Source organism: Clostridium sp. NSJ-145, assembly GCF_021044725.1.
Taxonomy (GTDB): Bacteria; Bacillota; Clostridia; order Clostridiales; family Clostridiaceae; genus Clostridium; species Clostridium disporicum_B.
Genome location: NZ_JAJNOS010000009.1, coordinates 1 through 57671, shown reverse-complemented (window position 1 = coordinate 57671; position 57671 = coordinate 1). Strand labels below are relative to the sequence as shown.

General features: G+C 28.2%; 61 protein-coding genes and 1 riboswitch (1 of these 62 running past the window's edge). Of the genes, 15 read left to right on the top strand and 46 right to left on the bottom strand.

The genetic code is table 11. The annotated features are described in order from the left end of the window. From LQE93_RS09415 to LQE93_RS09405, 3 genes are all read right to left on the bottom strand, one after another. Positions 1-77, bottom strand: the 5' portion of a protein-coding gene (locus LQE93_RS09415; RefSeq protein WP_231073220.1) for an FAD-dependent oxidoreductase. Its footprint begins 2602 nt before the window's first position; only the first 77 of its 2679 coding nucleotides appear in the window; the start codon lies at positions 75-77; its stop codon lies beyond the left edge, outside the window. A 28-nt stretch (positions 78-105) separates the two neighbouring features. Then, positions 106-777 carry a hydrogenase nickel incorporation protein HypB gene (gene hypB / locus LQE93_RS09410; protein ID WP_231073218.1) on the bottom strand — a complete coding sequence of 224 codons (672 nt, stop codon included), beginning with the start codon at positions 775-777 and terminating at the stop codon, positions 106-108. 61 nt (positions 778-838) lie between these two features. Then, positions 839-1777 (bottom strand): DUF5692 family protein, encoded by a 939-nt coding sequence (locus LQE93_RS09405; protein ID WP_231073216.1) that lies wholly within the window; start codon positions 1775-1777, stop codon positions 839-841. A 141-nt stretch (positions 1778-1918) separates the two neighbouring features. Between LQE93_RS09405 and LQE93_RS09400 the strand changes: the two genes are divergently transcribed. Continuing rightward, positions 1919-2527, top strand: a complete 609-nt coding sequence (locus LQE93_RS09400) for a TetR/AcrR family transcriptional regulator (protein WP_055267145.1) — start codon at positions 1919-1921, stop codon at positions 2525-2527. Positions 2528-2780: 253 nt separating this feature from the next. Here the strand turns inward: LQE93_RS09400 and LQE93_RS09395 are convergent, their stop codons facing one another. The 5 genes from LQE93_RS09395 to LQE93_RS09375 form a co-directional block, all read right to left on the bottom strand. Beyond that, entirely contained in the window at positions 2781-3086 is a 306-nt protein-coding gene (locus LQE93_RS09395; protein WP_055267147.1) for a hypothetical protein, read from the bottom strand. A 189-nt stretch (positions 3087-3275) separates the two neighbouring features. Further along, positions 3276-4214: a siderophore ABC transporter substrate-binding protein gene (locus LQE93_RS09390; protein ID WP_231073215.1), complete on the bottom strand. Its 939-nt coding sequence runs from the start codon at positions 4212-4214 to the stop codon at positions 3276-3278. 24 nt (positions 4215-4238) lie between these two features. Beyond that, entirely contained in the window at positions 4239-4994 is a 756-nt protein-coding gene (locus LQE93_RS09385) for an iron ABC transporter ATP-binding protein (protein ID WP_231073213.1), read from the bottom strand. Next, positions 4991-5941: an iron chelate uptake ABC transporter family permease subunit gene (locus LQE93_RS09380; RefSeq protein WP_055267153.1), complete on the bottom strand. Its 951-nt coding sequence runs from the start codon at positions 5939-5941 to the stop codon at positions 4991-4993. The genes LQE93_RS09385 and LQE93_RS09380 overlap by 4 nt, the downstream gene beginning before the upstream one ends. Then, positions 5931-6884 (bottom strand): ABC transporter permease, encoded by a 954-nt coding sequence (locus LQE93_RS09375; protein WP_231073211.1) that lies wholly within the window; start codon positions 6882-6884, stop codon positions 5931-5933. Before LQE93_RS09375 ends, LQE93_RS09380 begins: the two co-directional genes overlap by 11 nt. Before the next feature lie 230 nt (positions 6885-7114). Between LQE93_RS09375 and LQE93_RS09370 the strand changes: the two genes are divergently transcribed. Further along, complete coding sequence (locus LQE93_RS09370) at positions 7115-7852, top strand: helix-turn-helix transcriptional regulator (RefSeq protein ID WP_231073209.1); 738 nt, start codon at positions 7115-7117, stop codon at positions 7850-7852. A gap of 89 nt (positions 7853-7941) precedes the next feature. On the opposite strand, the gene LQE93_RS09365 is transcribed toward LQE93_RS09370, so the two are convergent. The 3 genes from LQE93_RS09365 to chbG form a co-directional block, all read right to left on the bottom strand. Continuing rightward, the gene (locus tag LQE93_RS09365) at positions 7942-8307 is read right to left on the bottom strand and encodes a transporter (RefSeq protein ID WP_231073207.1); all 366 of its coding nucleotides are present in this window, start codon (positions 8305-8307) and stop codon (positions 7942-7944) included. A gap of 376 nt (positions 8308-8683) precedes the next feature. Further along, entirely contained in the window at positions 8684-9028 is a 345-nt protein-coding gene (locus LQE93_RS09360; protein ID WP_055267160.1) for a hypothetical protein, read from the bottom strand. 107 nt (positions 9029-9135) lie between these two features. Continuing rightward, positions 9136-9873, bottom strand: a complete 738-nt coding sequence (chbG, locus tag LQE93_RS09355) for a chitin disaccharide deacetylase (protein ID WP_055267162.1) — start codon at positions 9871-9873, stop codon at positions 9136-9138. A 403-nt stretch (positions 9874-10276) separates the two neighbouring features. Here chbG and LQE93_RS09350 point away from each other — a divergent pair, with 403 nt between their 5' ends. Together LQE93_RS09350 and LQE93_RS09345 are read left to right on the top strand one after the other, a co-directional pair. Beyond that, positions 10277-11089 (top strand): helix-turn-helix domain-containing protein, encoded by an 813-nt coding sequence (locus LQE93_RS09350; RefSeq protein ID WP_186838043.1) that lies wholly within the window; start codon positions 10277-10279, stop codon positions 11087-11089. 236 nt (positions 11090-11325) lie between these two features. Then, a complete protein-coding gene (locus LQE93_RS09345) occupies positions 11326-13251 on the top strand; it encodes an FAD-dependent oxidoreductase (RefSeq protein ID WP_231073205.1) in 1926 nt (641 codons plus the stop codon). A gap of 146 nt (positions 13252-13397) precedes the next feature. On the opposite strand, the gene LQE93_RS09340 is transcribed toward LQE93_RS09345, so the two are convergent. From LQE93_RS09340 to LQE93_RS09330, 3 genes are all read right to left on the bottom strand, one after another. Next, a complete protein-coding gene (locus tag LQE93_RS09340) occupies positions 13398-14729 on the bottom strand; it encodes an FAD-dependent oxidoreductase (RefSeq protein WP_055267166.1) in 1332 nt (443 codons plus the stop codon). Between the two features lie 226 nt (positions 14730-14955). Continuing rightward, a complete protein-coding gene (locus LQE93_RS09335) occupies positions 14956-15924 on the bottom strand; it encodes a P1 family peptidase (protein WP_231073204.1) in 969 nt (322 codons plus the stop codon). A gap of 167 nt (positions 15925-16091) precedes the next feature. After that, positions 16092-16931: a Cof-type HAD-IIB family hydrolase gene (locus LQE93_RS09330; RefSeq protein WP_231073197.1), complete on the bottom strand. Its 840-nt coding sequence runs from the start codon at positions 16929-16931 to the stop codon at positions 16092-16094. Positions 16932-17201: 270 nt separating this feature from the next. On the opposite strand from LQE93_RS09330, the gene LQE93_RS09325 reads away from it, so the two are divergent. After that, positions 17202-18044, top strand: a complete 843-nt coding sequence (locus tag LQE93_RS09325; protein ID WP_231073195.1) for a YdcF family protein — start codon at positions 17202-17204, stop codon at positions 18042-18044. Positions 18045-18078: 34 nt separating this feature from the next. Here the strand turns inward: LQE93_RS09325 and LQE93_RS09320 are convergent, their stop codons facing one another. Beyond that, a complete protein-coding gene (locus tag LQE93_RS09320; RefSeq protein ID WP_055267172.1) occupies positions 18079-18570 on the bottom strand; it encodes a hypothetical protein in 492 nt (163 codons plus the stop codon). 274 nt (positions 18571-18844) lie between these two features. On the opposite strand from LQE93_RS09320, the gene LQE93_RS09315 reads away from it, so the two are divergent. Next, entirely contained in the window at positions 18845-19996 is a 1152-nt protein-coding gene (locus tag LQE93_RS09315) for a VanZ family protein (protein ID WP_231073193.1), read from the top strand. A gap of 168 nt (positions 19997-20164) precedes the next feature. Here the strand turns inward: LQE93_RS09315 and LQE93_RS09310 are convergent, their stop codons facing one another. The 15 genes from LQE93_RS09310 to LQE93_RS09240 all read right to left on the bottom strand — a co-directional run bounded on the left by LQE93_RS09310 (position 20165) and on the right by LQE93_RS09240 (position 34406). Next, positions 20165-20926: an ABC transporter permease gene (locus tag LQE93_RS09310; RefSeq protein WP_231073191.1), complete on the bottom strand. Its 762-nt coding sequence runs from the start codon at positions 20924-20926 to the stop codon at positions 20165-20167. Beyond that, positions 20916-21653, bottom strand: a complete 738-nt coding sequence (locus LQE93_RS09305; protein WP_231073189.1) for an ABC transporter ATP-binding protein — start codon at positions 21651-21653, stop codon at positions 20916-20918. The genes LQE93_RS09310 and LQE93_RS09305 overlap by 11 nt, the downstream gene beginning before the upstream one ends. A 1-nt stretch (position 21654) precedes the next feature. Next, complete coding sequence (locus tag LQE93_RS09300; protein ID WP_341380554.1) at positions 21655-22095, bottom strand: helix-turn-helix transcriptional regulator; 441 nt, start codon at positions 22093-22095, stop codon at positions 21655-21657. A 128-nt stretch (positions 22096-22223) separates the two neighbouring features. Then, entirely contained in the window at positions 22224-23300 is a 1077-nt protein-coding gene (locus LQE93_RS09295; RefSeq protein WP_231073182.1) for a serine hydrolase, read from the bottom strand. A 125-nt stretch (positions 23301-23425) separates the two neighbouring features. Continuing rightward, entirely contained in the window at positions 23426-24190 is a 765-nt protein-coding gene (locus LQE93_RS09290) for a DUF2087 domain-containing protein (RefSeq protein ID WP_231073180.1), read from the bottom strand. Positions 24191-24353: 163 nt separating this feature from the next. Then, positions 24354-24998: a TVP38/TMEM64 family protein gene (locus tag LQE93_RS09285; protein WP_231073178.1), complete on the bottom strand. Its 645-nt coding sequence runs from the start codon at positions 24996-24998 to the stop codon at positions 24354-24356. 87 nt (positions 24999-25085) lie between these two features. Then, on the bottom strand, positions 25086-26369 hold the full coding sequence (locus LQE93_RS09280; protein ID WP_231073173.1) for a sensor histidine kinase: 1284 nt from the start codon (positions 26367-26369) through the stop codon (positions 25086-25088). Beyond that, on the bottom strand, positions 26366-27049 hold the full coding sequence (locus LQE93_RS09275; RefSeq protein ID WP_231073171.1) for a response regulator transcription factor: 684 nt from the start codon (positions 27047-27049) through the stop codon (positions 26366-26368). The genes LQE93_RS09280 and LQE93_RS09275 overlap by 4 nt, the downstream gene beginning before the upstream one ends. Positions 27050-27069: 20 nt before the next feature. Further along, a complete protein-coding gene (locus LQE93_RS09270) occupies positions 27070-27624 on the bottom strand; it encodes a class I SAM-dependent methyltransferase (protein WP_231073162.1) in 555 nt (184 codons plus the stop codon). A 105-nt stretch (positions 27625-27729) separates the two neighbouring features. Further along, complete coding sequence (locus LQE93_RS09265) at positions 27730-27918, bottom strand: hypothetical protein (protein WP_055267188.1); 189 nt, start codon at positions 27916-27918, stop codon at positions 27730-27732. A 61-nt stretch (positions 27919-27979) separates the two neighbouring features. Then, positions 27980-29209, bottom strand: a complete 1230-nt coding sequence (locus LQE93_RS09260) for a cation:proton antiporter domain-containing protein (protein ID WP_231073160.1) — start codon at positions 29207-29209, stop codon at positions 27980-27982. 96 nt (positions 29210-29305) lie between these two features. Continuing rightward, a riboswitch (Fluoride riboswitch) is annotated at positions 29306-29364 on the bottom strand. Positions 29365-29460: 96 nt separating this feature from the next. Next, entirely contained in the window at positions 29461-29925 is a 465-nt protein-coding gene (locus tag LQE93_RS09255) for a dUTP diphosphatase (protein ID WP_055267192.1), read from the bottom strand. Positions 29926-30122: 197 nt separating this feature from the next. Further along, entirely contained in the window at positions 30123-30680 is a 558-nt protein-coding gene (locus LQE93_RS09250) for a SpaA isopeptide-forming pilin-related protein (protein ID WP_186838035.1), read from the bottom strand. A 66-nt stretch (positions 30681-30746) separates the two neighbouring features. Beyond that, positions 30747-32966 (bottom strand): sensor domain-containing protein, encoded by a 2220-nt coding sequence (locus LQE93_RS09245; protein WP_231073159.1) that lies wholly within the window; start codon positions 32964-32966, stop codon positions 30747-30749. Between the two features lie 156 nt (positions 32967-33122). Next, positions 33123-34406 carry a uracil-xanthine permease family protein gene (locus LQE93_RS09240; RefSeq protein WP_231073157.1) on the bottom strand — a complete coding sequence of 428 codons (1284 nt, stop codon included), beginning with the start codon at positions 34404-34406 and terminating at the stop codon, positions 33123-33125. Positions 34407-34711: 305 nt separating this feature from the next. On the opposite strand from LQE93_RS09240, the gene LQE93_RS09235 reads away from it, so the two are divergent. After that, positions 34712-35431 (top strand): polysaccharide deacetylase family protein, encoded by a 720-nt coding sequence (locus LQE93_RS09235; protein WP_231073155.1) that lies wholly within the window; start codon positions 34712-34714, stop codon positions 35429-35431. Positions 35432-35677: 246 nt separating this feature from the next. Here LQE93_RS09235 and LQE93_RS09230 read toward each other — a convergent pair whose 3' ends face one another. The 4 genes from LQE93_RS09230 to LQE93_RS09215 form a co-directional block, all read right to left on the bottom strand. After that, positions 35678-37042: an MATE family efflux transporter gene (locus tag LQE93_RS09230; protein WP_231073149.1), complete on the bottom strand. Its 1365-nt coding sequence runs from the start codon at positions 37040-37042 to the stop codon at positions 35678-35680. A 319-nt stretch (positions 37043-37361) separates the two neighbouring features. Beyond that, positions 37362-37550, bottom strand: coding sequence for a DUF4250 domain-containing protein (locus tag LQE93_RS09225; RefSeq protein ID WP_231073147.1), 189 nt, complete (start codon positions 37548-37550; stop codon positions 37362-37364). A gap of 13 nt (positions 37551-37563) precedes the next feature. Then, positions 37564-38136, bottom strand: a complete 573-nt coding sequence (locus LQE93_RS09220) for a metallophosphoesterase family protein (protein WP_186838033.1) — start codon at positions 38134-38136, stop codon at positions 37564-37566. A 310-nt stretch (positions 38137-38446) separates the two neighbouring features. Beyond that, positions 38447-39742, bottom strand: coding sequence for an NCS2 family permease (locus LQE93_RS09215; protein ID WP_231073145.1), 1296 nt, complete (start codon positions 39740-39742; stop codon positions 38447-38449). 205 nt (positions 39743-39947) lie between these two features. Here LQE93_RS09215 and LQE93_RS09210 point away from each other — a divergent pair, with 205 nt between their 5' ends. The 4 genes from LQE93_RS09210 to LQE93_RS09195 all read left to right on the top strand — a co-directional run bounded on the left by LQE93_RS09210 (position 39948) and on the right by LQE93_RS09195 (position 43071). Continuing rightward, a complete protein-coding gene (locus tag LQE93_RS09210) occupies positions 39948-40922 on the top strand; it encodes a metal ABC transporter substrate-binding protein (protein WP_186838032.1) in 975 nt (324 codons plus the stop codon). Next, the gene (locus LQE93_RS09205) at positions 40922-41713 is read left to right on the top strand and encodes a metal ABC transporter ATP-binding protein (RefSeq protein ID WP_231073143.1); all 792 of its coding nucleotides are present in this window, start codon (positions 40922-40924) and stop codon (positions 41711-41713) included. The genes LQE93_RS09210 and LQE93_RS09205 overlap by 1 nt, the downstream gene beginning before the upstream one ends. After that, positions 41713-42555, top strand: a complete 843-nt coding sequence (locus LQE93_RS09200) for a metal ABC transporter permease (protein ID WP_055267213.1) — start codon at positions 41713-41715, stop codon at positions 42553-42555. The genes LQE93_RS09205 and LQE93_RS09200 overlap by 1 nt, the downstream gene beginning before the upstream one ends. A 75-nt stretch (positions 42556-42630) precedes the next feature. Continuing rightward, entirely contained in the window at positions 42631-43071 is a 441-nt protein-coding gene (locus tag LQE93_RS09195) for a Fur family transcriptional regulator (protein ID WP_055267215.1), read from the top strand. A 119-nt stretch (positions 43072-43190) separates the two neighbouring features. Here LQE93_RS09195 and LQE93_RS09190 read toward each other — a convergent pair whose 3' ends face one another. Next, on the bottom strand, positions 43191-44006 hold the full coding sequence (locus LQE93_RS09190; protein ID WP_231073141.1) for a DUF4037 domain-containing protein: 816 nt from the start codon (positions 44004-44006) through the stop codon (positions 43191-43193). Positions 44007-44073: 67 nt separating this feature from the next. Further along, positions 44074-46050 (bottom strand): type I pullulanase, encoded by a 1977-nt coding sequence (gene pulA, locus LQE93_RS09185; RefSeq protein ID WP_442870538.1) that lies wholly within the window; start codon positions 46048-46050, stop codon positions 44074-44076. A 284-nt stretch (positions 46051-46334) separates the two neighbouring features. Between pulA and LQE93_RS09180 the strand changes: the two genes are divergently transcribed. Further along, positions 46335-46997 carry a hypothetical protein gene (locus LQE93_RS09180; RefSeq protein ID WP_055267219.1) on the top strand — a complete coding sequence of 221 codons (663 nt, stop codon included), beginning with the start codon at positions 46335-46337 and terminating at the stop codon, positions 46995-46997. 214 nt (positions 46998-47211) lie between these two features. Beyond that, positions 47212-47655 (top strand): hypothetical protein, encoded by a 444-nt coding sequence (locus LQE93_RS09175; RefSeq protein ID WP_055267221.1) that lies wholly within the window; start codon positions 47212-47214, stop codon positions 47653-47655. Between the two features lie 127 nt (positions 47656-47782). Here LQE93_RS09175 and LQE93_RS09170 read toward each other — a convergent pair whose 3' ends face one another. From LQE93_RS09170 to LQE93_RS09160, 3 genes are all read right to left on the bottom strand, one after another. Further along, on the bottom strand, positions 47783-47929 hold the full coding sequence (locus LQE93_RS09170) for a hypothetical protein (RefSeq protein ID WP_231073138.1): 147 nt from the start codon (positions 47927-47929) through the stop codon (positions 47783-47785). Between the two features lie 169 nt (positions 47930-48098). After that, positions 48099-50117, bottom strand: a complete 2019-nt coding sequence (locus LQE93_RS09165; protein ID WP_231073136.1) for an amylo-alpha-1,6-glucosidase — start codon at positions 50115-50117, stop codon at positions 48099-48101. Positions 50118-50369: 252 nt separating this feature from the next. Further along, positions 50370-51893, bottom strand: a complete 1524-nt coding sequence (locus LQE93_RS09160; RefSeq protein WP_055267225.1) for an FAD-dependent oxidoreductase — start codon at positions 51891-51893, stop codon at positions 50370-50372. 109 nt (positions 51894-52002) lie between these two features. On the opposite strand from LQE93_RS09160, the gene LQE93_RS09155 reads away from it, so the two are divergent. Together LQE93_RS09155 and LQE93_RS09150 are read left to right on the top strand one after the other, a co-directional pair. Beyond that, the gene (locus tag LQE93_RS09155; protein ID WP_231073134.1) at positions 52003-52956 is read left to right on the top strand and encodes a tocopherol cyclase family protein; all 954 of its coding nucleotides are present in this window, start codon (positions 52003-52005) and stop codon (positions 52954-52956) included. 47 nt (positions 52957-53003) lie between these two features. Beyond that, entirely contained in the window at positions 53004-53774 is a 771-nt protein-coding gene (locus tag LQE93_RS09150) for a histidinol phosphate phosphatase (protein ID WP_231073132.1), read from the top strand. Positions 53775-54162: 388 nt separating this feature from the next. On the opposite strand, the gene LQE93_RS09145 is transcribed toward LQE93_RS09150, so the two are convergent. The 7 genes from LQE93_RS09145 to LQE93_RS09115 all read right to left on the bottom strand — a co-directional run bounded on the left by LQE93_RS09145 (position 54163) and on the right by LQE93_RS09115 (position 57270). Further along, positions 54163-54810, bottom strand: a complete 648-nt coding sequence (locus LQE93_RS09145; RefSeq protein WP_186838022.1) for a Type 1 glutamine amidotransferase-like domain-containing protein — start codon at positions 54808-54810, stop codon at positions 54163-54165. Between the two features lie 42 nt (positions 54811-54852). After that, positions 54853-55461, bottom strand: coding sequence for a GNAT family N-acetyltransferase (locus tag LQE93_RS09140; protein ID WP_231073130.1), 609 nt, complete (start codon positions 55459-55461; stop codon positions 54853-54855). After that, positions 55445-55663: a hypothetical protein gene (locus tag LQE93_RS09135; protein WP_231073118.1), complete on the bottom strand. Its 219-nt coding sequence runs from the start codon at positions 55661-55663 to the stop codon at positions 55445-55447. The genes LQE93_RS09140 and LQE93_RS09135 overlap by 17 nt, the downstream gene beginning before the upstream one ends. Positions 55664-55668: 5 nt before the next feature. Beyond that, positions 55669-55863: a hypothetical protein gene (locus tag LQE93_RS09130; protein ID WP_186838020.1), complete on the bottom strand. Its 195-nt coding sequence runs from the start codon at positions 55861-55863 to the stop codon at positions 55669-55671. 107 nt (positions 55864-55970) lie between these two features. Then, a complete protein-coding gene (locus LQE93_RS09125) occupies positions 55971-56492 on the bottom strand; it encodes a GNAT family N-acetyltransferase (protein ID WP_231073116.1) in 522 nt (173 codons plus the stop codon). A gap of 45 nt (positions 56493-56537) precedes the next feature. After that, positions 56538-56942 (bottom strand): GNAT family N-acetyltransferase, encoded by a 405-nt coding sequence (locus LQE93_RS09120; protein WP_186838018.1) that lies wholly within the window; start codon positions 56940-56942, stop codon positions 56538-56540. Positions 56943-57117: 175 nt separating this feature from the next. Beyond that, positions 57118-57270, bottom strand: coding sequence for a zinc-ribbon domain-containing protein (locus LQE93_RS09115; protein ID WP_055267239.1), 153 nt, complete (start codon positions 57268-57270; stop codon positions 57118-57120). Positions 57271-57671 lie beyond the last annotated feature (401 nt).

Genomic DNA, 57671 nt, shown 5'->3' with positions numbered 1-57671 from the left:
TTAATTCCTGATTTTGACCCCATTTTTTTCCTACTTACCTTATTTGCAAATTCTAATACCTTTACTTTAACACTCATAGTATTATCCTCCCACCTTTATTCTTCTTTAATCTTCATTCCAGGACCTAACTTCTGTTCTTATCCATTCTGCCCATTCATTTATTCCTACACCAGTCTTTGCAGAAATAGGAATAATTTTCGTATTAGGATTTAATTTTGTAATATATTCTTTTACTAAATCTAAATTAAAATCAAAATAATCAATTGCATCTATCTTATTTATTAATACAACATCTACTATTGAAAACATTAAAGGATATTTTAAAGGTTTGTCATGTCCTTCTGGTACGCTTAAAATCATTGCATTTTTTGAAGAGCCAGTATCAAACTCTGCTGGACATACTAAATTACCTACATTCTCTAAAATAGCAAAATCTATATCTTTAGTTTTTAACGCCTCTAATCCTTGTTTTGTCATATCTGCATCAAGATGACACATTCCACCTGTGTGTAACTGAATTACTTTAGCACCTGTTTTAGATATTGTATTAGCATCTACATCTGAATCAATATCGGCCTCCATAACACCTATTTTCATTTCATCTTTTAAAGTTTCTATTGTTCTTAAAAGAGTAGTTGTTTTCCCTGACCCTGGAGATGACATTAAATTTAATAAGAATGTCTTTTCATTTTTTAACTTTTCTCTAAGTAAATCTGCTTGCTTATCATTGTCATCAAAAATACTTTCCTTGACTTCAATAACCTTGTACTTCTCCATAATATTCTCTCCTTTTATCAACATAATTTGTTAGTTTTTTAACATTATTGTTCAAAAAATTTTACTTTACACAAACTTTAGTATTTTCTTCTTTAATCTTTTTGTAAGTTTCTAATTCACAATATAACTCGTCTTTTAATGGATTTTTATGTTTTTTAATAATTGTTCTAATTTGATATATAGCTACAGCTAAATTGGCTAATAATGATATTATACTGATTGTGTAGTAAGCAGTTGGATTATGTGATGATTGTATAGCATGTTGTCCCGTTGATAATATATTGGGGAATGTCATTACTATCATCATCCAAAATGCTAATGTTTGTGCTCTATGTTGTAACCACGCACCTTTTTTTATTGTAAATGCTGGAATAGTTGCAGCTAATAATAAACCTAATCCAGAATATAACGCTCTGTCAGTAACACAATTGTATACATATGCAAAATTCCAAATATCATAAGCTATAATCCAAAACCAACACATATCAGGCCATATCATATCTTTTTGTTTATTTTTACTGATTATAATACCGAACCAGCCACAAATAGTAAGCATATTTAATATTCCAGCTGCTGCATTTAAATAATTCCAATTTCCGCCTAAATAAGTCATTCCATCTATTACACCACTTAAGTTAACGATTTCAATTTCTCTAATAACGGCCTCTAAAATATTAATAGCAAGTATTCCTGGTACTAATAAATAAAACCATTTTTTAGCTTGTACTTTTTTAAAATATCTTAGTGTCATAAATATAATGCAACCTGCTAAAGCTGAATAAGTTTTTACCCATTGAAACCAATTTGCTGTTTGCACTCCTGTCCCTGGACCCGATGTTCGTGGCCATACAAAAATAGTTAGTATTATCGGTACTATTACAAATGATATAGTTCCAGTAATCTTGCTATACCTTCCAAATTCATTTAAGAGCATAAGTCCTACAACTACAGCAATAAAAATAAGCCAAGTAGATAAAGAAATATTTTGAAAGAAAAACATTGTTATTACCCCCACTTTAAATTTTTTTAATTTTCTGAAAACATAACAGCTGTTATTTCAATTATACTTTGTTAAAGCTTAATCAACAAGAACAATTTAACAATTTTATAAGTTTATGGTATAATTCTTTTGAGATTGGATATGGAAAATTTAAAAAGTAAAGCTATTATAAAAAAAGAAAAAATCATAGATGCTGCAGTAAAAGTATTTTTACAAAAAGGTTTTGAGAAAGCCACTGTTAGAGAAATTGCAAGAGAAGCTGGAATTACTACAGGAGCAATTTATCATCATTATAGAAATAAAGATGAATTAATTCACGATGCTGTCACAAAGCATATTCACTTTATTGACAGCCTAAATGCCTATAAAGGAAATTCTCTAAAACCTTCTTCTGAAATTATTGATGAAATAAAAGTAGCAGCTTCAAAAAGACTTAGCAATCTTACGGCTCAACGTCTTCATATATTGCTTACAGCAAATGTTTTACTTGATGAGAATACATTATTAGATGAATATAAAGAAACCTACGAATCAATAATATCGAAAACTTCTGATATGTTTGTATATACCTACGGAATTGAAAATGAGAAATACAAAAAAATAGTTGCTTCTATTTTAGTAGCTGCCTTAGATGGATTTGCAATACAAGCTTCTTTAGGAATTCTTGATACTAATGATAAAGAATATATTAATACTATTACAGATTTTTTTGCTAAACTCGGAGAGCATCTAATTATTAGTCATAAGTAAATTGTTCGCGAAGCTCACAGGTGAAAGGTCGACTTCGTCAAAGTGAAAATGCTACTAGCGTAGCGGGGAAAAGTTAACTACGTTAAGGGGAAAATGATACTATAAGTATCAGAGAAAAGCATTTTATCTCATTAGAGATCTTTTCCCTATTGCCATAGGCAATATTTTCTCCTCAGCTTCAGCTGACTTTTCCCCTTTGACGAAGTCAAACTTTTCACCAAAGTACTTCGCACTTTATTTCAAGTATTCATTATTAACCATTTATAGATTCAATTAAGTTTATAAAATCTCCTTCATTCATCTTACTTAAATATATATCAATTAACGTTTTTGTAGGCATATCTTTATATCCTTTTTTCCCATTTACAAATATATTTTCAACTTTTTCTTTAAACCCGTCTATATCTTCTTTTAACTCTTTAATAAACTCATTAATTTCATGTTCAACTAACTCAGCCATTATCTTTTCTCTTAAATCATAGTTAAAACCTTCTGCAAAAGCTTTCTCTTCATCAGTTAATCCAGTAGTGTCATTATTTAATATTTTAAATATATCCATTCCTTTTATATACTCCTCTATATGTTAATATTTATTATTATACCTCTCTAAATTAAAATATGTAAAATATAAAAAGTAGGCAGTCAACTAAAACTACCTACTTTTTATATAGAGTATATTATTTTTGTTTTGAAAAATTTGTACTTAGGTATGTTAAATTTTAAAAGAGATTTTACTTCTTATTAATCACTACTTTATAGCAGCGTCAACTTCCTCTACCATTTTTAAAGTTGAAGTGAATCCACCTACTGATGTATACCAGATTGTTGGATCTAAGTATACAATGTTATCATTCTTATAAGCATCTGTTCTTGCAACTAATTCATTATCAAATAATTCCTTAGCTGAAGTATTTCCACCTGTAACTGCAGCTCTGTCTACAACAAATAAGTATTGAGGATTCTTTTCTGCTACGTATTCAAATGTAGCTTTTTGTCCATGAGTCCCTGCATCAATTGTTGTATCTACTGGAGTTACACCAAACTCTTTATGGATTATACCAAATCTTGATTCTTGTCCATATACGCTGAATGCACCATCATTAGCTAAAGTTATTAATCCGTTTATGTTCTTTTCTGTAACTTTTGCATTTAATTCGGCTATAGCTTTTTCAATTTCTTCTACTTTAGAAGAAACTTCTTTTTCTTTTCCGAAGATTTGACCTAAGATATCCATGTTGTTTTTGAATGATCCTAAGTAATCTGCATTATCAATTCCTAAATGTATTGTTGGAGCTATTTTGTTTAACTCTTCATAATAATCAGCTTGTCTACCTGAAATTATGATTAAATCTGGAGTTAATGCAAATATTGCTTCCATATCTGGTTCTTTTAAAGTACCAATGCTTGAATATTCTTCACCAGCATATTTAGTTAAGTAATCAGGAAGTCCACTTTGAACTACACCTGTAACATTTACTCCTAAGCTATCTAATGCATCTAATATACCGTAGTCAAATACTACTACCTTTTGTGGATTTGTTGTTACTGGTGTTTCACCTAATTCATGTGTTATTGTAATAGTTTCGCTTACAGGTTCAGAGTTACCTCCTACAAACTTAGGTATAGTGATACCTGCTGCAATTAATAATACTAAAATTATCCCGATAATCATTGATTTGTTTTTCATTTTTTGTTCCCCCTTATTTTTTATTTAAAAATACACACATATATTTCTGTTATTTATATTTTCTATATGGAAATCAATCTCATATATTTTTTCTAATTCTTCTTTTTGGATTGTATCTGTAGCGGGTCCATTCTTAACTAGCTGACCATTCTTTAAAGCTACTATATTATCTGAGTAGCATGATGCAAAGTTAATATCATGGATAACTATTACTACAGTTTTTCCAAGTTCATCCGTTAGAGTTCTAAGTATCTTCATTATCTCTACAGAATGCTTCATATCTAAGTTGTTAAGTGGTTCATCTAAGAATATATAGTCGCTATTTTGAGCAATAACCATAGCTATATAAGCTCTTTGTCTTTGTCCTCCACTTAATTCATCTAAATATTTATCTTGAATATCTTCAAGCTGCATATATCTTAAAGCTTGGTCAACATTTTCTATATCTTCCTTCTTTAAGTTACCTCCACAGTGTGGAAATCTACCGAACTCTACAAGTTCTCTAATAGTTAATCTTATGTTTATATTATTTGTCTGTCTTAAGATAGACACTTTTTTAGCTAATTCCTTGTTGTCCCATTCTAAAACATCCTTACCATCTATAAGAACTTCTCCGCTATATCTTTTGATAAGCCTGCTTATTATTGATAATAATGTACTCTTCCCTGCTCCATTAGGACCTATAAAAGATGTAATCTTACCTTCTTCTATTTTAAGAGAGACATTATCAACTACTTTTTTATTACCATAAGCTTTGGTTATATTCTTAACTTCTATCATCTATTTCTCTCCTTCATAACTAAGTAAATAAAGTATATTCCTCCAATAAAGTTTATAATTACACTTACTGAAGTTCCAAAATCCAATAATTGTTCTACTATAAGTTGTCCACCTACCAAAGCTATAACACTTATAATTATCGTTGCTAATCCAAGCACTTCATGCTTATAGGTATTTATCATCTGTCTTGCTATGTTTACTACTAAAAGTCCTAAGAATGTTATAGGTCCAACTAAAGCCGTTGATACTGATGTAAGTATTACCACTATAACAAGTATCTTCTTAGACATCTTATCGTAATCAACACCTAAGCTTATAGCCTCATCTCTTCCAAGAGACATTACGTCTAACACCTTGACGATATCATAACAGTAAGCAATTGAAAGAATAATCACTATACTTGCAAGAAGCATTATATCTGTATTTACATTATTAAAGCTCGCCATCATCTTATCTTGAACTGTTAAAAACTCTGTTGGATCGATAAGAACCTGCATAAAGTTTGTTAAGCTTTCAAAAAGCGTTCCGCAGATAACTCCTATTAAAAGTATTGTAAATATATTTTTTGTTCCTTTTCTAAATACAAACTTATAAAGTACTGCTGAAAAAGCTATCATAACTACTATTGTAATAATGAAGTTTATATTTCCATTAGTTATAAGCACTGATGATGATCCAAGTAAAAATACTACTGTAGTTTGAAGCAGTACATATAATGAATCTAATCCTAGAATACTAGGTGTTAATATCCTGTTATTAGTAACTGTCTGGAATATTAATGATGAAAATCCTATTGCAGCTCCAGTTAAAACCATTGCTATTACCTTAGGTATTCTTCTATACATCGCATATTGATAGTTTGCACTATTTACACCTATCGTTAAAAACAATCCTATAAGTGCTACAGCTACTATCGATAATATTATTAATTTTTTATTATTCTTCATCTTTAGTCCCCCTTATAATCATATAAAGGAATATTGCACTACCAATTACTCCAACCATCATCCCTATTGATATTTCAAATGGGAAAATTATTATTCTTCCTAAAATATCACAGATTAATAAAAATACTGGTCCAAGTAATGCTGTGTGATATAAAGTCTTCTTTAAGTTATCTCCACTATAAAGACTTACTATATTAGGTATTATTAACCCTAGAAACGGAATGTTTCCTACTGTTATAATTGTAACTGCTGATATTAAAGCAACTATTACAAGCCCTACATTAACTACAAAGTTATAATTAAGTCCAAGGTTTATTGAGAACTCTTCTCCCATCCCAACAATTGTAAACTTATTTGCATAAAGAAATGCTAATATTACCATTGGAATACTTAAATAAAGCAGCTCGTATCCACCTTTCATAATTAATGACATGTCACCTTCCATCCAAGAGGTTACATTTTGTACTAAGTCGTACTTTAGAGATATAAATGTGGTAATTGAACCAACTACCTTACCAAGCATCATCCCAACTAGTGGTACAAATATTATATTTTTAAGCTTAATAGCTTTTATCATCTTCATAAATATCATCGTTCCGACTACTGCAAATATAAATGCTGTAATCATCTTCTGCATAGTAGTTGCTGATGTTAGCACCACCATTGAAAATAAAATTCCAAGCTTTGCAAAATCTACTGTTGCTGCCGTTGTTGGCGATACAAACTTATTTTTACTAATCTGCTGCATTATAAGACCACTTATACTAAGTCCTACCCCTGCAACTATTATTGCAATAAGTCTTGGTAGTCTACTTATAAAAATAACTTCTAATTTATCTATATTTAATTCAAATATATCTTTTATACTTATGTTGCTTACACCTATAAATATAGATGCTATCGATAATACAATAAGTATTAAGAACAAATATCTCTTCTTCATGTATTTCCCCCACTTATCAGATGTAGACTTTTTAAATGTCAATATGTTATAATAAAATTCACTCAATCTTCATTGAGAATACATTTTAAATTCATCTACTATATATTATAACAACTTTATTGATAATAATTATCAATTTCATATTTGTATGTTATCATCTATTTCCAAATATGTCTTACACAATATTTGTTTTTATTAAAATATATTTAGGTTATTTTACGAGGTACAAAATGAATGCATTAACACTTAAATTTAATATGGAATCATTCTATTTCTCTACTCATTTACCCATTAAAGCCTTCTCAACTGAAGGACAAGAGTACCACTCTGTGGGCTATGATAAAACATCAGACTTATCTCTAAAGGAACTAGATTTTAATGATTTGATTTCAAAAATATATTCAGATAAAAAAATAAACTCCCCTATAGATATTTCACCTATAGAGGATGTTAATTTTACTGTATGTCCTATTGTTTCTAAAAATTATGAACATGGATTTTATTTAATTGGTCCATATACAACTAATGATGCTTCTTCTAAAGCTATATTTAAGCCTAAACATTGTATAATCTATCTATTAAATATTCTATACATCAAATTAGAAAATATAGATGATAATACTTCTAGTAAGACAAGCTATAATTTCAATGTTAATAAAGCTATAAAATATATTGAAGAAAATTATAAAAAACCAATTACTCTTGATGAAGTCTGCTCTAATATAAATATTAATAAAAGCTATTTCTGTACTATATTTAAAGAGCATACTGGCAAGACCTTCTCACATTACTTAAGTCACTATAGAGTTGACAAATCTAAGGAACTCCTTAAAGATACAGATTTATCAATTACAGAAGTTGCTTTAACAGTAGGTTATAACTCTGTAAATTACTTTAATAATAATTTTAAAAGACTTAATAATATTACTCCCGTTCAATATAGAAATGAGATAAATAATTTAAAATAACTTTATTTAATTAAAAGAAACTGCTACAAAGCAGTTTCTTTTAATTAACCATTATTAATTTGTAATTTTTCATTAAACATAATATATTTTTAGTGAAATAAATATTTCCTAGTTGCGAACAATATAACAATTGATAATATTCCTATCAAATTTTCAAAATTAGACATATGCCCAACAATCAATCCTCTTGCAAGTGCAAAAAGCAATACTTCTACTACTGTTTCTGGTGTATGCTTACATAACATTTTTATAAACTCTATCCCTATAACAAAATTAAAAGCTATATCTAAATAACTGCTAAATGCTTCTAATTTATCACTTTCTGTAAAGATAGATATCAAATCACCAGCTAAATAAATAACTGCTATACTAATAAAAATAGCTAAAAGAATTCCTATTATTATTTCTAAAAAATCTACTACCACAAGTACTTTTTCATTTAAAAACTTCTTCATTTGAATCCCTCTTTTTACAAAATAGTAATTTGACCTCTTTTTATAATTTACCCTAAATATCTATAAATATTTATCAACTATGAACTCCAAAGCATCTTCTTTTTTGCTTTTTAGCCGTTTTATATAATTCGAATTATTTACACCCATAAACTTAATCTCCTAAACTTAATGTCTTGTAAAAGCCTTACATACTATATAACGAAAATAAATATAATTATTCTCAACCCAATATAATTAATTTAAAATTATAAATCACCTTGCTTTGAACTATATCAAAAAAACTTAAATAAGAATACATATGATAGTAAAATTATCACAGGTATTCTTACTTAAGTTTATTTATCATTTTTCTCTCTAAATAAATCCTCCCTTTTCTTTATGAAGCTTTAGATATTTTTCTAATATTATTAGTATCTAATGTTTCAACAAAATCTATTTTATATTTTCCTCTGGAATCCTTATTAAATTTAGCAATTCCAGTTAACTTATCATTCCTAAAAAAAACTACTTTATCAGTATCGTAATTAAATTCATCAATTATATTTATCTCTTCTGATTTATCTATATAATCTTTATGTAGATAGCTTATGCTCCTCTTTATTCCATCCTCGTTGTTTCCATTAATACTCCTTTGAACAAAATAACAATTTAAATAAAAACTACAAATAATAAGTATTATACCAATAAGCCCCACTGCTAAAACCACCTTTTTCTTTTTCAAAACTAAAGACCTCCTACAATATTTGCTACAAGTTAAACAATGTTAATTGACTTACACTTGTATTTTATTATAGAAGGTCACAAAATATTATTATTTACTTTATATATCTACTTATTAAAATATGAATAATTTACCAATTCAAATCCATTATCATCTAAGAATTTTTTAACTTTTTCAGAAGTTAAAACCTTGTGCTCCTTAGCTCTTTGAACATTGTATGAGCTTGATCCTAAAAGAAATGCATCAACGAAAGCTGGATGACACATTAAATCTACAACTTCACTTCCTCTTAAGTCCTCTAAATGCTCTTCAAAGTACTCTTCTTTAGCATTATCCATATAAAAAGTTCCTAAGCATTGAGCATAGTCTATTCCTTCAATAGGCATCATATCTACTGATTTTCTAATAGGTAGCTTGTACTCATTTGCAAGTCTTTCTATTACAGGTCTTAAAAATTCTCTTCCATGTACATGGTGATGTGAATCTAAGTGAGTAATTTCAACTCTTTCACGTACTCTTTCAATTTGAGCCTTAAACTCTCTATATACTTCTTCTAAATCTATATTTTTTATTACTTCTTCACTTGGTTTTCTAATGAAATCTCCATTTTGATCAACTATAGTTTTATGATCTTTTAAAAGTGGTTTATAACAAGTTAATGTCATATGAACACCACATTTTAAAGTAGGATTTTCTTTTATTAATTCCATTCCATGTTCAAAACCTGGCATATTAGCCATAACTGTACATGATGTTACTATTCCATTTTTATGAGCTGATATTATTCCGTGATTTACGCCTTCTGAATATCCAAAATCATCAGCGTTTACTATAATTTTTGCCATTTTTATTTCCCCCTCACGCTTTCCTATGTAAACATTTTCTCGAATGGTAAAAAAATATACTTTTTTATATTAGTAATTATATATTTTCTAAAATATTTTCTCAATAAATATCAATATATTTTCAAAATTTGAAAATTACTAGTTTTACTTTTTATTTATATTTATTGAAATTACACCCCAATTTAAATTTTATTGCAAAACATCCTAAAATCTATTTAATTATACTATTCCCTATCTTATTATGATAAAAGTAAATTTTCATTAGTCTAATTTACTATAATTATATAAATTCTCAATATTTACAAACTTTAAAAGTCTGAATTTTAACATTGTTTTAACTTACTATTTAGTATATTATGTTTACATAACTTTTTAGATAATAGTTACTAGGAGGTAGTCAAAAATGGCAAAATACAAAATTGGGCAGCTTTCTAAAACAATGGGCGTTTCTACTCATTCAATAAAACATTATGAAAAATTTAGACTAGTTCATCCTCATAAAGATGATACTACAAACTATAGATATTATGACCTATCTCAATATGCAAGAATTATAGAGTGTAGAAAATTTAGAAATATCGGTGTACCTATTAAAGATATTTCACTTCTTTTGAATGACTCGAATAATAATGAATTCAATGAAATATTAGAAGATCATATTTCTGACTTAGATTCTCAAATTAAAACTCTCTTACATCAAAAAAAGCTTGCTGAGACTTTATATAATAAAAGTAAATACTGTGATAAATACCTTAATGAATGGTTTATTGATATTATGCCTTCCATATACTTTTTAAAGCAAAGCAACAATACAGATATAATAGAAGATAATCATTCTTTTATTGATGATATAAATCTCATAGATTATGTACCTATAGTTGAATCTATTCTATGTATAAATAAAGATAGCTTTATAAATAACAATATAACTTATTCTTGGGGGCTTGGTTTTACAGAAGAAAATTCTTATTTAATAAACAGTACTATAACTAAAAATAACAAGTTTACTAGAATTGAAAGTAGAAAATGTTTTATAACTTATATAAAAATTCAACTTCCATACATAGCAAATGGCTCACTCATAAATACTATAAAAAATATTTTAATCAAATTTCCTATTAAAATTTCCTCTGATATTCTTGCTTTTTCAATAAAAAAGAGTAATGATAATGGAGTTGTATATGAATATCTTAAAATATGTATACCTATAAACTAGTTATTCTGCTGTATTTAACAAGTTTAGCTAAAACTTAAGTACTATATTCAAGTTTTAATAAAATAATATAAATTTCTCTCGTTTATACTCTATATCTTCAAAAATATAGAGTATTTTTATATCTTTTTTTATAAAAACTAATCAAATCTATTTTTTATTCTATATTGACTTCAGTACTACACTCATATTTAAAATGTGCTTGTTAATTATCAAACAGCAAATGAGGGGGAAAACACATGAAAAGATCTTTAATTAAAAGACTTTCTGCAGTTGTTGCACTTACTTTAAGTCTTTCTTTAGTAAGTTGTACAACTAACAATAATGCTAATAACGATAAAAATTTATCTTTTACAGCTGGAACTTACACAGCAACAGGAAAAGGTAATAATGGCGACATTAAAATTGAAGTTACTGTAAGCGATTCAAAAATCGAAGATATAAAAGTAACAGAATCTTCAGAAACTCCAGGACTAGGAGATGTTGCTTTAGACTCTATGATTGAAAGTATTCTTTCTACTCAAAGCATAGGTGTTGACACAGTAACTGGAGCAACTAACAGTTCTAACGGTTTATTAGAAGCTTTAGAAGCTTGTTTAACTGAAGCTGGTGGAGATTTAGATTCTTTAAAAGTATCAGTTGAAAAGAACGGTGAAGATGAAGTTATGGAAACTGAAGTTGTAGTTATCGGTGGGGGTGCTTCTGGTACTGCTGCTGCTCTACAAGCTACTGATGATGGTGGTAAAGTTATATTAGTTGAAATGACAGCTTCTCCAGCAGGTCAAGGAACTATGGCTGGTGGAATGTTTGCTACTTCTTCAACTGAGCAAAAAGAAAAAGGTGAATTAGTAGATAATAAATGGGTTTATGATCAATTTATAAATACTAGTAACTACACTGCTAACGGTGGATTACTTACAAAAATAATTCAAAATTCTGGTGATACAGTAGATTGGCTAGAAGAAAATGGTTGTGACCTTGTTTTAGCTCACCCTGCTACAGGAGGATACTATGAACATAGATCAACTCACCAAGCTGATACTTTACATGGTTATGCTGAAGGTGGAACAGTTGCATTAACTAAGCTTCACAAATCAATTGAAGAAAAAGGTGGTACAGTATTATACTCTACTAAAGCAACTGAACTTATAATTGAAGACGGTGTTGTTAAGGGTATCATCGCAGAAAAAGCTGATGGTGGTAAATTAACTATAAATGCTCAATCTGTAATATTAGCTACTGGTGGATTTGGTGGTAACGAAGAAAAAGTTGCTGAAACTTTCGGTGAAGGTTTTGGTGTTTCAAGAGTTGCAACTAACATCGGTACTGGTATAGAATTAGCTAAATCAGCTGGTGCAGCTGCAAGCTATGAAGATGCAATCACAATGCACTATGGAGTTTCTAGAGGTGGTACAAAGTGGAATACAACTTTAAATGCTGCACTTCTTAACCCATACCTACATGTTGATGTAGACGGAAATAGATTTATGAACGAAGAATCTTTCATATTTGAACCAATCAAATCTTCTAACGTAATTAAATCTCTTCCTCAAAGAACTGCTTACGAAATATTTGATAGCACTATGATTGAAACAGTTAAAGAAAAAGGATTTGCTGGAATCACTGATGTATTCAGTGGTGAATTAGCTACTGACCCAACAGTATTTATAGAAGTTGGACATCCTGTTAATACAGCTGAAAGATATGAAGCTAGTATAACTCCTGAAGATTTAACTGAAGAAATTGAAGCATTAGTTGCTGAAGGAAAAATCATAAAGGCTGAGAGTCCAGAAGAATTAGCTGAAAAGTTAGGAATGTCTAACTTAGTAGATACAATAAACAGATATAACGAATTATGTGCTGCTGGTGAAGATACAGACCACTTCAAATCAGCTAAGTACTTAGATAACTTAGAAGGAACTCTATATGCAGTAAAAATAACTCCATCTGTATTCTTAGGAACTCTTGGTGGAATAGATATAAATGCTGACTGTGAAGTTTTAGATGCTAACGGTAAAGCTATATCTGGTCTTTATGCTGCTGGTTCAGAAACTAACGGTGCATATGGTAATTCTTACGTATACTTCGAAGGTGGTACTTTAGGTTACGCTTATGGTACTGGTAGAATAGCTGGTTCTTCAGCAGTTAAAAATTTAAGCAAATAATAATAAATAGCCCCTAAAAAATTTTAATATCTTTAACATATTAAAATAATTAAATATAAAAAATGGATATCACCAAAAGGTGGTATCCATTTTTACTTAGTTCATATTTATCAGTTAAAATTTATCTGGAATTGTTCCTTACCAAATTATAGTGCTTTTAATGCTACTGAGTTTAGTAAGCTCCATGGCTTGTTGAAGTGTGGTTGGAAGAAGAAATCTGTCATAGCTAATTCTTCAATAGTCATATTATTTTGAATAACTACTGATAAAGTATTCATAAATTGAGTTAAGTCAATCTTAGATGCTATTTGTCCTCCTAATACTCTTCTTGTATCTTTATCATAAACAAGCTTAATTAAAGCTTTTTCGTAAGTTGGCATAAATTCTGGTCTGTAGTTATCTTCTAAGATTACTGATGCTACATTATAGTTTGTAGTAGCCTTAGCAACACCTTCAGTTAATCCTGTTGATGATATGCATTGATCGTAAATCTTAATTCCTGATGTTCCTTGAGTTCCCATGTACTTAAGAGTTGGTTCATTAATATTTCTAGCAACTAAAGTACCCATTCTTACTGCATTTGTAGCTAGTGGTATGTATCTTGTATCATTAGCTGGGTTGTATTTAACTACACAGCAATCTCCTGCTGCAAATACATCTTCTCTGCTTGTTCTCATGTATTCATCAATGATTATAGCTCCATTTGGTAGAGTTTCTAATTTACCTTGAACTAATTTAGTGTTTGGTGCAAATCCGATACAAAGAACTACTAAATCTCCTTCATAGCTTCCTTTTTCAGTAACAACTCTTGTTACTTTACCATTTTCACCTTCAAACTTTTGAACCTTTTGTCCTAAAGCGAAGTTTACACCTTTAGCTTTAAATTCTGCTTCTGCTAAGTCAGTAAATTCTTTATCTAAATACTTAGGCATTATTCTATCTTCAGCATCTATTAAAGTTACATTTTTACCTTTCATTTCAAAAGCTTCAACTAATTCAACACCAATGTATCCAGCTCCGATTATAACAACATTTTTAGCATCTTCAGCCTTTTCAATTATTGTTAAAGCATGGTCATGGTTTTTACATAAAAGGATATTTTCTAAGTCTCCACCTTCAAATCTTGGAACTATTGGCCATGATCCTAAAGTAAGAACTAATTTATCATAATTATCTTCAAATTCTTCATTTGTAACTAGATTTTTAACTTTTACCTTTTTATTATCAAAATCTATATCTAACACTTCATGTTTCATGTTAGTAATTACACCTTGTTTAGCTAAATTTTCTGGAGAATTATAGAAAAGATCCTTAGTTTCTTTAATTACTCCTCCAACATTTAATGCTATTCCACAAGATAAAAATGATATATTATCATTTTTTTCATATATTGTAATTTCACTTTCTGGGTGAAGTGCTTTTAAATTAACTACTGCTGCTGTTCCAGCATGTGTACATCCAACAACTACTATTTTCATTTCATTTCCTCCTGGATATTGTTTATTTTTTAATTAACATTACTTATTAATAATTATTATTTATAAGTAAATAATACTCCTATTTCTTATAGAAGTAAATACTTTTTTTATTAAATTCATTCTGTATATTATTCCCTTAATTTATTTTTTATAATAAAAAAATCAGCCTAAGCTGATTTTCTTTCTTTTTAATTAATATGCTTCATAACATACGGCCCTTTGCAATTTACTTATTAAGCTCTTTATAACTTACAAATCCATATTCTGAATTAGCAGACTTAATAGCTCTCATTATAGCTTCTTCCATTACTTTAGTAGCTAAAAGACCTGCTACGTTAACATCACATTTAACCTTTCCTGTAGCCATAGTAAATATAGTATCTCCATCAAACATAGTATGTGCTGGTCTCATAGTTCTACCATAAGCATTATGTGTCATTGATGCAACTTTATTAGCTTCTGCCTTTGTTAAGTCTGCATTAGTTACAACAACTCCTATAGTAGTGTTTCCATTAAATGCATCCTTTTTAACATCATACATTTCAATCATCATCTTTTCAGTATTAGCAAAAGTCTTCATATCTTCATTTAAAGCTCCTGCTATTATTTCTCCATTTTCATAATTAATTACATCACCTAAACAATTAACAGAAACTACTGCTCCAATTTTTAAATCGCCGACTTGAACTGCATACATTCCAAGTCCGCCTTTCATAGCAAATTGTGGCCCTTTAAACTTCCCTACTACAGCTCCTGTTCCTGCCCCTATATTACCATTAACATTTTCATTGTATTTTTCTGAATCTATGCAAGCTTTTAATCCCATCTCTTTATTAGGTCTACATTTCATATCTCCACATATAAGATCAAATATTACTGCCTGACATACTATAGGTACCTTTGTAATACTAACATCATGACCTACATTTCTATCCTCAAGATACTCCATAACACCAGCCGCTGCATCTAATCCAAAGGCACTTCCTCCTGATAAAACTACAGCGTGAGCCTTTTGAACCATTTGGACTGGATCTAGAAGATCAGTTTCTCTAGTTCCTGGTGCTCCACCTCTTACATCTACCCCTGCTGAAGCTCCCTCTTCACATATTAATACCGTACATCCAGTTGCTCCTATCCTATCTTCTGCATGCCCAATTCTAATTCCATCAATATCTGCAATATTTATTTCCTTCATAATACTTTACACCTCATCTCAAAATAACATATATACATATTTTAAATTATGGAAATATTATCTTCAACTTATTTGCCTATTTTCATATATAAAAAGCCCTGTTTACATTTCAATTAATATAAAGTAATTACTTTATATTAATATCCTTGCCAAACAGAGCAAAATCATTATATTAATCTATATTTTTTAAAGCTATTATATATTCCATCTTCATCATGAGTTCCCGTTATATCACAAGCTATTTCCTTTAAGGCTTCATTAGCATTCCCCATTGCTATTCCATAATTAACATACTGTAGCATTTCCATATCATTAATTCCATCACCATATGCAAAAGTAGTCTCCCTGGCTAAACCTAAATGTTCTATTAAATACTCAATAGCCAATGCTTTATGCACACCAGGCACAGATAACTCTCCACTATTTTCTCCAAACATTGGAACAGTACAATGTATAACATTAAACTTGTCCTTAAATTCATCTCTAATTGTTTCTATAGAAGTTTCAGAATCTAAAAACGATATCTTATTTATATCATCTCTAATTAAATCTTCTCCTTCAATTAAAGCTTCTATAAACTGTCCTATCCCTTTTTCTAACTCTTTATATAGTTTACTATCTTTGTCTACTCCTTCAAAGACTAATTTATTTAAAGTCTTTTTACAATTCTTACTTGCAAATAAACCTCCATTTGACTCTAAATAGAAATCTATATTATTTTTATCAAAATAATTTACCAAATGTTCAACATCTTCTCTATTTACCTTTTTATGAAGAATAATTTCATTATTTACTTCAATATACCCACCTGCAGCACCTATAACTCCATCAAAACCTATTTCCATAATTTCATCATATATCTCTGCTTTAGAACGACCTGTACATAAAAACACATAATGTCCATTATTTCTAGCTTGTCTCACTGCATCTTTTGCAGATTCAGGTACCACTCCATTATCATTAACCAATGTTCCATCTACATCTAAAAAAATTACTTTTTTACTCATATAAATATCCTCTTTGTCTTATTATTATGTCTATATTATTACATTAGATATATAGTTATAGTTTTCAAATTATGAAAATATTCTCTCTCTAACTTTATAAAAACCATAAGATAAACATCATTATAATATGAACTACAATATTATAATTCCTCTTTAATCATTTAATTAAATTCACTTATACTTAACAGCATTTATTACGCTCCTATTATTACCATTTTTTATGTTATAATAGTTATATAAATTTTCATTATTCAGTTATAGGAGAAAGCTATGAATATTAATTTTAGATATAGTAAAGATAATCATATTAGTAATATCCACTGTTCAAAGATAAATACTTCTGAGTCATTTAATCTCAGTAGTTATATAAATTCTCTAGGTGAATTTTTAGCAACTAGAGATATAGATAATTTATCAGTAGAATCTTTATATAATAAATATAGTATATTAAATGTAGATATTTTAGTATTACTCGGCAATGCTATTCCCTACACTATTGGCGTTGCTTATGAAGCCTACAAGAAGGGACTCTGCAATAAAATTTTAGTTTCTGGTGGCATTGGTCATTCTACCCACTTCTTAAGAAGTGCTATTCAAACTAATTTCAAATTTAATGACGTTAAAATCGATAATAATTCCGAAGCTGATATTTTCAAAGATATTTTAGTTAACTATTATAATGTTCCTGAAAAAGATATAATAGTAGAAAGTCAATCTACCAACTGTGGTGATAATGCTTTAAAATCTGTTCAATTGCTTGATAAGTTAAAAATAAGCTATAATTCTATATTGCTAATTCAAGATCCAACTATGCAACTTAGAAGCTATGCATCTTTTGCAAAATACTTAGAAGACAAAGATGTTAAAATTATCAATTATGCTCCATTTATTCCTACTCTAGATAATAATATGCTATTCATTAATAAAGACATAGATGGTATTTGGGATATTGATAGGTATTTAAATCTTATAGTAGGCGAAATACCTAGATTAAAAGATAACGAAAAAGGATACGGTCCTAATGGTAAAAACTTCATAGTTCATGTTGATATTCCAGACTATATAACTGATAATTATAATAAAATTACGTCTTTTATTGATAATTCAAGATAAAAGGAGTTGCTAAAAAAAGCAACTCCTTTATATATTACATTAATACCGATGATATTAAATTCCATACTACTGCAATAAAAGCTACTAACCCTGCTACCTTTAATAAATCTACAGCTTCAATCTTAACTATTTGAAGTACTGAATCCTTGCTTTGTAATATCCTACTCTTCCTTCCAACTCTTTTAGCCTTAATCTCAAAGCTTAAAAAACCATACATTCTAACTATTAAAGCTATAGCTATTATAATAGTTCCCCAAATATGACAATTCTCTTCATCAGCAAAATTACCACCAAATAAATATAAAATTACACCTAATGCTATTACTAAAACTGCTTGTATATTAGCTATAAGTCCACTATTTATAAATCTCCATGTAACAAATCTTTTCATAAGTGTTTTTTTCTTTTCTTCTTTTAGTTCTTTTTCATAGCAGTTATAATGGTAAGGTTTACCATTCAAAATAACTAAATCCTCTTTCTCCTCAATAACTTCTAAACATTTTTCACAATATACTTGTCGGTTCATTCTAAAACCTCCATAATAATTTTTTCCCACCCACTAATATATTATGCTGTATTTTCTTTAAATCTACATAGTCAAAACGGCTTAACAATGCTATTTTTAACAGTTTTTCACTTTAAATTACAAACCTCTTTAAAAATTACATCTAACCAATCTTCTAAGTATAAATATTTTAATAAGTTGGATTGAAATTTAGTAAATTTTTTATTTTATTTACTTTTAAGTTATAATATTATCGTACTTGTCAATAATTCCAAATAGAACACGGAGGTATTTTATGATTGTCATAAGTTATATTTATTTTTTAATTTTAGCTTTAATAATTTGGATTATATATAGAGTTATTGTTTGTAAGAAATCATTTAAAGTTAATATATTTAGAGAAGTATTTATTAATCTTTTCTTTATTTATTTCCTTATTGTAATTTATCTTACATTCTTTAAATATGGTATGCTTCACCTTGATTTACGTATGAGAAGTTATGCTAACTTAATCCCACTAGTTGAGACTATTAAGATGTTTAAAGATAATTTCATGGGGCTTGGTAATTCACTTTATAATGTTTTAGGTAATGTATTACTTTTTGTTCCTTTAGGCTTCGGAATCCCTTTATTCTTTAAAAATCATAATAAATTAAGAAAAGTAGCTTTTTATGGTTTTGTAGCATCATTTTCAATTGAATTACTTCAATATTTAACTTGTACTAATTTCACTGATATAGATGATATAATTTTTAATACCTTAGGAGCTATAATTGGATTTGTTATTTTTAATATCTTTATATTAATTATTGAAAGAACTAAACTTATCAACTTAGTAGAAAAATTACAGGTTAATTACAAAGGTAGTTTAATAACCCTTAGTTCAAAATTCTTATTATCTATAACTATAACTACAATTGCTGTTTTCTTTGGAATACTTTATAGCTTTACTGTTTCTGGTAATCAATCTGATGAAGATATTGCAGAAGCTGTATTTACGTATAGTACTGGAAATGAATACGTAGAATCTGCTCAATTCTTTAATCATAAATTATTCTTACAAGATAATGCTGATTATTTTGAACTTAAAATAGCTGATGAAGTTTTACAAAATCGCTATGTACAAGGTTTTTCTACTCAAGTTCAATGGGATGGTAATGACTATGGATATTCAATTGCCATTATAAATGATGATAGTAAAATCGGTGTAATTGTATTTGGTAAAAATAACGATGCTAAAACTATTACTATAAACTTTGCTGGTGATGTATATTCTCAATTTATCTTTGAAGATGAATACTTTATAACAACATTTCCAATACTAAAGGAACTACCTGAAAATACAACAATATATGATATTTACTCTACAGGTGAATCTAATGATTTAAAAGTATATTTTAATGAAAGTGACGGCACTACCTGTAGACACATGAAATATCTCAAATAATTTTTGTAAAAATAATAAGGCAATATATATACTATTACTTTATCTCTTATAAATTACTAGTATATCTCTTTTTATAGATTTCTTTATAATTACTTTAAAATTTCTCATAAAAACAAGCAATCTTTTTAGAGGATTGCTTGTTTTATATAATATCTACTTAAAATAATCTCAATTTATATCATTTTTCATATTCGCCTTAAATACAAATACTGAAATTATATATATAACTACAGCATATATAGTAACTACTATTAGTGGTATTATAATCTTATCAAACTCTCCTACAATTGCCATTCTAGCAGCTTCTACTCCATGATAAAAAGGTAAAATATTGCATATAGTTTTCATTCCTGAATTTAAACTTTCTATATCCATCCATATACCACCTAATATAGATGAAATAGTTATTATAATAGATGTTAAAGGTGGTGCTGATTTCTCCCCAAATAATGTTCCAAATAACATTCCAAATCCAATAAATAAAATCACTGATGGTATTAATGTTATAATAGATACTACTACATTTAAAATATTAAAAGTATATCCAGAAAAAACACCTATAATTGCAGCTACTAAAAACGTAATAACACTTTGAGCTAATGCAATAATAAAGAACGGCATCATATATCCACCAATAAAATCTCTTGATTTCATTGGAGATGCATACAGTCTAATTAAAAATGCACTTGCTCTATCCTTTGATACCTGTAAACATGTAAATAGCATAATAAATGTTAATCCAAATACAGCTATTCCTGGTGCTAAATACTCTATATTAAAAATCTTCATATTAGCTTCTTTAGGAATACTATTATTTACAAAAGTCATTATAATAAGCATAATTATTGGAAACCCTAAACAAAATATATAACTTAGAGGATCTCTTAATACCTCTTTAATATTCCTCTTTGCAAAAGTCTTACTTCTCATATTTCATTTCTCCTTCTGCTATCTTCACAAAAGCCTCTTCAAGACTAGTAGTATTAGTTAACTCTTTTAGTTCTACAGCTGTTCCTAAAGCTTTAATTTCTCCTTTTACCATAATAGCAATTCTATCTGATAAAGCTTCAGCTTCCTCTAAATAATGAGTAGTTAAGATAATTGTGGTTTTACCTTTTAGATTATTTATAATTCCCCATAATTCTCTTCTAGCTAATACATCAAGCCCAAGAGTAGGTTCGTCCAAAAATAATATTTTAGGTTCACTTATTAATGCCATAGCTATACTTAATCGCCTTTGCCATCCACCGGATAATGTTTTTGCTTTTTGATTCTCAATTTCTTCTAATGAAAATTTATTTATAATCTCCGTTGTCCGTTCTTTAAAGTTATCTTTTTTAAAACCATATATTTCAGCCATAAACTCTAAATTTTCTTTTACTGTAAGATTAGGTGCTATAGATGTTTCTTGTGGTGAAACACCTATTATTTCTTTTATTTTATCTAAATCTTCTAAAATACTTTTATTAAAAATTAAAGCATCTCCACTTGTTGGTTTCGAAAGTCCTGAAAGCATTTTTATAGTAGTAGTTTTACCTGCCCCGTTAACTCCAAGAAGCGCAAAAAGTTCTCCTTCTTCAATATTTAAATTTATTGAGTTAACAACAATCTTATTTTTAAATTTCTTCTGTAAATTTTTAATTTCAATTGCCTTCATTTTAATCCTCCTCAATAACTTGTGAACTAATCATTTGATTAAAAAACTCCTCCACATCTTCACATCTTTTAATTCCTATACCAAAATCAATATCTCCTAGTATTAAAAGTCTATCACCAGCTTTAATATTAAATACTTCTCTTGCTTTTTTAGGAATTATTATTTGTCCTCTTTCTCCAACCTTTACTACTCCGAACATGAACTTTCCTTTTGGAGTAACTAACTTACTTTCCTTATTTATAATTGTAGCAACTAAGTCATCTAAAGTTACATCATATAATTTTGCTAGTTCCATACATTTATTTATATCAGGAATACTTTCTCCATTCTCCCACTTTGCGACAGATTGTCTAGATACCCCTAGTTTTTCTGCTATATCCTCTTGTGTATATTTATTATAAATTCTTAACTTTCTCAAATTTTCATTAATCATACTTTTCATACCTCCTACTACTATTCTATTACTATTTTACCCACCTCTGAACCAACTATAATTAACATTTGATGTTAAACTTAGTTGCGTATTTAATAATAAAAAAAACAAAGCAGTCATTTCTAACTGCTTTGTTTTTAATATTCCATCATTATATGAGTAGCTGTAGTTTCTATTGACTTCTGATTATCTATATTATATAAATACATCGCTTTTGAAATATCAGCAATTTTATCTGGTCCATCATATACATTATCAGTCATCATAATTATTATATAGGGCTCGTCTGTAAATACTATTCCAATATCGTGTGTATAACCTTCATTACTTCCTATTTTATGAGCTACAATATCTTGAGGTAAATATTTATCTAATCTATCGTGAAAATCTGTATTTTTAAGATAATCTATTAAAGTAGCATAATTAGAGTTATTTCTATTTTCGTATATATATCTTAATATCTCTAACTCAACCCTTGCAGAAGTTATATTGTCATAATCTCCATAATTAATACCCAAAAGTTCAAAAAGCCTCCACTTAAAATTTGACCATCCTCCAATATAGCTATATATCATAGTAGCTGCTATATTATCTGAATATTTGATTGAGTACTCAATTAAAGTTCTTAATGGTAATGCTCCAAAACTTAAATCATATTGTAAAATCCCAGTTCCACCTTGATATTGCCATGGACTATAATAAACTAAATCATCTAATGTTATTTCTCCATTATCAACCATATTATACGCTACAAGACTTAATCCTAACTTATAAAGACTTGCAGCGTCCATATATAAATCTTCATTAAAAGATAATGTTTCTTCATTTACTAAATTATAATATATAAAGCTTGTACGACATTTATCATCACCTAAATAATTATCTATTCTCTCTATTATATCTATATCTTTATTAAAAAGAGGATTACTTAAATCTCCTTCTATATCTATCTCTTCATTTTCTTTTCCTATTACTTTTTCTGGTTCTTCTTCCTCAATAATCTCTTCTTCATTAAGCCCCTCATCGGTATTTTCTATATCACTATCAATATTTTCTGTGTCCAATGACATATGCTCTTCATTTTCATCTAATGTATACGCATATACATCTTTAATCTCTATATCAGAACTTGTCCTAATTCTATTATTTATTGCTGCACTCCCTAAAATAATAAATATACATAAAATCATAAAATTTCTAACAACATTTTTCAATTACTACACATCCTTAAGATATTTTAACTATGACAATAATTTCTATTAGTATTCTATGATATAGTTCGTTATTTATTATGAATTTATTATGAAAATAATATAGAAAATGCAGCTCAAAAGTATAGCTATTCTTTTATCCAATATTCACTACAATCATTAGATCTATCTAAAAATCCATATTCAATTAATGCTCTTCTTAATGTTACATAATCATCAAATATTCTCTGTAATATTCGATTTATTTCTTTCTCTGAATACTTTTTCCCACACTTAAAGTTCTTACATATTTCTTCTAGAATAATAACTTTTTTCTTTTCTCTGGCTGGATAACTTTTAAGTCTCTTATTTTCATCCATATAATTTTCTATGACTTTAACTTTTTCTTCATCGGTTATATTAAATCTATCATCTAAGGTAGTTGCAGTTTTGTGAGGATCACATATCACCGTATTTTCTAAAATATTAATATTTCTACTAGTATTATTCTCCAATAAATCCATCATAGCTAAAAATACCTTAGCTTGCTTTTCTTTTTCTCTTAACTTATAACGATGATTTCTTATAGTTGAATTAGCAACTTTTAACCTCTGTGCTATTTCCTTATCAGATAAACCCATAGCCATTAACTCTAAAACATTCTTTTGAACTTCTGATATTCCAGTAAATGTAGGATTCATATTTAATAAATAATTAAGCATTGAGTTATGCTTTTCTTCCATATGAATTTCAGCAGTTTTTCTTGCATCGTAAAACTTACCATCAATTTCATAAATCCTACCAATAGTAAATACTTCTCCACATACTAGGCATTTAATACTTCCTGCCTCTTCAATATACCCATTTTTTATTTCATCAATTGATGAGTTCCAAAAACTTTGACTTATCTCCATTTCACCATACCTCTTTTCCTATCTTTTCCTGTAATACAATTATATGAAACATTATTATATTTTGTCTATATATAAATAAACATTTTTATAATTAGTTTTTTATATTTGTATAAATAAAAAAGATAGCTTCAAATTCAAGCTATCTCTTTAGATTATAAAACTTTTAGTTTTGATGAATATTTAACTTTAATTTATTCCACTTTTTTATAGTTATTATTGAAGTTACAATTAATGTTATAATTATAAATACCGTATTATATATTGAATTACTAAAACTATCTCCTAAAAAACTATAAAGCGAAACCGCTGGAATGTTTGCTATTATAAAAGTAATAATAAATCTCCTATATCCTAACCCTAAATATGAAGATAAATAACAAATAACATCCGTAGGTGCTACTGGACATAAAACTCCTATAGCTAAAATTTTATGATTTTCTTCTTCTACAAGTTTATATATGTCTTTATATTTTTTCTTAATTTTATTTTTTATTCCTTCAAACAAATCCATTTTTCCTAATATAAATACTAATGTATCACTTAAAACTAATCCTAATAATGATAATATCAATGCTTCAATTGGTGAAAATATAAGTCCACCTAGCAACATAAGGCTAACCCCTGGAATAAATGCTATTAATCTTATAATCCATATTCCTAAAAAAACTAAATATGCAATATTGCTTCCTTTTATAATCATCTTTAAATTTTCTATACTTAAATCTATAGGATTAAACAAACAAAATGTTATACTTACTAAAATAATCATAGATAATATAATAACGTTGTATACCTTTCTCTTTTTCATGTACTTCCTCCTAAATAATATTATCTATAAATATCATATACCAAAAAGCTTAATATGAACTAAATAAAAATATTAACATTTCTTGAATTATTTTAATGGCAGATTAATTGTGAATGTAATAATATCCTTATTCATATCTACATATATAACTCCATTATGCAGTTCAATAATTCTTTTTACTATTGAAAGTCCAATTCCAGAGCTTTCTATATCTTTTCTGGATTTATCACCTTTATAAAACCTTTCAAAGATATTACCTAAGTCTTCTTCTTTAATCTCATTAGTTTTATTACTTATTGAAATCATTAAATTATCTGCCTCTTCTGCCAGTTTCAAAAACACTTCTGTTCCTCTTGTACTATACTTTTTAGCATTAGTTAATAAATTATCTAAAACTCTAACTATTTTTTCAATATCTATCCTTAATATAATTTCCTCACCTAGTATTTCTTTTTTCAATTTTAAATCTTCTTTTTCAAACACATATTCATATTCTCCAGCAATCTGGTCAACAAGAGATATAATATCAACCTCACTATAATTTAATTGTATATCTGTGCTGGTGAGCTTTGTATATTCAAAAAGCTCATTAATCAATTTATTAAGAGTCTTTGCTTTATCATCTATAATTCCTATATATTCTTTAAAATCATCCTCATTCTTATACTGCTCATTCTTAATTAAATCTATATATCCCATAATTGATGTTAACGGCGTCCTTAAATCATGAGATACATTAGTTATAAGTTCACTTTTATTTTGCTCTAACTTTCTTTCATTATCAATCTTTTGCTTAAGCTCTACAGACATTGAATTAATACTTTCGCAAAGCTCTGCTAATTCATCTTTTCCTTTAACTTCAATAGTTCTCCCAAAGCCATCTTCTTTTATCATTTTAACTTCTCTTGTAAGAAATTTAATATACTTTACCCTTCTATTTATTAACAAAAGAAAAGTAATTATAAATCCACCTATTGAGCCCCCTATTAATCCAAAAGAAATAATATTTACAGTAAATATATTTATATTTCCTTCAAAATAATATTTATTTAAGAAAGTACTTGCTATAAATACCATTACTATATATGCTGATATGCCTGATATAACTATTGAAAAAAGAATATATATACTAATCCTGTTTAAATTTATTTTTTTAAATCTTTTACTGTTAAATATAGATACTATAATTATAAAAGTAATTACTGCAATTATTTTAAAAATCTGCTCTAGAAATATTGGTGATATATTCAATTGTCTAGCTTCATTTGCCCATATTAAATACGAGCCCTCAATAATTATAAGAGTTGCAGCAAATAATCCTATTATCATACCCAGCATAAGATGTGGTGTTAACCATTTTAGCTTTATCATATCTTATATCCAACTCCCCATATAGTTTTAATATATATAGGATTTTTAGGATCACTTTCTATTTTTTCTCTAATCTTTGTTATATGAACCATTACAGTACTGTCAGATTTAAAAAAATCCTCTTTCCATACACTTTCATATATCTTTCTAATACTTAAAACCGTTCCTTTATTTCGTGCTAAAAGTTCTAGAATATCAAATTCCTTAGGCGTAAGTCTAACTTCCTTACCTCCAACATAAACTAAACGAGTATCAGTGTTTATAGTAAGGTCTCCTATTTCTATAATTACCTTTGAAATATTAGAGTCATTGTATTTTTTATATCTTCTAAGCTGTGATTTCACCCTTGCTATTAGCTCTAATGGATTAAAAGGCTTAGTTATATAATCATCTGCTCCTGCAGTTAACCCATGAATCTTATCCATATCCTCTGACTTTGCAGATATCATAATAATAGGCATATTATTTTCTTCCCTTATCTTCATACAAGCTTCTATTCCATCTAATTGCGGCATCATAATATCAAGAAGAATCAAATCTATATTTTCTTCCTTTAATACATCTATAGCAATATAAGCACTTTCAGCCTTTATAATCTTAAATCCTTCATTTTCTAGATAAACTCCTAAAAGATTTCTTATATTTTTATCATCATCTACAATTAAAATAGTTTCCTTCATCTACCTATCTCCTAATTATTTTATTTATTATTGCAGCTCAGCACATATGCAGGTGGAATATTTAAATTCTCTTTTCTCCAATTAATATTGCTAAAATATCTGTTTAATAGTTCCTTTTTCATTTTTGAATATTGAAATGTTATAAATATTCCTTCATCTCCAAGAATCTTCCTAGTTCTCCTTAAAATCTTCTCTGACATACTCTTTGGCAAGCTGGCAAATGGTAACCCTGACACTACTGCCTCTACTTTATTTATATCATATTTCTTTAAATATAAATCAATATTTTCAGCAGAATCATTTATAATAAACAAGTTTTCTTCATTATATTTTGATTTTAATATCTCGTAAAATTCCTTATTGTATTCTATTACTATAAACTTTGTATTTTTATTTTTCCTCTTCAAAATTTCCTCGGTAAATACTCCTGTTCCTGCCCCATACTCAACTATACAATTTATTTTATCAAAATTAATATCATTAACCATCTTAGCTGCTAATCTTTTTGAGCTGGGCATAATAGCTCCTACTGTTCTAGGATGTGAAAAATATTGAGTTAAAAACCTTGCTTCCATAATAATAAACCTCCACAATTGAATTTATACTTTCATTGTAGATTTCAGACATTAAAAAATAGTCTTAATAATTCTTAAGAATTATTAAGACTAAAAAGTTAATTACTATTCTTTTATTTCTCCAGCTAATATCTTATTTAATTTATTTTGTACTAGCCATAATTTCTTTTGCTTTCTATTATAAGCCACCATTTGATTTTTATTATTTTTACTTAATTCCATAGCTTTCTTATAATGATCATCTGCTATATTTAATGCATCTTTTATAACTGCAAGTTCTTCGTTAGTAAACATTTAATTTCCTCCTAAAATTTTTCTTGAATTATTATATCACATAATCCTCTACTATAGAATCCTAGGCTAATTTTTCATTTTCTTCTTCGCCTTCTACAGTTAAAAACCTTTTTGATGTAAGTTTTATTCCGATAGCTCCTATAGGTGCTGTAATAAGTACACTAAGTATTGCCACAGCTTGCATTATATCCCCAGATTCAACTCCCATTTTTAATGGTATTCCTGCTTTAGCAGATTGCACCGTTGCCTTTGGTAGATATGCAATTACACAAAATAATCTTTCTTTTAAGGTTAAGTTAGTACCTATTAAAGAAATTAACACTCCTAGTGACCTCATAGTTAGGGATATTAAAAGCATAAATGCTCCAATAAAGAAATACTCTCCAACAAGTTTTGGATTTATAGCCATGCCAACGAAAGCAAATAAGTATAGTTTGCCATACTTCCATATAATATTTATTCCATCTTGAATACCTTTTGCCATATCTCCTAAATAAGTTCTTAAGAAAAAACCATAAATCATTATTATAAGTAACGAATTAAACAATTTAAAATGTGTAATATTCTCTATTACTCTTATAGTTAAACATATTATCATAGCCATAACTATTTTTAATATATTTTTTTTTATCTTTTTAAAAATTGGATTAGTTATTATAGCTAATATCCAAGATATCGCTATACTAAGTACTATAGTCATAGGTATATTTACTATTTCACTTATTACAGAAATCTTTTCACCATCAATTCCTGACATATATACGGCTAAGAATGTTGTAAATAATGTTATCGCCACTGTATCATCTGCTGATGCTCCTACTAATAGCATTTGTGGAATAGCCTTGTCTTGACCTATCTTTTTGTTTATAAGTTCAACCATTGAAGGAACTAATACCGCCGGACTTACTGCTGCTATTATAAATCCTAATATTCCACCTTGAACAAATGTAAATCCTAAAAATTTAGTTGATAAAAAAGCTATTGTCAATCCTTCAATCAGTGCTGGTATCGCACTTAATAATATTGCTGGCCTTCCTATGCTTTTCATTTGATTTAAACTTATTCCAAGACCTCCGATAAATAATACAGTTACTAATGCAATGTCCTTTATCTGTGGAGCTATATTCAATGTACCCTCTGGAACTAGATTTAAAAATGTAGGCCCTATTATCATTCCTACAATTATCATTCCAATAAGAGATGGTAATTTGATAAACTCAACTATTCTTCCACTCCAATATGCAATTATTCCTATTCCTATTAATGATATTATCACCTTTACTATGTCCATTTTTTCTCCCATCCTCTATATTTATTTTTTTAAATTATTATTTAGTTTGGTTAATTACATTATTAATAATTCTAAAAAAATTAGACCCCTACCCTAAAAAGAGTAGGAGTCATTAGCTTTACGCGATTATGGCGAACTCCATCGCCTTATTTATTCATTTTAACCATTTGTATGATATCATATTAAGTTAAATTTGTCCATTATAATAAAGTCTATAATGCATAACTTAATCTATTAATCATTCTTGTATACTATTTAGTACCTGTGCTTCCAAAGCCTCCACGATCAGCATTACCAAAGGACTCAACTTCTTCAAACTCTATCTCAGGCATAACTTCCATTATTCTAAATTGCCCTACTTTATCACCTTTTTTTATCCATGTACCTTTTTCTTCAATACCATCAATAATCTCTATTGATTTATATTGCAAACAAAATACTGGCATATGCCATTGATCATTATCTCCTATATATGTATCATCAACTACTCCAACACCATTTGTTTGTATTATTCCCCATGTCTTGAATGTTGAACTTCTAGGTGCTAAATGCCCCTCCCATCCTTGAGGCAACTCTAAAGCAAAACCTAAGGGAATCATGGCTCTTTCATTTAATGGTACAAACATATCTTTATTTGCATAAACGTCAATCCAATTACCTTTACTTATTTTTTGTAATTTAGTTGCACCTTCAAAATATTTAATCTTCATTTTCATACGTAAATCATCCTTTCTTATGTTTAAACTTTACGCCTCTAAAACATTTTATATTGTATCATATCATAAAATTAAAATCCAAAGATATAATAACTAAAAAACTAATACAAAAATAAAGAATGACAATATAATATAGTCTATTTGTCATTCTTACTAAAACATTTATTTAATTTAACGTATCTTTATACATATATTCTCTATACAGATTTTATTTTATTCATTACTTCGATAGTTGTTTCTATTGTACTTTTATCTATAGTTACTTCGTTCCAAGGAGAATATGTTGGCTTTTCAAAATACTTTCTATCCACAATAGCTATAACTCTATAGCTACCTCTTTTTAAATTTTCAAAAACAACTTGTCCATTCTTATCTGTGTACTTAGTTTCAACTAACTTGGGAGATACGCCATTAAGTACATATAAATTTATCTTTGCTGATGATATTAATGTTCTATTTTTATTTGCCAACCTAGAGATTACTGTTATCTTTCCCAAGCCCTCTTCATCTTCATCATTATTTTCTCTCTCTTCGTAATTCATATAGTAATTTTCATAATCTTTGTAATACTCTTTAGAATAATCTTTTGAACAATCTTTATTATCCATCTCTACCTCTTGGAAAGTTGCCTCAATAACATTACCTTTTAAAATATCATCTTGCTGTTCATCATTTCTATATTTATAATCATTAGCAATGATATTAAATTTTTCTAAATCATCCTTATCATAATCATCATCTATTCTTATTTTCATAAAAAACCTCCAAAATGCCGTATATTGACATAATACGCATTTAGAGGTTTTTTTGTGCACTTTTTATTATATTAAAAGCATATCTTTTATTTCATCAAATTCTGTTGGTTTACTAAAATAATATCCTTGAATTATGTCACAATTAATATAATTTAAATAATTAAACTGTTCCTTATTTTCTACGCCTTCTGCTACCACTTTTAAGTTTAAACTATGCGCTAACTCTATTATACTTTTGGCAATCTTATCACTCTTTTTATCTAATCCTATTCCATCAATGAAACTTTTATCAATTTTTAAAACATCAATAGGAAGTCTTCTCAAATAATTTAAAGATGAATATCCTGTCCCAAAATCATCAAGAGCTATAGTTATCCCAAGCTCCTTTAACTTTAAAATAGTATCTATATTCTTAGATACTGATTGCATTATAACACTTTCAGTAATCTCAAATTCTATATACTCTGGTGAGATATCATACTCATTTAACTTCTCACTAACAAAATCAATAAAGTTTTCATCTCTCAATTGTATGTCTGATATATTTATTGCAAAATTAAATCTTTCCTTAACTATTAAACTTAATTCCTTACACTTTTTAAAACTTCTATCAATTATAACTCTTCCAATATCAATAATCATTCCATTACTTTCTGCAATGGGTATAAATTGATTTGGTGGAACTACTCCTAATTTTTTGTTCTTCCATCTTACTAATATTTCAAATCCATCAACATTATCATTAACTAAAGATACTTTAGGTTGAAAGTTTAAATAAATTTCATCTTTATCTATTGCTGTTCTTAAAAATTTCTCAATTTCAAATTCTCTATTCATTAAACTTAAAATATTTTCGTGGAAAAACTCATATCTATTCTTTCCATTCTCCTTCGCTATATACATAGCTATATCTGCATACTTCAATAATGAATCTATAGAATTAGCATTATCAGGATAAATACTTACCCCTATACTAAAAGCACAGTAAATATCTTTATTATCGATTTTAAGGGGTTTCTTAAATTCATTTAATACATTGTCTAAAATTGTTTTTACTTTAGATAAATCACCAATGTTTTCTATTATAAGTATAAACTCATCTCCACCAAATCTCGCTAAAATATTCTCTGTTTCTAATACACTATAAAGTTTTTCGCACACACCTTTAAGTGCTAAATCACCTAAATAATGTCCATATGTATCATTTATAATTTTAAAGTTATCCAAATCTATAAAAACTAAAGCTAATTTATCATTTTCAGTACATCTATCTAAAGCTATCTCTAATTCTTTCATAAAATATCTTCTATTAGGTATACCTGTAACATCATCATAATAGCTCATAAAGTGTATTTCAATTTCACTTTGTTTTCTTTGAGTTATATCTGATAAAGATCCATAAATATATATCTCACCATTATCTAGCTTTACTTTTTTGCCTTTGCTATTTAACCATATTATATTATTATCTTTAGTCAATATCCTATATTCCATCTCATAAAATTCACTTTTCGAATCAAGAAGCACCTTATTTACAGCTCTCGAATAATTATCCTTATCCCCAGAATAAATACAATTTAACCATTCATTATAAAAAATTATAACTTCTCCATTTTCATCTTCTGCCTTTATGTACTTTTTTATCTTACTATCAAAACTTATTAATCCTTTTTTAAAATTAATGCAAAAAACTATATCTTTGGATCCTTCTATAACCTGTTTATATTTTTCATACTTATCTCTCATTACTATATCTGTAATTCTTTTCTTTGTTATATCAGTTAAAACTCCTGTTAAGTAAAAAACTCCACCTTTTAACTTTCCTTTAGCCTTATAAGAAAGATATTTAATATCTCCCTCAATATCCTTAACTCTATATGAAAGCATTAAATCAATTTTTAATCTATTAATACAAATATTATCTATTTCTCGCTTTACTCTTTCTCTATCTTCTTCAACTATATATTTATACCATTCTTCTCGCTTTAAATAATTACTATCTAAACTTAATAAAGAAGTCATCATATTAGAAATATATATTTTTTCTGACTTTTCATCCCATTCCCATACATCTCCATCCATAGCTTCGATAGCCATAATATATCTCTCTGTATTAATTTTAAGCTCGTTTTCCTTTTGTCTTATTTCACTTTTTCTTCTTTGATTAATATAGATTATAATTGCAATAGCAAGTATTCCAAATAATTTTAAATAATAAACTTCATTACTAAATAAAATAAATACACTTATAATAAAAACAATAGCTCCATCTAAAATATTTTTCACCCCTTAAAATCTATATTTTTTATCCATATTTTTTAATATTTTACAAATTAATTGTACCATATTTATAGATAATAAGACAAATAATATCAATGATATACTAAAAAACAAAAAAGCGAAGAACAAACTCTTCGCTTTTTTATCTATTATATATATCATTTATTCAAATCTAGAAACTATAACATTTAGTAGTACACCTACTATACTTGCTAAACTTAATCCTGATATGCTCACTGCTTCTGTTATTTGTATTCCTATAGCTTTACCAAATATATTTCCTGAAAGTCCTATTAAAAGAATAGTTCCCATTATAATTAAATTTACTATGTTTAATTTAACTTTTTCTCTCTTTATAGTTTGTACCCCAACTATAGCTATCATTGAGAATAACATTAAACTAATTCCACCCATTACTGAGCTTGGTATAGTTCTTATAGCTGCACCAACTTTATCAACAAAACTTAATATTATTGCGAATACTGCTGCTAATCTTAATATTGCTGGGTTATAATTTTTAGTTATAGCTAATACACCTGTATTTTCACCATAAGTTGTATTTGCAGGTCCCCCAACAAATGATGCTGCTAAAGTAGCTAATCCATCACCTAATAATGTTCTATTTAATCCTGGATCTTCAACAAAGTTCTTTCCTACAACTTCTCCATTTGTAGTTATATCTCCAACGTGCTCCATTACTACTGCTAATACTACTGGTACTACTATTAATATTGCCGCCATATCAAACTTTGGTAATGTGAAGTTTGGTACTGCTATAATGCTAGCATTTTGAATCGCTGCTACATCTACAAGATTTAATACTAAACTTATGCAATATCCAACAGCTACACCTATTAAAATTGCTACCTGTTTTAAGAATCCTTTTCCAAATGTCTTTATTATTAATGTTACTGCTAAAGTTACTACTGCTACCATTACTGTTGTTACAGCACCTGCTTGTCCAGCAGCTAAGCTATTAACACCTGCCATATCTAAAGCTGTTGGTATTAAATTTAATCCAATAACCATAATCATTGGTCCTACAACTCTAGCTGGTAAAACTTTTCTTATTTTATCTAATCCCACTTTTTTTATTAAGAATGAAAGTGCTATATATATTAATCCTACTATAACCATTCCACCTTGTGCATATCTTAAATCTCCATTAAATTGTGCTCCTACAGCAACGATTACTGGTATAAATGCAAATGATGAACCAAGAAATACTGGAACCTTTCCTTTAGTACATGCGTGGAATATAAGTGTTCCTATACCTGCTGAGAATAGTGCTACTGATGGATCTAATCCTGTTAAAATTGGTACTAAAACAGTTGCACCAAACATCGCTATAAGATGTTGAATTGCTAAAACCCCATTCATTAATCCTTCTGTTACTTTTCTTACACTACTTTTTTCTGTTGTTAATTTTTCAGTTATTTGTGCCATAATCGCACCCTCCTTACATTTTTTAAGGAGAAATTAAACTTTCTCCCTTTTCAGCCTCTCTGGACTGCTTTTAAAGGCAATATAAAAAGCTCCTTACCATCGGTAAGAAGCTATAATAATCCCGTAAAATTATATGCTCACTTTTATTTCTTACCGATCTCTCTGGATCAATTTAAAGACTATTTTCTTACTCATTATATTAAACGTACATTATTTTTGCAACATTTTTTTATTTGTATTTTAATTTTATTTTTTTAATAGTACATACTAAGCTTATAATTATTTTGAAAGGAGCTATAAATAATATGAAAAATTCTTATTTTTACAAATATCTTACCATTTTATTTATCTCTATATTATTGCTTAGCATTCCTACTTCTGTTTTTTGTGATGATGAACCTAGAGAGGCAAAGGAAAAAGAGATATACCTTACCTTTGATGATGGTCCTAGTGGAAAAGTTACTACCGAGGTTTTAGACATACTTAAAGCAGAAGGCGTACCTGCTACTTTCTTTATTATAGGTAATCAAATAGATGATCAAGAAGATCTTATCCTAAGAATGAGAGATGAAGGACATAGTATCGGATTACATAGCTATACCCATGAAAGAAATAATCTGTATTCAAGTAACGATGGATTTATAAACGAAATGCTAAAAGTGCAAAAAAGATTATATGATGTAACTGGTGAAACTTATACTATCTTGAGGTTTCCATTTGGATCTACAAATAATACTTATAAGCTAACATCATCAATGGTTGATCTTGTTCATAATCATGGCTTTAAAATCTATGATTGGACTCAAGATACATTAGATGGTGCTAATCCAAAATCATCACCAGATTCAATATACTCTCATGCAATATCAGATAAAGATTCAATAATTTTATTAATGCATTGTGCAAATGTTAATAAAACATCACCACAAGCATTGCCTCAAATAATCAAATATTATAAAGATAAAGGATATACTTTTAAAAAGATAACAGAAGAAACACCAGAACTTTATAGACTAAAGAAATAAAGTGCGTACTAAGTGCGTAGTCCAAAAGTCGACTGCGTCGAGTCCAAAAGTGCCTATGGCAGTCCAAAGGATTTACTTTGTAAACGTCCAAAAGCTTTTTTAACTCTAAGTTATTACTCTTGGTTATTGTAAATCTTTTGGCCGTCACAAAGTGACCTTTTGGACTTTGACGAAGTCAAACTTTTGCCCAAAGTGCTTCGCACTTTATTTCAATTATGAATTTATCTTCTTTATACCATCTTGTTACTACGCAACTTCCATCCTTCTTTGCTTGATAGGCTTAAGAACCATAAATATAAATAATGTAACTAATATTACACCTTTAAAGATACTAGTTAAACTTATAGCCCACCAAACTCCATTTATTCCAAGTAGACTTGCTTGTGATAAATATATCGCTAGCGGTATTCTTAGCCCTGTGAAAACTATCCCGATTACTGAAGGAGGTATTGTCTTCCCAACTCCAAAGAATGCTCCTGCTGTAGTTATTTCTATACACATAAACAATTGTGAATATCCTAATATTTTCAGGTAGTCAGCACCTTGTATTATTGCATCTTGCTCTTGAATAAATATAGAGAATATTTGTTTTCCAAATACTATTAGAAGAAAAGAAGTCAATACTCCAAGTGCTAATGATAATATTAATGTATACTTATATCCATCTTCAACTCTCTTATACTTTTGAGCTCCATAATTTTGACCTGTAAAAGCTGTTAATGCAGATGCAAATCCTCCTGCTGTCATCCAAGAAATAGATTCAATTTGAGATCCAACCTTTTGAACAGCTATGGGTACTGGCCCCCATGTTGCAACTATTCTTCCTATTAACATCCCAAAGAATGAAAATAAACAATTTTGTAATGCATTAGGAGTTCCCCATTTAGTTATTTCTTTAATACATCTAAAGTCTAAATACTTCTTGTCCCAAACCTTTAACTTATATCCTTCTTTTATAAATACATATATAAATATTGCTGTTACTATAAACTGTGCAAATACAGTTGCAACAGCTGCTCCTACTACTCCTAAAGGTTTTATAGGACCAAGTCCAAATATTAGTATTGGATCTAAAATTATATTTATAACTAATCCTATGGTATTTGCTATAAACGGTGTTTTACTATTCCCTTCTGCAGTAATTATTCCAGTAAATTGTGGATTTAAAAAAGAGAATATCATTCCTACACTTATTATTATTAGATAGTTGATAGCCATAGATATTATGTCAGGATCATTTAGATTAAAAAATCCTATCAATCCATTTCTAAAAATTAAAAGTATTAAAGTATATATAATTGCAATAATAATAGCCATTGTCAAACTATTATAAACATACTTTTCTCTTAAGGTATTATCTTTCTTTCCAACAGCTTGTGATACACCTACCTCTGCTCCTGTTCTAGTTACTAAAACTAAAGAACTACCAAACCAAGTGAAAAAACCTGCAGTTCCAATAGCAGCAACTGCTGCACTTCCAACTCTACCTATCCAAATCATATCTACCATACTATAAGCCATTTGAATAAATGACGTTCCTAGTATTGGTAAAGATAATGTAAATAAAGTTCTGAATATATTTCCAGAAGCTAAATCTATTTTTTTCTTCATCTTCTCCCACCTCTTAACTTAATACAAAAAATAAAAAGACGAAAATCGTCTTTTTTATTTAATCACATTGCCAAATAATAAACTAATTTAAATTAATTAATTTTCATTTTGCTTTTCTTTTTGCTTTTTATCATTAACTAAACTAGCAACTAATGCAGCACTTGCAGCTAGTAATATTGCTATTTTTCCTGTTTTTTTAATTCCCATATCTAAATCTCAATCCTTTCAATTGATATTTTAAAATATAATATATTTCATTATACATTAAGGATAATTTAAAATCTATTAAAGTTTATTTAAATTACTACTATTTTTACCTCTACTTAAATTGATTTATACCACTTTGATAAAAATAACCTGATTTATTTAATTTATCTTCCAATTCACTTTTATCGATATTTATATCATCACAAAACATATCTAAAGATGAGTAAAAATCTCTAAGCTTTAGATTTAATATACTAACCAACATATGTGGATCCATATTTAAAATAGTTTCTCTATCCATCTCTACCTCTCCCCTATATCTTATAAAGTTTACATGTAAAATCATCATTATCTATTTCAATTATAGCAAAATTAACCTTTCCTCCAATAGCTAATCCTAAAGAACCTGGATTTAATATTTTTTTACCATAAAAGTTCTCTATAAATAGCTGTATATGAGTATGTCCAAAACATACTAGGTCCATTCCATCTGGATAATCATCCATAAACTCATTGAATGTTCCACCATTATACATTAAAGGCGCACACTTATTTGAAGTTGGTCTGCTATGTACCATAAGAATTTTTTTACCTTCAATCTCAACAACTCGCTCACCTGGTTGAGTCTTTATCCATTCGATATATTTTTTATCTATTTCTGTTGCACTTTTTTCTATCTCCAAACAGTATGCTTCATCATGATTTCCTGTTATACTTTCAAATCTTGAATCATTCATTATATAATCCATTATTTTATCTGGATCTTTTCCTCTAACAAAATCACCTAAATTTAAAACTTTCTTTATCCCTTCAGCATTTATCACTTCTAAAAATCTATTAAAAGCTTCAATATTTCCATGAATATCGGAGCAAATAGCTATCTTCATAACATCACCCTTTTTATATCAACTCACTATATATTATACAAATTAAGCTAAAGTATATCTATACTTTAGCTTAATTTATAATTATTAATCATGTTTTTTTTGATTACTTATTGCTGGAACTGGTGGCACATCATTTTTCTTTGGCGCTTGAAAATTATCATTTTCCCAAGTTGCTCTTTGACCTTTCTTTGCCATAGAATCACCTCCTACTTCATTCTTAGTATGAGGATAATTCAAATAAATTATTATGCCATAATTTACTTACCTGAAAGTTAACAATTATAATTTAATTGTTAATTATAATAAATGTTTATACTAAAACAAATTTCAACACAAAAATTATAGCAACTATCACCGTTGTAAGTGAAATATCTTTATATTTCCCTGAAAATAATTTTAATGCTATGTATGAAATTACTCCAAATACTATACCATCTGATATTGAATATGCAAATGGCATCATTATGATTGTTAAGAATGCTGGCACAGCTTCTGTATAATCTTCTAAATTAATCTCTTTTATAGTCTCAATCATAAATAATCCAACTATTACTAAAGCCGATGCTGTTACTGCTGGTGTAATCATTCCAAATAATGGTGCAAAGAATAATGATATTCCAAACATAACAGCTGTTGAAACTGCTGTTAATCCAGTTCTCCCACCTTCTGCTACCCCAGCTGCACTCTCAACGAAAGTACTTACTGTACTAGTTCCTAAACAAGCTCCAACTGTTGTTCCTATAGCATCTGCAAAAAGAGCTTTTTTAATGTTTGGAACCTTACCATTTTCATCTAACATCTTAGCCTTTGTAGCAACACCTACTAAAGTACCTATAGTATCAAACATATCCATAAATAATAATGTAAATAACACTATCACCATATCAAAACTAAATATATTATGCCACTCAAATTGCATAAATGTACTTGATATTGAAGGTGGCATGCTTACTATAGCACTTGGCATTTGAGTTACTCCCATAGGAATACCTATTATTGTAGTTATAACCATTCCTAAGAATAATGCTCCTTTAACTTTTCTAGCTACTAATATTCCTGTTATTACTATTCCTATTATAGCTAAAAGCCCTGGGCCTGATGTTATATTTCCTAAAGCTACTATAGTACCTCCATCTGCAGGATGAACTACTACTCCTGCACCTTCTAATCCTATTAAAGCTATAAATAAACCTATCCCTACTGAAATCGCTTTTTTTATATTAGCTGGAATTGAATCTACTATTGCTTCTCTTACATTAAATATTGTTAAAACAATAAAAATTAATCCTTCTAATAAAACTGCTGTTAAAGCAAATTGATATGAATATCCCATTCCTAAAACTACTGTAAATGCAAAGAATGCATTTAAGCCCATACCTGGTGCTTGAGCAAATGGAAGTTTAGCATAAAGCCCCATTATTAATGTTCCTATTATCGCTGAAACCGCTGTAGCTGTAAATACTGCACCTTGATCCATACCTGCTGCTGACAATATACTTGGATTTACTATTAATATATAAGCCATTGTCATAAATGTTGTAATACCTGCAACTACTTCTGTCCTTACATTAGTATTGTTTTCTTTAAGTTTAAAAAACTTATCCATAGTTCTCCACCTTTATAATTTTTTTGTGCACATACTATAATACTATAAATTCGACATTTTTCAACCTTTTTAACGAACGTTTTTTTATTTTTTTTAATTATAATTCAGAAATTTGGCGTTATATTTTATCTTTACCTTTTCCTAAAAAAGTGTATAATATACTTATAAATGCAAACTATTCTCATTTGAATTTAGGAGGACAAGTATGAAAAAAAAGTATACAAAAATATTATCCTTATTAATTATTACATTAGTAGCACTTATGGGGTGTAGCTCTAAAAATACCGAATCCATAAATGATTCTAACGAAATAACTATAGTTACATCTTTTTATCCAATATATATATCAACCCTTAATATTATTAAAGATGTTCCTAACGTAAAATTAATTAATATGACAAAAGCACAAACTGGTTGTCTACATGATTATCAATTATCTCCAGAAGATTTAAAAACTTTATCTTCAGCAGATATCTTCGTAGTAAATGGTGCTGGAATGGAAGGTTTCCTTGATAAGGTTATATCTAATGAAAAAGATTTAGATATAGTTGATTCTAGCGAAGGAATTAAGTTATTAACTGCTGATGGTGAAGAACATAGTCATGATGATGAAAATCATAACCACGATGAAGAAGAAACTCATGCTGATGATCATGATCACGAAGATAATCCTCATGTTTGGGTCAGCATAAGTAACAATATAAAGCAAGTACAAAATATAGCAGATGGATTAGCTAAATATGATCCTGATAATGCTGATAAATACGAAGCTAATGCAAAAGAATACATATCAAAGCTTGAAGCTTTAAAAACTGAAATGCACGAAGTAATAGATACTCTTCCAAATCGTAATATAATAACTTTCCATGAAGCATTTCCTTACTTTGCTGAAGAGTTTAACTTAAATATAGTTGGTGTCGTTGAAGTTGAGCCAGGAACAGAACCATCACCAAAACAATTAGAGGAAACTATTGAAATTGCAAAAAATAATAATGTAAAAGCTTTATTTACAGAACCACAATATGCTGCTAAAGCTGCCACTACAATTTCAAATGAAACAGGTATTCCACTTTATACCCTAGACCCTATTGTAACAGGTGATTCAACATCTGATGCTTACGACGATTATATAACTAAAATGGAACAAAATCTTGAAACTTTAAAAGAGGCGTTAAAATAATGGAAAATTCAAATTATACTAATAACAACAAATGCTCTGATTTTTGCTGTACAAAAGTTGAAAACTTATCTGTTACTATAGGTACAAATGAAATTTTAAAAAATATAAATCTACACTTTCATTGTGGAGAGTTAACTTCTATTATAGGGCCTAACGGTGCTGGTAAGAGTACACTTTTAAAAGCTTTATTAGGAGAAATTAAGCACACTGGAAAATTAACTTATGTTGGTACTTCATCTAAAGGAGTATCAAGCCCTATTATTGGTTATGTACCTCAATATTTAAATTTTGATTTAAGTACTCCTGCAAGTGTTCTTGATTTATTCATAGCTTGCAACTCAAAAACCCCTGTTTGGTTATACTCATCAAAAAAATATAGAGAAAAAGTCTCTGAAAGTCTTTCTAGAGTAAAAGCAGAATACTTAATAGATAGAAAACTAGGAGCTTTATCCGGTGGTGAACTTCAAAGAGTTTTATTAGCATTAGCTTTAGATCCAATGCCTAATATTCTACTTCTCGATGAACCTGTATCTGGAATAGATCAAAACGGTCTTGAGTTATTCTATGATATATTAATGGACGTAAAATCTAAGTATGATTTATCTATTATACTAGTGTCTCATGATTTAGACTTAGTTGCTAAATATGCAGATAAGGTTGTTTTATTAAAAGGTTCTGTTCTTTGTAGTGGAACTCCTAAGGAAGTATTTACAAATAAAACTACAAGTAAAATTTTCGGATTGTCTTGGTATGAAGAAGACGATTCTAAGAGTAAAGGAGGTAAAAAATAATGCTAGAATCTTTATATGGATTTATAGACTTTATACTCCCATTTCAATGGGTACATTATGATTTTATGAAAAATGCATTAATCGCAGTTTTATTAGTTACTCCTTTATTTGGAATACTTGGTACTATGGTAGTAAATAATAAAATGGCTTTCTTTGCCGATTCTTTAGGGCACGGTGCTTTTACTGGAATAGCAATAGGAATTCTAGTAGGTGGAATAAGCCCAACATGGGGAGCTACTATATTTTCCATCTTTTTTGCGATTGCTATTACTTTAATAAAAAATAAAGGTAATTCATCAACAGATACTATAATAGGAGTATTTTCATCAATTGCTATTGCTTTAGGTTTGGTTCTTATGAGTTTAGGTGGTAATATGAATAAATTCTCATCTTATTTAGTTGGTGATTTATTAAGTATTACACCTAAGGAAATACTTATGTTAGTAGTATTATTTATAATAATTTTATTAGTTTGGTCATTTATATTTAATAAACTTCTTTTAGTTAGTATAAATAGTTCACTAGCTAAAAGTCGTGGTACTAACACATTGCTAATTGAATTATTATTTACTATAACTATTGCAGTTGTTGTAACTATAACTGTTAACTGGGTAGGACTTTTAATAATTAATTCACTTTTAGTTTTACCAGCAGCTGCAGCACGTAATGTTTCAAAGAATATACGTCAATATCACTTGATATCAATTATAATTTCTTTATTGTCAGGAATTATAGGTTTAATACTATCTTACTACTTAAACACTGTTACTGGTGCAACTATAGTATTGATTTCAGCAATTATGTTCTTTATTACTTTAGGTTATAAGCAAAAATTTATATAATTTTATTAAAGCACTTTATCCTAAAGCCTATAAGATGTTATTATAATGCTATGATACTTTGAAAGGATGGGGATTTTGAATAATAAACCTAATTTTAGCAATTTACTAAAATGTAAAGGCCTTAAGGTTACTAAGCATAGAAATTCAGTATTAGAGGTTATTGAAAGCAGTAAAAGACCAGTTACTGCTGAAGATATTTATATTATTCTTAAACAAAGAAATATCTCTATAAATTTATCATCCATTTATAGAATTTTAGATACATTAGTTGCTAATTCTTTAATAAATAAGTTTATTTTCGAAGAAACTAATAAGACTTGTTATGAAATGAACGATATGCAACATAAACATTATCTTATATGTAATGGATGCAAAAAAGTATTTCCTATATCTGGTTGCCCTCTACATACTTATGAATCAGAATTAGAAGATACTTTAGGTTTTACAATTACAAGTCACAAACTTGAAATTTATGGATTTTGCAAAGAATGTAAAAACAATCCTAAAACCAAATAAACTACTTATCCATTTATAATAAAAAGTAATTAAATAAATCCAGCATATGCTGGATTTATTTAATTTCTAGTTTAGAAATCTACCTATTAAGTTTTAATCTAAATTATTAACTCCTAATTTTAACTAACTCTAATTCCTTCTTCATGTAAAAATTCTTTAAGATCATCAACGATATCATCCATATTTTTCAATATCTCTTTATTACATTTACATGAATTCTCTATTAATGTATTCACACCCTCAGTCAGGAATCTAGGTATCTTTTTACACCTTGAATTAATTATTGATACCAACCTCTTATCTCCAGGATGTGGCATCTCATTAACAGCAAACACTACATCAAAGTAACTATCTAAAAACTTACATACCTTATAACTTACGCTTATTAAATCTCCTGTATGTATAGCTTTATCTATCTGATTATAATAAGATGATATACTATCTCTTAATAAATAATAATTTTTATCTACTATATTTAGTTTTAGCTTCTGAGGATAAGCTACTCTATATTTTTTTTGAAGATTCTTAAAAGTATTTTCCTTATCGTAAGCTATAAAAGCTCCTGAAACCACCTTCCATAAACATGTTGTATAGCCTACAGAGGCTTTACAATTGTCAATTACATCGAATAAATTATCCTTTAAAGTATCTAGCGTATAATAACTTACATCTATTTCTGTTGTAGAATTTCTTAATATAAAAATATCTTTTTCTCCATATCTTCCGCTAATAGTTTCTATAGTATCTGAAAACTTTTTTAACGCTTTACTCCGCCTATTAGCATCAATTTCAGCCTTTAATATCACCTCTATATCTATATCATAAAAAAAATCATTTTTCCCACTAGCCCCTGACCCTGTTAAAGTTATTGATAATACCTCATCAAACTTTTTGTACTCGTTTACAAGTTGGTATACTATCATATTAACACCCATATTCTCACCCCAATTTTATATATTTACTTTAGAAGATATGAAACCTCATATCTTCTAAAGTTAAAAATTATTTAGCTATAAGTACGTAAGCTGATTTTGCTTTCACCTTTAGCTCACTATCCCTAATTTCCTTTATTTCTTCTATCCCTGCTTTTTCTTCATTTACAACTAAACTCCACTTTCCATGTGGTATGTTAACATGTACATCTCTATTATTACTATTGAAAATTACTAAAATATCATTTTCTTCATCTATTTTCCCTTTAGTATTTAATATATATGCAACTACATTACTATCTGTGAATTCTTTTCCTTTTTCTAAAAATTTAATATTCTCTTGAATATCACTATTTGAATCCATTCTAAAAGCTTTATATCTTTTTCTTAATTTAATTAATCCTTTATAATACTCCATTAATTCTTTATACGTGTTTCTTCTTTCCCATCTTAGTTTATTTACATAATCAGATGACTTAAAGCTGTTTTCTATTAAATTTCCTTCTTCATCCATCTTAGTTCTAGCTATTTCTTCCCCAGCATGAATAAAGCTTATACCTTGTGATGTTAAGACTATTGCTGCCGCTAATTTATTCATCTTTATAAGCTCATCTTCTGATACATCTTTATTCACTGTTTGTAGTTTGTCCCATAATGTTAAATTGTCATGGGCTGATGCATAAGTTATAGTTTGATAAGGTTCGTTAGCCCAAAAATTTCTAGCGTACATAGCCTTATTTACATCAACTTGTGGATGCTTAGTAGATGCTACTACTGAGAATTTTATAGCTTCTTCTAAATCTTTGCCTCCATTTACAAATCCAGCTTCTTCTTCATAAAAAACATGTCCTTTTATTCCATCTCTACAATCATCACTAAAAGCAGCTATTTGCAAATCGTTATATTTAAAAGTATTTTTCTTTAATGCAGCTTTTTCATCTGATAGAGGAGTTGGACCACCTGCCCATCCTTCACCATATATTATTATAGATTTATCTATTTTATCTAATTCTCTTCTAATTTCCTTCATTGTTTCAATATCATGTAATCCCATAAGATCAAATCTAAACCCATCTATATGATACTCCTTAGCCCAATAAACTACCGAATCTACCATATACTTTCTAAACATATATCTATCTGAAGCAGTTTCGTTCCCACAAGCAGAACCATCTGTGTAATTACCATCTTCATCTGCTCTATAATAATATTTAGGCACAGCCAAATTTAGAAATGAATTTAAGTCAAAAGTATGATTATATACTACATCCATAACAACTCTTAATCCTTCTCTGTGTAACTTTTGCACTAATTCCTTAAACTCTTTTATTCTAACTTCTCCTTTATAAGGATTTGTTGAATATGAACCTTCTGGAACGTTATAATTTTTAGGATCATATCCCCAATTATATTGTGGTAAATGAAGTTTAGTTTCATCTACTGATGCATAATCAAAAGATGGTAAAAGATGAATATGAGTAAATCCCATCTCCTTTAAATGATTTAATGGTGTCTTATCCTCTATAAAGCCTTTAAATTTTCCTCTGATACTAGCTTCTATTCCTGATGATTCATCTATTGTAAAATCTCTTACATGAACCTCATATATTATGGAGTCTGTCCAATTATTTAGTTCTGGCTTCGTATCTTCATCCCATTGTTCTGGATTTGTAGCTTCTAAATCTATTACCATAGATCTATTTCCATTTACACCTACAGCTTTTGCATATGGATCTACTAATACATTTTCATTTTTATCTATATAAACTATATAATTATAAAATTCTCCGCTTAAATCGCCGTCTACTTCTAAAGTCCAACTTCCTTTAATGCTTTTATTCATCTTTAATATTTTTTTAGCTTCACATTCATAGTCATAAGGATCATTCCCATAAAAAGCAATTTTAACTTCATCTGCAGTAGGTGCCCATAATATAAATTTTGTTTTTTCTTTAGAATAAATTGCTCCTAATTCACCATCATAATTATATAATTTTTGAAATTCTTTACTTTCAAAATACTTATTCACATCTACAATTTCTCTCATTTTCATTCTATACTCCTCAACTCTTTCTTAAGTTTTTCGGAAACGGTTCCGATTTCTTGCTTAAATGGTTTCTATTTTTAAATAATTCCTATTTTATTATAACATATTTTATTCCCTAAATATGTTAAATATTAATATATTTTATTTTTGAATATAATTCCAAATTAATTAGCAATTTATATCCTTTAACCAATTATTTACCTTATTAATATTTGCGACTTTTTCACATAATAAACATATATGACAGGCTAATAATTATCCTGTCAAAACAAAGGAGGAATATTATGAAGAAAAAAAATTTATCACTTATGTTATTGTCTTTAGTTATCGCTTCTGAGACTTTAATATCTATGCCTTCAGCAACAATTAAAGTTTCAGAGCTAAAACCTGTTGAAGTCTCAAACCCTTCAACAAACTCCGATAAAAGTGGAGATAGGGAGTCTAAAAAAGAAGAAAAACCATCTGCTCCTGCTAAAGAACAAAAGCCTGCAGAAGATATGAAGAAGAAACCTTGTGAGGATAATTCTAAAAAGGTAGTACCATCTACTCCTGCTAAGGAAGAAAAACCTAAAGAGGATATGAACAAAAAAACTATGGAGAAAGAACAAACTCCTGCTACTCCTGCTAAAGAACAAAAACCAGCAGAAGATATGAAGAAAAAACCTTGTGGAGAAAAACCTAAAGATTCTACTAAGACTGAAGAGCAAACACCAGCTGCTCCTACTAAAGAAATAAAACCAAAGTGCAAAGAAGATAAAACTTCTAATAAGAAGGATGCAGAAACTAAGGAAGAAAAGGAAACTAAAAAAGATAAGAAATGTAAAGATAAAAAAGATAAAAAAGATAAACATCATCACAAAGATCATGATGAAGATAAACATGATAAAGATCATGACAAAGATAAAAATAAATGCAAAACTCCTTGCAGAGATTCAAAGGATCAATAATTATAATCCTATATATAACTGATATCATATTATCAAATATACGGTAACATTTTATTTATATAAAAGTATTGAAATTTCTTAATATGACTATTAATTTATATTCTTAAAAAGTTCTACTACATATATGTAGCAGAACTTTTTATTTTAATAATTATATAATTTTAAATAATATAGCAAATTATGAGAGATAATATTTTTAGAGGAGTGATGTTGAATGCTTAAAAGAAAATTTACTACTATAATACTAATATTATTAATCATAGAAAGTTTTAGTTTTTTTAATCCATTTTTAAAACCTAATGCTTCTTTCAATTTGCCTTGCACTTGTGATGATGAATTCAATTCATTTTACACTGATGATGATAGTTCAAATAGTAAATATATAGATATTTTTTGGACTGAAAATAATATAAAACTTTTAAATGAAAATGAAAAAAAGATTTTAGATGATATCCAAAATAAAATGATTACAAATAACAGATTAGACAAAGAAGATATTGAACAAATGGCTACATTAAAAGATATAGTATTCAAGTCAAAACTAACAGAAGATGAATTTAATGATTTTAAAGAAATTATATCAAAAAAAAGAAATAGAGAAAAATTAACTACTGAAGAGGTTGTTAGGTTAAAATCCTATTTCAATTCTATACAATAGCCTATTAATTTTTGTACTTTTTTAAAGTAATATATATCATTATTAACACAACAACTGTAATAATATTATTAATATAATTTTCTTTTATATTAATTACCTAATAACATATTAAAATCTCTAAAGCTATCTATGGAATTTTACCTAAAAAAGTATCTATAGTAAAGACTATTCCATTTACATCGCTAACTGCTGATGTCAAAATAATAACTCCAGATGGCATAAATGGTAATAGTCTTCCTTGAAAAATTTCAATTACACTTTTTGAGTTAAACATTCTGTTACCTTTTTTCTCAAAAAAAGACTGTAGTAATAAAACTACAGCCATAACTCATAAAAAACTCATAACACTTTTAATAACAACACTTTAAGGCACTACTCTTAGGTACCTAAGTATATTTTATAACCCAAACATAATTTAGTCAAATTTAACTTTAATTCCCACTTTAGCAATTTAAATATGGCATAACATCATTAGCATACGCTCTTAGAACTTCTGCTACACTCCAAGCTTGTGAGTAACATCCTCTACTTGTAGATGCAAAATCTCCATCAAAAATCTCTGCTATTCCATTTATACAACCATCTCTCATTGTATCTTCAAAAACCTTACACATATGCTCAGCTTTCTCTACCGCATCTTTAGAATAATCATTAACCTTACAATAAGCAGTTATAAATCCACCTATTAAAAATCCCCAAGTTGTTCCCATATGATAAGCACAATCTCTGTCAAAAAGCTTACCTATATATTTATTTTTATAGTCTTTATCCATAAAAGATAATGAACGTAATCCATAAGTAGCATATAGATGTTTATATACTACATTTACTATACTCTTTTCTTTCTCTCTATCTAATATTGAAAATGGTAATGATACTGCCCAAATTTGATTTGGTCTTATTCTATCATCATCTTCATCAACTACATCATAGAGACACCCTTTTTTTTCATTCCAAAATCTCTTATTAAAAGATTCTTTAACTTTTGCTGCCAATTCTTTATATTGAGTATTGTCTTCGCCAAATTCCTTAGCTAGTATTTCCATTATCTTTAGCGAATTAAACCATAAAGCATTAATTTCTACCGGCTTTCCATGTCTAGGTGTCACTACATAATCTCCAACTCTTACATCCATCCAAGTTACTTGATCTAGTCCTCCACCAGCATGAATTAATCCATCTTCATCCATACCTATTGAAAAATCTGTAGATGTTGAATATGCTTCATAAATTTCTTTTAACTTTGGATATATCTTTTCTTTAATAAAATTATAATCCTCTTCATTTCCAGTATAATTTAAATACTGATATACTGCTTGAAAATACCAAAGAGAAGCATCAACTGTATTATATCCTGGTTCTGTGTTCTTATCCGGGAACACATTTGGTACAAGTCCATTCTTAATATATCTTGCAAATGATTCTAATATCTCTCTAGCATCATCAAATCTTTTGGTAACTAAAGTCAAGCCTTCAAAAGCTATCATAGTATCTCTTCCCCAGTCAGTAAACCATGGATATCCAGCTAATACAGTTTTAAGTCCTGTACTCTCTCTCTTTACTATAAAGTGATCTGCTGCTTTAACAAGGTTATTAGCAAATCTATCCTCTAAACCAGCTTGTCTTACTAATTTTTCTGCTCTATGCTTATATTCATTTATAATATCAAATCCAGATTTATTATCTAATTCCTCTATAGTACATTTAATGTAAAACTTCTTCTTTTCGAAAGGTTCTAAATCAATCTGTACCTCATAAGGAGTGTAATGATTATCTACCCCTAAAAATCCTGTTCTATGATCAATCATATAGTAATGATTTTCTTCAATTAAGTAATTTGGTGTAGCCATACTTGTTGGTATTAAACTTCTATCATAAAACTCACCTTCAGAAGTATAGAATTTAATCTCTCTTTCTTTATCTATATCAGGTATTAAAGTTAACTTTCTATCATCAACCGCCATATCAAATTTTAGTTCATTTTTTTCACTAACATCTGTTGATGGTCTATAATTAAATAATGGAACTATTCTTAATTTAGCTTGATCTAATCCATTTTCTATTTCATAGCAAACAACTACAGTATTGTGTCCATACTCCATAGCGATTGTCTTTTTTATATTAATATCTTCAACTTTATACATATATTCTGGAACTGAATCAAAAACAAATCGTTCTAAATATTCTTGTCCATTCTTTGAAGTTCCTATATATTGTTGAGATGTTAAATCATATTCTCTTCCATCAATTTCTATTATTTCTTGAGTTCTTGTAAGTATCAAAGTTCTATTTACAGGTGCATTTAGAGATGCTACCAAGTATCCATGAAAGCATTGTGCTCCTCCACCAGCAACAGTATGATTAGCAAACCCACCAATACCATTACCAATCATCCAAAGTAATTCATTTCCATCTTCAATACTTTTAAAGTTGCCTCTTCCATATTTATAAACCTTCTCCATAGTTATCCCTCCCATATCTCTGTCTCATTTATAGATTATATCGGAATCGTTTCCAAGTCAATAATTTTTAAATTAAAGATGTATTTAAGAAACGTTATCTACTAACAAATAATTATTGATTATTTCTTCAATGTTACAATTGGCAAGTTAAAGTATAAATTTAACTAAAATTAATTTTTAGAAAACTTAAATCTTAAAGAAACTGTACGTACTTTCAACATTAATTTATAACTTGCCATTTATAACTTATCATTATAATAAATTTGGATTTATCTCATTGTATGTCTCTGCTCCATATTGTTTTAAAGGAATAGTTGCTGGTCCTTCTAATATATCACCATCTATTCCAAATCTTGAACCATGGCAGGGACAATCCCAACTTTTCTCTAATGGATTCCATTTTAATTCACATCCCAAATGTGTACATGTTGTATCTACTATATGAAATATATCATTCTCATCCCTATACACCCCAAATTTAGCTTTATCAATAATAACTACTTTTCCAAAACCTTTTTCCGGCATCTCTTTAGATGCAATCTTAAGTTTTCCAATTAAATATTGAACTCCTACATCAGCATTTTCCTTAAAAAATTCTCCTGTTAAATACCCATCGCTCCTTGATGGTGTAAATGTATTTAAATACTTACTCTTTCCCTTTATATAAAGATCACTTAATATAATACCTGCTAAAGTTCCGTTACTCATTCCCCACTTTGCAAATCCAGTTGCTACCAATATATTCTTTGTTACTGAATTTAAATATCCTATATATGGAACATTATCTGTAGTTATATAATCTTGTGTACTCCATCTATATTGATAGTTCTCAACACCAAATACGTCTCTACCATATTGCTCTAAAGCTCCATAATGGTCTTCTTCTGTTTTATGAGCAACTTTATGACCTTCTCCTGCTATTAATAAAAATCTTCTTTCTCCATCATTATATATTCTTAAACTTCTCTTTGGTGTAGATGAATTGATAAATGTAGCTTGTGGAAAATCACCATCATACTCTCCTGCTACTACATATGATCTTTCAGGTTTTAATCTTGCAAAATAAAAGCTTAATCCATCATAAAATGGATAGTGTGAAGCTATAATAAGTTTATCTGCTTTAATTTCATACCCATTTAAACTATGTACTGTTATACTATCTTCATATGCATCTACAGATTTCATAGGAGATTTCTCATATATTTCCCCGCCTAACTCTTTTACTTTTTTTGCTAAAGCATCAATATACTTCTTAGGATTAAACTGTGCTCCTACATTAAACTTTATAGCTCCTGATGATTTAATAGGCAAAGGAATATCCATTATAAACTCACAATTAATCCCTATCTCTTTACAAATATTAAATTCGTTCAATACTTTTTTTCCATCACTATCATCTTCTGCATAAATATAAGCTGGAGCTTTCTCATAATCACATTCGATTTTATTCTCTTCTATTATATTCTCAATTAACTTTAAAGCTTCTTTATTAGCTTCATAATATTTCTTAGCATTATCTCTTCCATAACGCTTATATATATCAGAGTATTTTATTCCATGTTGAGGAGTTATCTTCCCAGTATTTCTACCAGTAGCACCATAGCCAATATAGTCAGCATCTACAATAGTAGTCTTATATCCTTTTTTACATAATAAATATGCTGTAGTAATTCCAACAATTCCTCCCCCTACTATTAAGCATTCAACTCTTTTATCCTCATCTAACTCTCCATATCTATCGCCTTGTGAACTACTTATCCATAAAGATTTATTCATACATAACTTCCTTTCCATTAAATTATATTATACAAATAGTATACCCCTGTATATTTATCCTATGTTTGATAAGACTAACTCTATAAGAATAATTTTATTGGAGGAAAAAATGAGTATTATACGTAATCCAAACTTATATAATGGAAAAAATAAAAAAGATAACTTTTTTGAAGGCTGGTATTATAAATTAGTAACTAAACATAGAAAATATACTTTAGCCATTATCCCTGGTATAAGCCTTTCTTCCGACTCACATTCTTTTATTCAAGTACTTCGAGGAGAAGATGTGTTATATGATTATTTTAGATTTTATAAAAATGACTTTTTTTCTTCTAACTCATATCTAAAAATTAATATTTCTAATAATTCTTTTTCCCTAGATGGGATTTTTTTAGATTTATATAATTCTAAACTGAAAATTAAAGGTTCATTATTGTTTTCTAATCTTGTTAAATGGAGTGATTCTATTATAAATCCAGGTAGCATGGGATTTTATAACTACTTAAAGTTTATGGAATGCTATAGTCAGGTATGTGCTTTAGATGGTGATATAAAAGGTACCTTAAGTATTAATAACAATATTATTGATTTCAATGGTGGTAAAGTTTATATTGAAAAAAATTGGGGCCGTAGTTTCCCTGTAGAATGGCTTTGGATTCAAAGTAATACTTTTAAGGATTCTAGAGCTACTATAACCTGTTCTTTAGGAGAAATACCATTTCCACTAAAAAACTTTAGAGGTTTTTTAATAGGTGTTACTGTAGATAATATGTTTTTCCCTTTTACGACTATGAATAGAAGTAAATTAGACCTCAAGGTAGAAAATAACGATATACTTCTAACTGTAATACATAAAAACCTTAGACTTTCTCTAAAAACTATAACCGATACTAATTCTTTCATTTTATGCTATGGTCCAAAAAATGGTCAAATGGTTCCATTTGTGAAAGAAACCTTAAGTGCTAAAGTCCAAATGGAGCTTGTAGATACAAAAAATAATACACTTATCTACTCTGGAGAAGGTTCAAATACAGGAATTGAATTCGGAGGTAACCTTATGTAATTTGTGGTATACTCTATAGATATAAAAGTAATTACTTGGAGGTAAAAATGATATTTGATACTCATATGCATACTATTTTTTCAAGTGATAGTAAAATGTCTATAAGTGAAGTAATCACTGCTTCAAAGTCACTAAATCTAGGTGTATGTTTAACTGAACATATGGATCTTGACTATCCTGAAGAAAATGAATTTAAATGTGATATTCCAAGATATTTAGAAACTTATAGTAATTATAGATCTGATTCATTATTACTAGGTATTGAAATTGGCATGACCCAAAATACACTTTTAGAAAATGAAGCTACTGCTAATAAATACGATTTCGATTATATCCTTGGTTCTATTCATACTGTTGATGGTTTAGATATATATAATACATTCCACAATAATAAACTACCTAGTGATGATTTCTATAAAAGATATTATGAAAACATGTTATACTGCGTTGAAAATTATAATAACTTTGATTCTTTAGGACATATAGATTATCTTTTTAGATATGCTCCTTTTCCTAATAACGAAATAAATATTAACCCTTATAAAGAAATTGTAGAAGCTATATTCTTAAATCTAATAAAAAAGGATAAAGCCATTGAAATAAACACAAGAAGATTATCTAATCCTGCTTCTTTACAGGCTTTACTTGAGACTTATAAATTCTATAAAGAATTAGGTGGGAGATATGTAACTATAGGCTCAGATGCCCATACCCCTTCAGCTATAGGAAATAATATAAAAGAAGCTTTAATGCTTGCAGAACAACTATCATTAAAGCCTATCTATTATAAATCTAGAAAAATTAATTACTTCAAATAATAAAAAATAGAGAATAAATACTTCTTTAGGTATCTATCCTCTATTTTTATTAAATCTATAAAAATAATTGGTATAATCTCACTTCATGTAATCTATAGCAAATTTTCTGTAGTTCTTCCTTTCTCTCAATAGGAGCTTCAAAATTTAAACATCTTACTCCCAATATCTCACCAGGCTTCACCTAAATTTATAAATCTTTTTATAACATCATTTTCTGGAATACCTTTTACATAGACATTTAAATACGCTTCTCTTTAAATAATCCGCTACTTTTTATCCCATCTATTAGCTGTTCCATCATCCTGAATCCATACTTCAATCTGTTTAATTCTATTATTTATGATCTTTTCTTTTGCATATTGCTACATTTTTTCTGCAACGGAAGCTCTTATATACTAATCACCTTCTCTGCTGTTCCATTCTTAAGGATATATATATCACCATAATAAGTACATTTATCATCTCGAACTATGATAGCACTTTCATCACACATTCCATAAATTAAATATTTATATGATAATTCCTTTAACTCATCGTTAAAATTATCTAAAGTAAAATGAGGCTCTACTGTTTTATCTAATAGTCCAATACCTTTATAAATCTCCTGCTTATCATGTCCACATGTAGTAGTTAAAATTGATGTTTTAGCCATATTAATAGCCCCTGCACTTAATCCAATTATTAAGCAATCTGTATTTACTATAGACTCAACTAATCTATTATCACGTAAAAACTTCATCTGTAGCAGAGTTGTCCCACCCATTAAGTATATAAGTGATGCATCTTTTATTTCATTAATCATCTTTTTAGAATCTAATCTATTATCTAAAACAACCTTATTTTCAAAGTTTATTCCAATTTTCTCAAACCACTTTAAATACTTTTCTGCATATTTATCTGTTATTTCTCCTATACTTGGGTCCGATGCAATAAAGACCATTTTATTATAATCTTTTAAATCCCTTTTAAACTCATCTGCTATTAGTGAAAAGCCGTTTTCTTTGCTAAAATCACTAAACAAATAATATTTTCCCATTTCATCACCACACTTTAATTGTATTAACTATATAATATATTTTCACTTCAACATATCTATCTGACTTTCATCTTCACTAGCTTCAAAACCTATACTTGTATAAAGATGAATACCTCTATCATTACATTCATCTGCAGCTAAGAATGCACGTGTTGCTCCATATTTTTTTCCGTAAGAAAGAGCCTTCATTATCAATCTCCTTCCAATTCCCTTATTCTGATAAGAAGGATTTACAGCTACCTCTCTAATCCATACAGTAGGTCCTTTTTTACTTTCATGACCATAGGTAGCTACACATACAATCCCTATTATTTCATCTTCTTCATTTTTCTCAATTAATATAGCATTGTTTCTTGTTCCTGTATTAACTCCAGATGTTTCAGTGTTATTAATCCATTCTTCAACCCACTTAGTAGTCTGTCCTGTAAATCCTCTACTTTGATTTTTACACATCATTGTTACTTTTGATGCTTCCTCACACCTATCAACTGTTAAAAAATCAAAATCATCACAAATATCAATATCATTAAGATTATTCATAAAATAATCATGCCAAGCATTACGAACTATAAATTCAGCTTCCTCAAGTCTAAAAATCCATTCATTAGGTATAAATGTTATTAAAAAATCCTTTTTATTCTTCCAAAACATTTATTAGATCTTCTACATTATTTGCTGCCCAATGATATTCATTTATATTTGCTTCAACATTAAAACCATATATTAAAATAATATTTACATTTTCTAAGCATACTTCATAATCATGTATATCGTTATATTCAATATATCGCATTGATGAATATTTAAATTTATTAACTGCTTCTTTAATTTTATTAAAACATTCTTCTCTCATCTATTTCACTTCTCTCCCTCTCTTATTTCGCTATACTCTTTTATAAATTTTGCCGTTTCTCTTCTATTTCTTAGAATAATTATCTTCTTACCTTTCGCTTCTTCTAGAAGCTTATAATAATTCTTTCTATTATTTTTATTAAATTTCCATACAAACTTTAAAAACTCTAAATCAAATCTTTCTGGGCAATTGCCTCCCATATCCGGTCTACTTTTTCCATACCCTGTAATAACTCTTTTTAATACACCATATAAAGATGTGAACCTTGAATAATCTAAATATATAACAGTATCACAACACTTTAATCTTAATGAGCTTCATAAGAATAAATGTAATTTATAACATTTTCGACATACTCATTAATACTGTAATCAAATACTCTTTCCTCTATTCTTTTAAAACCGCACTTTTCATGAGTCATTTGAGATGCAATATTTTTCTTTCCAGTATAGCTTTTTATTTCAAAATCTCCATCTGATTTTAATTTATCTATTACACCACATATTAATTTCTCAGCAAACCCTTTCTTTCTATAATCTGGATGAGTTTCAAGTGCCTCTAAATAATATAGTTTATCTTTAATCTTATAAAAGCGTAAAGCACTAACCCATATACCATTTTCCTCCCATACATAACAACACCTATCACTATCTGTTAAAAAATCATTTTTAAGATAGTTTACATAGTCTTTTTCTACTTTACGTCTTCCTATCTCCATATCCGTAATCTTTGGATAAAAATGTTTAATATTATCAATATTGCTTTCTCTATAAATATCCATTAACTTTTTTGAATTCTCATCTACTAGTTCTGTTATTTTAAGTAACATACAAATCTCCCTTTCCCCTTAAATACTATTATATACCCCTATTTTCTATCTCATGTATCCAACTATATTGAACTCATCTAACCTCCTTAACTTGAATGATTGATAAAACTTATTATCAACTACATCTTCTATATCAGTTAATACAATAAACATTCTTACATCCTTATACTTGTCCTTAATTGTTTTAAAAAGATATGTCCCTATGCCCTTCTGCTGATACTCTGGGCTTACAATCAAATCTTGAATCATCAATATATGTTCTCCATCACCTACGCATCTAATAAATCCTATTAACTTATCTTCATCAAAGGCCCCTAATATATATAATGAATTACTAAATGCTCTTATTAATTTTTCATCATCTTTTAAATAAGCATTCCAAGATTCCTTTTTATAAATGCTCTTTACCTCTTGAATCAACATTTCATCAAATTCTCTATAATCAAACATTAATCTCTTCCCTCTCTTTATATGTTTGTTTAATTATAACATATTTTGAAATAACACCCTTAAATTTACATAAAAATAGCTATCAAGCTTCTCATATCTAACTATCTATTTTTTCTATTATTGACGCAAAAAAAAAGCTGTAGTTATAAACTACAGCTCTTTCAAATAAAACATACTATCTTCTGTTTTGTTCTTTCTTAGCTCTTCTGCAAGCTAAACATCTCTTTGGCTCGTTATCGAATCCTTTTTCTTTGTAGAATTCTTGTTCTCCTACTGTGAATACGAATTCAGCTCCACAATCAACACATACTAAAGTCTTATCTGTCATGAATATTCCCTCCTAGGATTAAAGATTACATATGGATTAATAATTCTCAGTCTAGGAGAAAATATTATCTATCTGAACCTTTATTTAATTTTAAATTTATAATTTAGTCTTTTGTTCCAAGACCTAATTCCATTTTAACATAATATATTCATAAATCAAGTTAATTTTTATATTTTTTAAATTCTTTAGAAAATTTTTACTCCCATAAAATTTAGAAATTCCCATTATAAATGGTTCTATAATGAGAAATATATAAAAATAAGGGGCTGTATCAAAAAAAAATTGATATTTGCCGATAAAGAAAAGGAAGTTCGAATTTGAACTTCCTTTTTTGCGCATAGTAATAATATGAAAAACTTCACAAAAAATGTGATTCCTATGCAACAAATAGGATTTGCATT

Bases quoted from the DNA above. Each gene is read 5' to 3' on its own strand.
- hypB (WP_231073218.1), bottom strand. From the start codon at position 777: ATGGAGAAGTACAAGGTTATTGAAGTCAAGGAAAGTATTTTTGATGAC.
- LQE93_RS09405 (WP_231073216.1), bottom strand. From the start codon at position 1,777: ATGTTTTTCTTTCAAAATATTTCTTTATCTACTTGGCTTATTTTTATT.
- LQE93_RS09400 (WP_055267145.1), top strand. From the start codon at position 1,919: ATGGAAAATTTAAAAAGTAAAGCTATTATAAAAAAAGAAAAAATCATA.
- LQE93_RS09395 (WP_055267147.1), bottom strand. From the start codon at position 3,086: ATGGATATATTTAAAATATTAAATAATGACACTACTGGATTAACTGAT.
- LQE93_RS09390 (WP_231073215.1), bottom strand. From the start codon at position 4,214: ATGAAAAACAAATCAATGATTATCGGGATAATTTTAGTATTATTAATT.
- LQE93_RS09385 (WP_231073213.1), bottom strand. From the start codon at position 4,994: ATGATAGAAGTTAAGAATATAACCAAAGCTTATGGTAATAAAAAAGTA.
- LQE93_RS09380 (WP_055267153.1), bottom strand. From the start codon at position 5,941: ATGAAGAATAATAAAAAATTAATAATATTATCGATAGTAGCTGTAGCA.
- LQE93_RS09375 (WP_231073211.1), bottom strand. From the start codon at position 6,884: ATGAAGAAGAGATATTTGTTCTTAATACTTATTGTATTATCGATAGCA.
- LQE93_RS09370 (WP_231073209.1), top strand. From the start codon at position 7,115: ATGAATGCATTAACACTTAAATTTAATATGGAATCATTCTATTTCTCT.
- LQE93_RS09365 (WP_231073207.1), bottom strand. From the start codon at position 8,307: ATGAAGAAGTTTTTAAATGAAAAAGTACTTGTGGTAGTAGATTTTTTA.
- chbG (WP_055267162.1), bottom strand. From the start codon at position 9,873: ATGGCAAAAATTATAGTAAACGCTGATGATTTTGGATATTCAGAAGGC.
- LQE93_RS09350 (WP_186838043.1), top strand. From the start codon at position 10,277: ATGGCAAAATACAAAATTGGGCAGCTTTCTAAAACAATGGGCGTTTCT.
- LQE93_RS09345 (WP_231073205.1), top strand. From the start codon at position 11,326: ATGAAAAGATCTTTAATTAAAAGACTTTCTGCAGTTGTTGCACTTACT.
- LQE93_RS09340 (WP_055267166.1), bottom strand. From the start codon at position 14,729: ATGAAAATAGTAGTTGTTGGATGTACACATGCTGGAACAGCAGCAGTA.
- LQE93_RS09335 (WP_231073204.1), bottom strand. From the start codon at position 15,924: ATGAAGGAAATAAATATTGCAGATATTGATGGAATTAGAATTGGGCAT.
- LQE93_RS09330 (WP_231073197.1), bottom strand. From the start codon at position 16,931: ATGAGTAAAAAAGTAATTTTTTTAGATGTAGATGGAACATTGGTTAAT.
- LQE93_RS09325 (WP_231073195.1), top strand. From the start codon at position 17,202: ATGAATATTAATTTTAGATATAGTAAAGATAATCATATTAGTAATATC.
- LQE93_RS09320 (WP_055267172.1), bottom strand. From the start codon at position 18,570: ATGAACCGACAAGTATATTGTGAAAAATGTTTAGAAGTTATTGAGGAG.
- LQE93_RS09315 (WP_231073193.1), top strand. From the start codon at position 18,845: ATGATTGTCATAAGTTATATTTATTTTTTAATTTTAGCTTTAATAATT.
- LQE93_RS09310 (WP_231073191.1), bottom strand. From the start codon at position 20,926: ATGAGAAGTAAGACTTTTGCAAAGAGGAATATTAAAGAGGTATTAAGA.
- LQE93_RS09305 (WP_231073189.1), bottom strand. From the start codon at position 21,653: ATGAAGGCAATTGAAATTAAAAATTTACAGAAGAAATTTAAAAATAAG.
- LQE93_RS09300 (WP_341380554.1), bottom strand. From the start codon at position 22,095: ATGAAAAGTATGATTAATGAAAATTTGAGAAAGTTAAGAATTTATAAT.
- LQE93_RS09290 (WP_231073180.1), bottom strand. From the start codon at position 24,190: ATGGAGATAAGTCAAAGTTTTTGGAACTCATCAATTGATGAAATAAAA.
- LQE93_RS09285 (WP_231073178.1), bottom strand. From the start codon at position 24,998: ATGAAAAAGAGAAAGGTATACAACGTTATTATATTATCTATGATTATT.
- LQE93_RS09280 (WP_231073173.1), bottom strand. From the start codon at position 26,369: ATGATAAAGCTAAAATGGTTAACACCACATCTTATGCTGGGTATGATA.
- LQE93_RS09275 (WP_231073171.1), bottom strand. From the start codon at position 27,049: ATGAAGGAAACTATTTTAATTGTAGATGATGATAAAAATATAAGAAAT.
- LQE93_RS09270 (WP_231073162.1), bottom strand. From the start codon at position 27,624: ATGGAAGCAAGGTTTTTAACTCAATATTTTTCACATCCTAGAACAGTA.
- LQE93_RS09265 (WP_055267188.1), bottom strand. From the start codon at position 27,918: ATGTTTACTAACGAAGAACTTGCAGTTATAAAAGATGCATTAAATATA.
- LQE93_RS09260 (WP_231073160.1), bottom strand. From the start codon at position 29,209: ATGGACATAGTAAAGGTGATAATATCATTAATAGGAATAGGAATAATT.
- LQE93_RS09255 (WP_055267192.1), bottom strand. From the start codon at position 29,925: ATGAAAATGAAGATTAAATATTTTGAAGGTGCAACTAAATTACAAAAA.
- LQE93_RS09250 (WP_186838035.1), bottom strand. From the start codon at position 30,680: ATGAAAATAAGAATAGATGATGATTATGATAAGGATGATTTAGAAAAA.
- LQE93_RS09240 (WP_231073157.1), bottom strand. From the start codon at position 34,406: ATGGCACAAATAACTGAAAAATTAACAACAGAAAAAAGTAGTGTAAGA.
- LQE93_RS09235 (WP_231073155.1), top strand. From the start codon at position 34,712: ATGAAAAATTCTTATTTTTACAAATATCTTACCATTTTATTTATCTCT.
- LQE93_RS09230 (WP_231073149.1), bottom strand. From the start codon at position 37,042: ATGAAGAAAAAAATAGATTTAGCTTCTGGAAATATATTCAGAACTTTA.
- LQE93_RS09225 (WP_231073147.1), bottom strand. From the start codon at position 37,550: ATGGATAGAGAAACTATTTTAAATATGGATCCACATATGTTGGTTAGT.
- LQE93_RS09220 (WP_186838033.1), bottom strand. From the start codon at position 38,136: ATGAAGATAGCTATTTGCTCCGATATTCATGGAAATATTGAAGCTTTT.
- LQE93_RS09215 (WP_231073145.1), bottom strand. From the start codon at position 39,742: ATGGATAAGTTTTTTAAACTTAAAGAAAACAATACTAATGTAAGGACA.
- LQE93_RS09210 (WP_186838032.1), top strand. From the start codon at position 39,948: ATGAAAAAAAAGTATACAAAAATATTATCCTTATTAATTATTACATTA.
- LQE93_RS09205 (WP_231073143.1), top strand. From the start codon at position 40,922: ATGGAAAATTCAAATTATACTAATAACAACAAATGCTCTGATTTTTGC.
- LQE93_RS09200 (WP_055267213.1), top strand. From the start codon at position 41,713: ATGCTAGAATCTTTATATGGATTTATAGACTTTATACTCCCATTTCAA.
- LQE93_RS09190 (WP_231073141.1), bottom strand. From the start codon at position 44,006: ATGGGTGTTAATATGATAGTATACCAACTTGTAAACGAGTACAAAAAG.
- pulA (WP_442870538.1), bottom strand. From the start codon at position 46,050: ATGAGAGAAATTGTAGATGTGAATAAGTATTTTGAAAGTAAAGAATTT.
- LQE93_RS09180 (WP_055267219.1), top strand. From the start codon at position 46,335: ATGAAGAAAAAAAATTTATCACTTATGTTATTGTCTTTAGTTATCGCT.
- LQE93_RS09175 (WP_055267221.1), top strand. From the start codon at position 47,212: ATGCTTAAAAGAAAATTTACTACTATAATACTAATATTATTAATCATA.
- LQE93_RS09170 (WP_231073138.1), bottom strand. From the start codon at position 47,929: ATGTTTAACTCAAAAAGTGTAATTGAAATTTTTCAAGGAAGACTATTA.
- LQE93_RS09165 (WP_231073136.1), bottom strand. From the start codon at position 50,117: ATGGAGAAGGTTTATAAATATGGAAGAGGCAACTTTAAAAGTATTGAA.
- LQE93_RS09160 (WP_055267225.1), bottom strand. From the start codon at position 51,893: ATGAATAAATCTTTATGGATAAGTAGTTCACAAGGCGATAGATATGGA.
- LQE93_RS09155 (WP_231073134.1), top strand. From the start codon at position 52,003: ATGAGTATTATACGTAATCCAAACTTATATAATGGAAAAAATAAAAAA.
- LQE93_RS09150 (WP_231073132.1), top strand. From the start codon at position 53,004: ATGATATTTGATACTCATATGCATACTATTTTTTCAAGTGATAGTAAA.
- LQE93_RS09145 (WP_186838022.1), bottom strand. From the start codon at position 54,810: ATGGGAAAATATTATTTGTTTAGTGATTTTAGCAAAGAAAACGGCTTT.
- LQE93_RS09140 (WP_231073130.1), bottom strand. From the start codon at position 55,461: ATGTTTTGGAAGAATAAAAAGGATTTTTTAATAACATTTATACCTAAT.
- LQE93_RS09135 (WP_231073118.1), bottom strand. From the start codon at position 55,663: ATGAGAGAAGAATGTTTTAATAAAATTAAAGAAGCAGTTAATAAATTT.
- LQE93_RS09130 (WP_186838020.1), bottom strand. From the start codon at position 55,863: ATGGGAGGCAATTGCCCAGAAAGATTTGATTTAGAGTTTTTAAAGTTT.
- LQE93_RS09125 (WP_231073116.1), bottom strand. From the start codon at position 56,492: ATGTTACTTAAAATAACAGAACTAGTAGATGAGAATTCAAAAAAGTTA.
- LQE93_RS09120 (WP_186838018.1), bottom strand. From the start codon at position 56,942: ATGTTTGATTATAGAGAATTTGATGAAATGTTGATTCAAGAGGTAAAG.
- LQE93_RS09115 (WP_055267239.1), bottom strand. From the start codon at position 57,270: ATGACAGATAAGACTTTAGTATGTGTTGATTGTGGAGCTGAATTCGTA.